Origin of the sequence: Gilliamella sp. wkB18 (genome assembly GCF_001690875.1) — a bacterium.
GTDB classification, from domain to species: Bacteria; Pseudomonadota; Gammaproteobacteria; order Enterobacterales; family Orbaceae; genus Gilliamella; species Gilliamella apicola_A.
Genome location: NZ_LZHM01000016.1, coordinates 1 through 57569, shown reverse-complemented (window position 1 = coordinate 57569; position 57569 = coordinate 1). Strand labels below are relative to the sequence as shown.

Annotated in this window: 47 protein-coding genes and 1 tRNA gene; 31 read left to right on the top strand and 17 right to left on the bottom strand. The window is 33.2% G+C overall.

Going from position 1 to position 57569, the window contains the following annotated elements; all coding sequences use genetic code 11:
- Window positions 1-575: 575 nt before the first annotated feature.
- On the bottom strand, window positions 576-1955 hold the full coding sequence (locus tag A9G48_RS00805; protein WP_034946427.1) for an MATE family efflux transporter: 1380 nt from the start codon (window positions 1953-1955) through the stop codon (window positions 576-578).
- Between the two features lie 184 nt (window positions 1956-2139).
- Here A9G48_RS00805 and yejK point away from each other — a divergent pair, with 184 nt between their 5' ends.
- From yejK to A9G48_RS00790, 3 genes are all read left to right on the top strand, one after another.
- Entirely contained in the window at window positions 2140-3144 is a 1005-nt protein-coding gene (gene yejK, locus A9G48_RS00800) for a nucleoid-associated protein YejK (RefSeq protein ID WP_034946424.1), read from the top strand.
- A gap of 42 nt (window positions 3145-3186) precedes the next feature.
- Window positions 3187-4029: a deoxyribonuclease IV gene (gene nfo, locus A9G48_RS00795; RefSeq protein ID WP_034946421.1), complete on the top strand. Its 843-nt coding sequence runs from the start codon at window positions 3187-3189 to the stop codon at window positions 4027-4029.
- A gap of 852 nt (window positions 4030-4881) precedes the next feature.
- Complete coding sequence (locus tag A9G48_RS00790; protein WP_034946418.1) at window positions 4882-5460, top strand: hypothetical protein; 579 nt, start codon at window positions 4882-4884, stop codon at window positions 5458-5460.
- A gap of 62 nt (window positions 5461-5522) precedes the next feature.
- Here A9G48_RS00790 and yccS read toward each other — a convergent pair whose 3' ends face one another.
- Window positions 5523-7667 (bottom strand): YccS family putative transporter, encoded by a 2145-nt coding sequence (gene yccS, locus A9G48_RS00785; protein ID WP_034946416.1) that lies wholly within the window; start codon window positions 7665-7667, stop codon window positions 5523-5525.
- Between the two features lie 438 nt (window positions 7668-8105).
- Between yccS and A9G48_RS00780 the strand changes: the two genes are divergently transcribed.
- The gene (locus A9G48_RS00780) at window positions 8106-8432 is read left to right on the top strand and encodes a Grx4 family monothiol glutaredoxin (RefSeq protein WP_034946999.1); all 327 of its coding nucleotides are present in this window, start codon (window positions 8106-8108) and stop codon (window positions 8430-8432) included.
- 93 nt (window positions 8433-8525) lie between these two features.
- On the opposite strand, the gene rnt is transcribed toward A9G48_RS00780, so the two are convergent.
- Entirely contained in the window at window positions 8526-9167 is a 642-nt protein-coding gene (gene rnt / locus A9G48_RS00775; protein ID WP_034946413.1) for a ribonuclease T, read from the bottom strand.
- An 802-nt stretch (window positions 9168-9969) separates the two neighbouring features.
- On the opposite strand from rnt, the gene A9G48_RS00770 reads away from it, so the two are divergent.
- The 7 genes from A9G48_RS00770 to cysZ all read left to right on the top strand — a co-directional run bounded on the left by A9G48_RS00770 (window position 9970) and on the right by cysZ (window position 16707).
- Entirely contained in the window at window positions 9970-10728 is a 759-nt protein-coding gene (locus A9G48_RS00770; RefSeq protein WP_034946410.1) for a Nif3-like dinuclear metal center hexameric protein, read from the top strand.
- A 95-nt stretch (window positions 10729-10823) separates the two neighbouring features.
- A complete protein-coding gene (dapA, locus tag A9G48_RS00765) occupies window positions 10824-11702 on the top strand; it encodes a 4-hydroxy-tetrahydrodipicolinate synthase (RefSeq protein ID WP_034946407.1) in 879 nt (292 codons plus the stop codon).
- 36 nt (window positions 11703-11738) lie between these two features.
- Window positions 11739-12389 (top strand): outer membrane protein assembly factor BamC, encoded by a 651-nt coding sequence (gene bamC, locus A9G48_RS00760; protein WP_034946403.1) that lies wholly within the window; start codon window positions 11739-11741, stop codon window positions 12387-12389.
- A gap of 302 nt (window positions 12390-12691) precedes the next feature.
- Entirely contained in the window at window positions 12692-13402 is a 711-nt protein-coding gene (purC, locus tag A9G48_RS00755; protein ID WP_065575656.1) for a phosphoribosylaminoimidazolesuccinocarboxamide synthase, read from the top strand.
- Entirely contained in the window at window positions 13402-13857 is a 456-nt protein-coding gene (locus A9G48_RS00750; protein WP_034946397.1) for a DUF441 domain-containing protein, read from the top strand. The genes purC and A9G48_RS00750 overlap by 1 nt, the downstream gene beginning before the upstream one ends.
- 3 nt (window positions 13858-13860) lie before the next feature.
- Window positions 13861-15786, top strand: coding sequence for a tRNA-binding protein (locus A9G48_RS00745; RefSeq protein ID WP_051825276.1), 1926 nt, complete (start codon window positions 13861-13863; stop codon window positions 15784-15786).
- 126 nt (window positions 15787-15912) lie between these two features.
- On the top strand, window positions 15913-16707 hold the full coding sequence (cysZ, locus tag A9G48_RS00740) for a sulfate transporter CysZ (RefSeq protein ID WP_034946993.1): 795 nt from the start codon (window positions 15913-15915) through the stop codon (window positions 16705-16707).
- A gap of 8 nt (window positions 16708-16715) precedes the next feature.
- Here cysZ and A9G48_RS00735 read toward each other — a convergent pair whose 3' ends face one another.
- From A9G48_RS00735 to A9G48_RS00725, 3 genes are all read right to left on the bottom strand, one after another.
- A complete protein-coding gene (locus tag A9G48_RS00735) occupies window positions 16716-16901 on the bottom strand; it encodes a YpfN family protein (RefSeq protein ID WP_034946392.1) in 186 nt (61 codons plus the stop codon).
- A gap of 139 nt (window positions 16902-17040) precedes the next feature.
- Entirely contained in the window at window positions 17041-18174 is a 1134-nt protein-coding gene (gene dapE, locus A9G48_RS00730) for a succinyl-diaminopimelate desuccinylase (RefSeq protein WP_034946389.1), read from the bottom strand.
- Between the two features lie 13 nt (window positions 18175-18187).
- Window positions 18188-18544 (bottom strand): ArsC family reductase, encoded by a 357-nt coding sequence (locus tag A9G48_RS00725; protein WP_034946386.1) that lies wholly within the window; start codon window positions 18542-18544, stop codon window positions 18188-18190.
- Window positions 18545-18943: 399 nt separating this feature from the next.
- Between A9G48_RS00725 and A9G48_RS00720 the strand changes: the two genes are divergently transcribed.
- The 5 genes from A9G48_RS00720 to tkt all read left to right on the top strand — a co-directional run bounded on the left by A9G48_RS00720 (window position 18944) and on the right by tkt (window position 25278).
- Window positions 18944-19186, top strand: coding sequence for a FeoA family protein (locus A9G48_RS00720; protein ID WP_034946383.1), 243 nt, complete (start codon window positions 18944-18946; stop codon window positions 19184-19186).
- Window positions 19183-21507, top strand: a complete 2325-nt coding sequence (gene feoB / locus A9G48_RS00715) for a Fe(2+) transporter permease subunit FeoB (RefSeq protein WP_051825274.1) — start codon at window positions 19183-19185, stop codon at window positions 21505-21507. Before A9G48_RS00720 ends, feoB begins: the two co-directional genes overlap by 4 nt.
- 71 nt (window positions 21508-21578) lie before the next feature.
- Window positions 21579-21815 carry a FeoC-like transcriptional regulator gene (locus tag A9G48_RS12050; RefSeq protein WP_034946380.1) on the top strand — a complete coding sequence of 79 codons (237 nt, stop codon included), beginning with the start codon at window positions 21579-21581 and terminating at the stop codon, window positions 21813-21815.
- Between the two features lie 365 nt (window positions 21816-22180).
- A complete protein-coding gene (gene tal, locus A9G48_RS00705; protein ID WP_034946377.1) occupies window positions 22181-23131 on the top strand; it encodes a transaldolase in 951 nt (316 codons plus the stop codon).
- A 140-nt stretch (window positions 23132-23271) separates the two neighbouring features.
- Window positions 23272-25278 (top strand): transketolase, encoded by a 2007-nt coding sequence (gene tkt, locus A9G48_RS00700; protein WP_034946374.1) that lies wholly within the window; start codon window positions 23272-23274, stop codon window positions 25276-25278.
- Window positions 25279-25334: 56 nt separating this feature from the next.
- Here the strand turns inward: tkt and A9G48_RS00695 are convergent, their stop codons facing one another.
- From A9G48_RS00695 to A9G48_RS00685, 3 genes are all read right to left on the bottom strand, one after another.
- Complete coding sequence (locus A9G48_RS00695) at window positions 25335-26723, bottom strand: MATE family efflux transporter (RefSeq protein ID WP_034946370.1); 1389 nt, start codon at window positions 26721-26723, stop codon at window positions 25335-25337.
- Window positions 26724-26727: 4 nt separating this feature from the next.
- The gene (rimO, locus tag A9G48_RS00690; RefSeq protein ID WP_034946367.1) at window positions 26728-28044 is read right to left on the bottom strand and encodes a 30S ribosomal protein S12 methylthiotransferase RimO; all 1317 of its coding nucleotides are present in this window, start codon (window positions 28042-28044) and stop codon (window positions 26728-26730) included.
- Window positions 28045-28376: 332 nt separating this feature from the next.
- Window positions 28377-29303, bottom strand: a complete 927-nt coding sequence (locus A9G48_RS00685) for a siderophore ABC transporter substrate-binding protein (RefSeq protein ID WP_034946364.1) — start codon at window positions 29301-29303, stop codon at window positions 28377-28379.
- A 167-nt stretch (window positions 29304-29470) separates the two neighbouring features.
- On the opposite strand from A9G48_RS00685, the gene A9G48_RS00680 reads away from it, so the two are divergent.
- Entirely contained in the window at window positions 29471-31441 is a 1971-nt protein-coding gene (locus A9G48_RS00680) for a TonB-dependent receptor domain-containing protein (protein WP_034946361.1), read from the top strand.
- 547 nt (window positions 31442-31988) lie between these two features.
- Window positions 31989-32669 carry a hypothetical protein gene (locus A9G48_RS00675; protein WP_034946358.1) on the top strand — a complete coding sequence of 227 codons (681 nt, stop codon included), beginning with the start codon at window positions 31989-31991 and terminating at the stop codon, window positions 32667-32669.
- Window positions 32670-33050: 381 nt separating this feature from the next.
- Here A9G48_RS00675 and A9G48_RS00670 read toward each other — a convergent pair.
- Window positions 33051-33127, bottom strand: a tRNA-Val gene (locus A9G48_RS00670).
- A gap of 231 nt (window positions 33128-33358) precedes the next feature.
- Between A9G48_RS00670 and recQ the strand changes: the two genes are divergently transcribed.
- A complete protein-coding gene (recQ, locus tag A9G48_RS00665) occupies window positions 33359-35188 on the top strand; it encodes a DNA helicase RecQ (protein WP_034946355.1) in 1830 nt (609 codons plus the stop codon).
- A gap of 307 nt (window positions 35189-35495) precedes the next feature.
- On the opposite strand, the gene A9G48_RS00660 is transcribed toward recQ, so the two are convergent.
- Window positions 35496-37535 carry an acyltransferase family protein gene (locus tag A9G48_RS00660; RefSeq protein ID WP_051825272.1) on the bottom strand — a complete coding sequence of 680 codons (2040 nt, stop codon included), beginning with the start codon at window positions 37533-37535 and terminating at the stop codon, window positions 35496-35498.
- Between the two features lie 444 nt (window positions 37536-37979).
- Here A9G48_RS00660 and dnaX point away from each other — a divergent pair, with 444 nt between their 5' ends.
- The 4 genes from dnaX to ruvB all read left to right on the top strand — a co-directional run bounded on the left by dnaX (window position 37980) and on the right by ruvB (window position 42495).
- Window positions 37980-40073, top strand: coding sequence for a DNA polymerase III subunit gamma/tau (dnaX, locus tag A9G48_RS00655; protein WP_065575657.1), 2094 nt, complete (start codon window positions 37980-37982; stop codon window positions 40071-40073).
- Window positions 40074-40109: 36 nt separating this feature from the next.
- Window positions 40110-40448 (top strand): YbaB/EbfC family nucleoid-associated protein, encoded by a 339-nt coding sequence (locus tag A9G48_RS00650; protein ID WP_034946353.1) that lies wholly within the window; start codon window positions 40110-40112, stop codon window positions 40446-40448.
- Between the two features lie 419 nt (window positions 40449-40867).
- Entirely contained in the window at window positions 40868-41476 is a 609-nt protein-coding gene (gene ruvA / locus A9G48_RS00645) for a Holliday junction branch migration protein RuvA (protein ID WP_034946350.1), read from the top strand.
- A gap of 14 nt (window positions 41477-41490) precedes the next feature.
- On the top strand, window positions 41491-42495 hold the full coding sequence (gene ruvB, locus A9G48_RS00640; protein ID WP_034946348.1) for a Holliday junction branch migration DNA helicase RuvB: 1005 nt from the start codon (window positions 41491-41493) through the stop codon (window positions 42493-42495).
- 72 nt (window positions 42496-42567) lie between these two features.
- On the opposite strand, the gene cysK is transcribed toward ruvB, so the two are convergent.
- The 3 genes from cysK to yfbV all read right to left on the bottom strand — a co-directional run bounded on the left by cysK (window position 42568) and on the right by yfbV (window position 44892).
- Window positions 42568-43533, bottom strand: coding sequence for a cysteine synthase A (cysK, locus tag A9G48_RS00635; RefSeq protein WP_065575655.1), 966 nt, complete (start codon window positions 43531-43533; stop codon window positions 42568-42570).
- Window positions 43534-43918: 385 nt separating this feature from the next.
- Window positions 43919-44425: a primosomal replication protein PriC gene (priC, locus tag A9G48_RS00630; RefSeq protein WP_034946341.1), complete on the bottom strand. Its 507-nt coding sequence runs from the start codon at window positions 44423-44425 to the stop codon at window positions 43919-43921.
- A gap of 11 nt (window positions 44426-44436) precedes the next feature.
- Window positions 44437-44892 (bottom strand): terminus macrodomain insulation protein YfbV, encoded by a 456-nt coding sequence (gene yfbV, locus A9G48_RS00625; protein ID WP_065569574.1) that lies wholly within the window; start codon window positions 44890-44892, stop codon window positions 44437-44439.
- Between the two features lie 194 nt (window positions 44893-45086).
- Here yfbV and A9G48_RS00620 point away from each other — a divergent pair, with 194 nt between their 5' ends.
- The 4 genes from A9G48_RS00620 (at window position 45087) to A9G48_RS00605 (ending at window position 52775) form a co-directional block, all read left to right on the top strand.
- Window positions 45087-46292, top strand: a complete 1206-nt coding sequence (locus A9G48_RS00620) for an acetate kinase (RefSeq protein WP_034946338.1) — start codon at window positions 45087-45089, stop codon at window positions 46290-46292.
- 66 nt (window positions 46293-46358) lie between these two features.
- The gene (gene pta, locus A9G48_RS00615; RefSeq protein WP_065575654.1) at window positions 46359-48509 is read left to right on the top strand and encodes a phosphate acetyltransferase; all 2151 of its coding nucleotides are present in this window, start codon (window positions 46359-46361) and stop codon (window positions 48507-48509) included.
- A 402-nt stretch (window positions 48510-48911) separates the two neighbouring features.
- Complete coding sequence (locus A9G48_RS00610) at window positions 48912-49388, top strand: toxin-activating lysine-acyltransferase (protein WP_034946333.1); 477 nt, start codon at window positions 48912-48914, stop codon at window positions 49386-49388.
- 114 nt (window positions 49389-49502) lie between these two features.
- Window positions 49503-52775, top strand: coding sequence for an autotransporter outer membrane beta-barrel domain-containing protein (locus A9G48_RS00605; RefSeq protein WP_065575653.1), 3273 nt, complete (start codon window positions 49503-49505; stop codon window positions 52773-52775).
- 33 nt (window positions 52776-52808) lie between these two features.
- Here A9G48_RS00605 and A9G48_RS00600 read toward each other — a convergent pair whose 3' ends face one another.
- From A9G48_RS00600 to A9G48_RS11420, 3 genes are all read right to left on the bottom strand, one after another.
- The gene (locus A9G48_RS00600) at window positions 52809-53087 is read right to left on the bottom strand and encodes a hypothetical protein (protein WP_065575652.1); all 279 of its coding nucleotides are present in this window, start codon (window positions 53085-53087) and stop codon (window positions 52809-52811) included.
- A gap of 146 nt (window positions 53088-53233) precedes the next feature.
- Window positions 53234-53389, bottom strand: coding sequence for a hypothetical protein (locus A9G48_RS11425; RefSeq protein WP_176701019.1), 156 nt, complete (start codon window positions 53387-53389; stop codon window positions 53234-53236).
- Window positions 53390-53434: 45 nt separating this feature from the next.
- The gene (locus A9G48_RS11420) at window positions 53435-53608 is read right to left on the bottom strand and encodes a hypothetical protein (protein WP_176701492.1); all 174 of its coding nucleotides are present in this window, start codon (window positions 53606-53608) and stop codon (window positions 53435-53437) included.
- Window positions 53609-53903: 295 nt separating this feature from the next.
- On the opposite strand from A9G48_RS11420, the gene guaA reads away from it, so the two are divergent.
- The 4 genes from guaA to A9G48_RS00580 all read left to right on the top strand — a co-directional run.
- Complete coding sequence (gene guaA, locus A9G48_RS00595; RefSeq protein WP_065575651.1) at window positions 53904-55487, top strand: glutamine-hydrolyzing GMP synthase; 1584 nt, start codon at window positions 53904-53906, stop codon at window positions 55485-55487.
- A gap of 454 nt (window positions 55488-55941) precedes the next feature.
- A complete protein-coding gene (locus A9G48_RS00590) occupies window positions 55942-56235 on the top strand; it encodes a hypothetical protein (RefSeq protein WP_065575650.1) in 294 nt (97 codons plus the stop codon).
- A gap of 13 nt (window positions 56236-56248) precedes the next feature.
- The gene (locus tag A9G48_RS00585) at window positions 56249-56698 is read left to right on the top strand and encodes a hypothetical protein (RefSeq protein WP_065575649.1); all 450 of its coding nucleotides are present in this window, start codon (window positions 56249-56251) and stop codon (window positions 56696-56698) included.
- A 29-nt stretch (window positions 56699-56727) separates the two neighbouring features.
- On the top strand, window positions 56728-57569 hold an 842-nt coding region (locus A9G48_RS00580), incomplete at its 3' end, for a toxin VasX (protein ID WP_218057759.1).

Below are 57569 nucleotides of genomic sequence, written 5' to 3'. Positions count from 1 at the left end.
GTGAATGGTAATTTAACCAAATCCCTCAGTAGCTATGCTCAATTAGACAGCCGATTTGGTAGCAACAACTACCGTCAACTTGGTGCGCAAATAGGTTTGAACTATTCATTCTAATAATTTAAAAAAACTCAATAAAAAAAAGCAGCACTTAATTGGTGCTGTTTTTTTATCTATATTAAATAACTTATCTAATTAAAATAATAATTAATATTATCTCTGACATTATCATGATTAATGAAGCTTTGTTACTGAGCAAATGAAGCATATAAATAATTAAGTGTTCATTCTGTTTGATATTAATTTAATCAAATAGTTAACCTAGATTATCTTAAAGTTAAGGAATGGAATAAGAAATCAATTCTTCAAGATTATACTAGCACTCAATTTAATTTAGCGGCGCTTTGTCAAAGTGGTTCAGATTATATAAAATCAAAATAGTGATATGAAAAAAGTATTAACGCTGAATTTTGATACAATCAAGCCTATAATTACAGGCTTGATTGAGATATGTCAATAAATATTAAATTTTAATAAGTAAATAAAGGCGCTTTCCATATTATTATTAATAATTATTTTTAATTGTGATTTTGTCTTTTTTTGATTGATTTAAAGTACCAGTATAAAACAAGATAAGCAGTACCTGTAGATAATAGATCTGCTGTTGGTGCAGCAACCCAAACACCATCGAAGCCAAAAAATAGCGGCAAAATATATAATGCGGGTAATAAAATTAATATTTGTCTTGATAAACTTAATAAAATAGATACTTTTGCCATACCAATGCATTGAAAAAAGCTTGTTGTTACCATTTGAAAGCCAACAAAAATAAACGAGAGTGTAGTAAATCGTAATGCAATAGCCGAAAGTTGCACTAAATCTTCCTCGGAACTAAAAGCTCGCACCAACATATCTGGAATAAAAAATCCTAACACAAAACCGAGCGAAGTCACCACTGTAGCCACTTTAACAGCATAAAAGAAAGTCTTTTTAACGCGATCATAATTTTTAGCACCATAATTATAACCAATAATAGGTTGCATACCTTGGTTGATACCAATGACAATCATAATCACTAAAGTAATAAGCCGGTTAGCATTAGAAAAAGCAGCAATTGAATCATCGCCCGACACATTAGCAAGTGGAGCATAACGATTAAGTTGCCAGTTAATAAACACTACAACGATTGATGCTGCCATTTGCATTGAAAAAGGCGATAAACCAATTGATATTACTGATTTCGCAATTGAAAAATCAAGCTTAAAATTACGGCGATACAGCTTGATATTACTGTTTTTATTTAAAAAATGTTGCATAACAAAAGCAAAGCTAATCATCATTGAAAACGTCGTTGCCAGTGCTGCCCCACGCATTCCCCAACCTAAACCAATAATGAAAATTGGTGCTAAAATAATATTGGCAATCACACTAACAAACATTGTCAGCATGGCTTTAAAGGGATAACCACTTGCACGCATCATATTGTTGTAGTTAAAAGTGAGGGTCAAAAAGATACTACCAGGTAGAAAAATCTCTAAAAACTCTCTAGCATAAACATGGTTAACGGGGCTTGAACCTACAAAGTGTAATACTGGATCAATAAAATAGAGTAATGTAGAAAGTGTGATTCCGCTTAACACAGCCGTTAACATAAACGATGTTCCAGCAACTTTTTCGGCTTTGTCGTTTTCACCACGACCTAAAAAAATTGAAATTCGACTGGCCGAACCAATTCCAACTAACATACCAATTGCCGCTGCTAAATTCATTACTGGTAGAATAAGACCTGCAGCACTTAACGCTTCACGCCCGATCCAATGACCAATAAAAATGCCATCAATAATATTATAAAGTGTATTAACAATCGTGCCGATGATAGCTGGTAATGCATATTGCCAAAATAAAGCGCTAACTTTTTTATGTTTAAAATCATGATAAATATCGTGAGATTTCACCATATTTTTTATTCCCACTGTAGAAGTTGTTAAATTCTTAAGAAGTTTCAGATAAGATAGATGCCTAAGTATCAATTTGAAATTCATTGGCTATTAGTCTAACAGACTTATTAATTGTTGATAGCACTTTTTCAACTCTTTGATAAAATAGTTCATAATTTTTGTGATCTACATAGGAATCCCCCAAATGAGCGTACAAATAGAAAAGATCATACTACATAAATTAATTAGAAAAAATGACACTGAAATCGAACTACAACTTCGTGATTCAATGCTCGGCAATGAACAAGCAGTGGTTAATCTCATTGAAGATATCAACCGCATCTATAATAATAAAAGCAAGGCCTATGGGTTATTTAATAGTGAAAGCTTATTTGAACAATCATTAAAAGAATTGCGACTAGGTAATCAAGATTTTTTACATTTCAGTCAAGAATCAACCAAACAACTACGAAACGAACTTGCCAAATACCCTTTTGCAGAAGGGGGAACTGTAGTATTTTGTCAGTACCGTTATTTAGCGGTTGAATACTTAATTATTGCGGTATTAAATAGTTGTTTAAGTATGCTAGTTAATGAAGACTTAGATATTAGCGAAACCCAATACCTAGACATTGACCATGCCGATATTATTGCCCGTATAGATATGACCGAATGGGAAACCCAAGCCGACTCAAAACGATATTTAACCTTTTTAAAAGGACGAGTAGGGCGAAAAGTATCTGACTTTTTTATGGACTATTTAGGTGCAAGCGAGGGATTAGATGCGAAAGCGCAAAACAAAACACTGGTTAAAGCGGTCGATGATTACTGCCAAGAAATGCAATTTGACAAACAAGACAAAACCAACGCACGTGAAAGCGTCTACAATTACTGTCAAGCACAATTACAAGCTGGTGAAGAAATTGAACTAAAAAATCTAGCCAACGAACTACCAACAAGTGACGATAACAACTTTATCGAATTTATTAAAAATAGCGAATATGACTTAGAAGAAACTTTCCCCGTTGATCGTAGTGCATTGCGCCAACTTAAAAAATTCTCGGGCAGCGGTGGCGGATTAACCTTAAGCTTCGATTCAAATTTGTTAGGTGAACGTATAAAATGGGATCCACAGACTGATTCACTGGTTATTAAAGGTGTACCGCCTAATTTGCGTGATCAGTTACAACGCAATAGCGGCTCGAATTAATTATCCGTTAATCATAAACTAACAACGTTATTAGGACAAAAAATGAAATACATTGGCGCACATGTAAGTGCAGCAGGAGGGGTAGATAACGCCCCGATAAATGCCTATCAAATTGGCGCAACCGCATTTGCGCTATTTACCAAAAATCAACGACAATGGCACGCCAAACCGCTCGAAACCGCCACTATCGACAGCTTTAAAAAACGCTGCGAAAAATATGGCTTTACCAACAAACAAATTTTGCCACACGATAGTTACTTAATTAACTTAGGTCACCCCGATAGCGAGCAGCTTGAAAAATCACGCACTGCGTTTTTAGACGAAATGCAACGTTGTGAACAATTAGGATTAACATTACTCAATTTTCACCCCGGAAGCGATCTAAAACAAATATCGGTTGATGAATGTCTAGCACGCATTGCCGAATCGATTAATATTACGCTCGACAAAACACAAAATGTGGTTGCTGTTATCGAAAATACGGCAGGGCAAGGCTCTAACTTGGGCTATAAATTTGAACATCTTGCGCAAATCATTGACCAAGTCGAAGACAAAAGCAGAGTTGGTGTTTGCATTGACACTTGCCACGCCTTTGCCGCTGGTTACGATTTACGTACCGAACAAGCTTGCCAAGAAACTTTTGCTGAGTTCGAAAAAATAGTCGGTTTTCAATATTTACGAGGTATGCACTTAAACGATGCTAAAAGCGAATTTGCTAGCCATGTCGATCGCCATCACAGTTTAGGCAAAGGCAATATTGGTGAAACTGCATTTAAATATATCATGCAAGACCCAAGAATTGACGAGATTCCTCTTATTTTAGAAACTATTGATCCCGATATCTGGGCACAAGAAATAAGTTGGCTAAGGGAACAGGGCAAATAATATGAAAAAACATAACCTAATGCTTATTATCTCTATGACTTTTTATTGCTTTGCAATATCAACTACGTGTAAATTAATAAAATAGATGAGTGATAATCAACAAATACTATGTTAAAAGATATTAAATATCTAAACAGATTTTATCTGTCAATTATGTAGATTCTGAAAAACTATTCTGCTTTACACCAGTCTTCGAAAGTTTTGAATCTAAAATAAACATGCAGAATAAAAATTTTAACTAAATAAAAATATATAATATAGGTAAAACTCGTGATCTTGTTTTGAAAATAGCTGCATTTCAGAACAAGCCTATTACGAGATTTGCGCTTATTAAGTTAATAAGCTATATCAGTCACAATGTCTAACTTCAATTGCAGCATTAAATTCATATGCTTTATAAATATTCAAAATTTATGAATATTACCTATTTGTATTGTCAAATTGAATTGCCACAAAATTTATCATATGAAGTTAACTTAGATAATATATTTGTATGCATTGAACAAATTTATAGCAATAATGATTAAAAATTTCAATAGATAGGAAGGTTATTTAAAGAGTTACCATTAGTATTGATTGTGTTTGAACGTTACTTATTTGGCATAGCTTACCTATTTTATATCACAGTATCGAACAAAAGCATTCTAAATATTAACAATTAGCAATGTGATAAAAAGAAAATTAATAAGGTTAATAAAAGGATAATTTTTATAAAATTGAATATAATAGGTATTAATAAATTTATTGATCTTCAATGATCAATTTTAGGTGTATTAACTGTATTTAAATGCTCGGATAAATTTTAATGTTTTGATTTTAAATGCATACAAAATAAGGTAATAGGTTGATAATATGAATAAGCAATTTAGAAAAATCTGTCAGTTTCTTGTTTTAACGCTATTGAATTTTTACAGTTATGCTGGAGATTCTCACTCATTGCATGCAAAAAACGATAGCCAATTATCATCGATTAGTAACGTTAATTTATATGAAATACAATATATTGATTATATTAAAAATAAAAGTAAATTTGCATTCATTCCTATAACAAATCAGATACTTGCACATGGTGGCAATTCTGTTATGGCGTTTCTTATTCCTCACGAAAACAACCATGTTGATCCTATTAATACTGAATACAAAAAAAAGATTTATCTTATTGAGAGTAAGTATCGTGAGATTTTGATCGCTAAAGCAGGCTTATCTGACTCAGATACTGTTTTCATTTATGATAATGTATTTAAACAAATATTATCTTTTGACATTCAAGATTTACAAGTTTTAGCAATTATTAACCCTAATAATAGCACTGAAGAAGGACCTTTTTATGAATCAGACTATCTTTTGGGGTTTGAAATAAATGCGGACAAATTAAAAAATTTTACGGAGCCTTTAGTTTATATAGGTAAAAAAAATCCTTTTACAAAATAGATTAGTACAACAATAAAGAACAAATTATTATAGATTTGAAACTTTGCTATGGCGAAAAATGATTAATTTTTTTTAATTTCAAGTGTAGTTATTAGATTAACTAATTCAGGTAAAATATCTAAAATTAAAGCAAGTTGCTGTATAATTAATAGATCATTACTTTTATGATTATCGCTATCGGGTATTTTTTCAATATAATTTATCACTGATTGCTGGATTTTTTTGTAATTATCATTAATCTTTTTATCGTTTAAAAGATTAATGATATAAACTGATACATCATCAAATAGCTCAAGAGCAAAATTAGTGATGGTTATGCCTCGATTTGCCCCTAGAGTTGAAAGGTAACTAATTAAAGTGTGATTAAGGGTTAATAAACGAAAGCCTTGCTCAATAACACTTTGGTCAACATGGGGTTCTTTGGTCATCAAACTAATTAATGACGATAAATCAGCGTTACTATCATGTGCTGCTCGTCTTGCTAAACGATACATTAGATCATTGGTTTTACCGGTTAAGTACTGTCGACCAATTAACGCCAAATAGTGGCTATCATCATGGCAAACACGATCAACTAATTTAGGAAGATTTCTAAATTTCCAATCTGGCCAAATAAAACTTACTGCGAACCAAGCTATAAAACAACCTATCAGCGTAGCGATAATGCGTAAGATAGCTACTTCAATACTGCTTTCTCCAATTAAGCTAAAGCTAAAAAAGACTAATAAGGTAATAAATGCAGTAGCATAAGCATATTGCGAATTTTTAAATAGAAAAAATAGCCATCCTGTAATGATGATTAAAACTAATTGTTCTTCAATGCTCGGGAATAAATAAGTCAATGGAATACCAATGATGATGCCTAATATTGTACCTAAAATGCGTAATTTTAATCGATATTTTGTGGTTGAATAGTTTGGTTGGCAAACAAAAAGACTTGTTAGAATAATCCAATACCCATGTGAAAGTTCTGAAAAATGAATGAGCATATACCCAACAAATAAAACAATACTCATTCTAATTGCATGCCGAAAAAGTGCTGATTGAACCGTCAAGTTTCGTTTAATTTTAATAAAAATATCAGAAAAACTAGTTAATTCTTCATCGATTAATCGATTATTTTCTTGTTCTTTTGAAAGATGTTGTTCTTTATCAATATTGGCAAGAAGCAGATCAATAGATTGCAGATTTTGATGTAAATTTTGCAATGATTTAATAAGTAATGTATCAGCTTTATTATTATTTTGAAATACTAAAATAGCTTCTTCTAGATATAAAAAATATCGATTAAACAGCGGATCGTGTTGATAAGTTTGATTTAGTTTAATTGCTAATGCTAATTTGGTACAGGCTTTAGCTTGTAGATTTAAAATTCGCGCAAAACGAAATAAAATATCACTGTGTTTAAACTGTAGGCTTAAAGCTTGGTAATCACCATGTGCAGAATTTGCTCGTTCATGAATATCTTGTGCTACAAAGTAATAACTCAACATTTTTCTAATGTAAGATTGTCCTCGATAGCTTTTTAAACGATCGAATAATGAGCGTTTAGTTTGATTAAAGGCATTAATTAATTGATTATTACTTTTGGTTAACTTTACTGTTTGCTTTTTAAAAGCATTTGTTTCATCTGGATCGAACATTGCTGCTTTTGCATCAAGATACTGCGCTAATGTCATAAAACAATTAGATAAAGTTTGTTGGGTTGTTCGGGTAGGCTGAATAATTGATTCAATCAACGAAACAACATTATACCATAGAGCTCCAAATAATAAAAAATAAGAAAACATATAATTATCGGTATATAGATTATGACCAAGCATGGTATAAGCTGCAATCAATAATGAACCAAATGCTATTACACCATAACGTTGCCCTAATGAACCGAGCATAATGAAAATAAATGTGGAAGACACCAACCCCATTATGAACATGAATGGATAGTCAAATAATAATTCTACCGAAAAAGTGGCTATAGCAAAACAAATCAGGGTGATAACTAAATTAATACACCGTGATAACAATCGCGTGTCAATTTCAGTTAATCCAGCAGCTACTACGCCTAACGTCAGTGGAATAACAAAGGACACTTGTCCAAAATACCACGGTACCAAAGTTGAGCCAGCTAAACTAATTAACATACGAATACTAAAAAGTAAATTACTACTGTAAAAAACTTTACGTAACGCTAGAATAAATGGATGCACAATGTATTGAAATGTTTGTAAGTTGGGATAATGGTTAGTAGCATACTATATTGTGATTGTTTGGAAAAGAATTTGTGATATTGATTACGTAAAATTAAATAATTTTAAAGAAAATAAATTATTTCAATAAAACTACACATTGGTGTGTTAAGAAATCAAAAATTTCTATTTTTGAAAATAATTATTACAAAAATAGGTATATTCTTTTGCTCAAAAAATTCTGTTTATCAAAGGTTTTTAGTATTACTTTTTTATTTTAATATAATTTAACTAATTAATTAATATTATATTAATGCTGCGTTATTTTTTCTGTTATCAAATATTGAGAGTTAATTACCTTTAAAACAAATATATGGATTGTAGTATTATAGAGTTAAATTCTAAGTTAAAATAATTAAAGCTACAAATTAAGAAGGATTAAACGTTATGGGAACAGAAATGACAACACTTGAAAAAATTAAAAAACAGATTGCTGAAAATCCAATTATTATTTATATGAAAGGTTCTCCTAAATTTCCAAGTTGTGGGTTTTCAGCTCAAGCTGTGCAAGCTTTATCTCAATGTGGTGTGCCTTTTGCTTACGTCGATATTTTACAAAATCCAGATATTCGCGCAGAATTACCTAAATATGCTAATTGGCCAACATTTCCACAACTGTGGGTTGACAAAGAGCTAGTTGGTGGTTGCGATATAATGCTTGAAATGTTTCAAACTGGTGAGTTGCAAGCTTTGATTAAAGAAACAGTTGAAAAATACAATTTGTAAATATTGTATTATTATCAATAACAATGACGTTATTCTGACTAACTACGTAAAAGAGTTGATTAAAACTCTTTTACTAATATGCTTTTTTGACAATCACTTATTATCTAAAAAGGTAAGTGGCCAGCCACCTAATCGTTTAAAACGATTCACAATTTCACAAAATAAAATTGCTGTTTTTTCGGTATCATATAGTGCTGAATGTGCTTGTTTATGATCAAACGGGATTTTTGCAATTTCACAAGCTTTTGCTAATACGGTTTGACCAAATACTAATCCACTTAACGCTGCAGTATCAAAAGTTGCAAAAGGGTGGAAGGGGTTACGTTTAATGTCAGTACGCTCTGCTGCAGCCATCAAAAAGCTGTGATCGAAATGAGCATTGTGTGCCACAATGACTGCGCGCGAGCAGTCATTAATTTTTATGCCTGTTCTTACCATTTTAAAAATCTTTTCTAAAACAATTTTTTCATCAACAGCTCCGCGCAATGGATTTGTAGGGTCTATGCCATTAAATGCTAGTGCACTAGGCTCTAAAATTGCATTCTCAAACGGTTTTACATTAAATTGTATTTTTTCGTCTGGATTAAGCCAGCCGTCTTTGTCCATCTTCAAGGTAACAGCTGCTATTTCAAGAACAGCATTGAGCTTAGGGTTGAATCCCGATGTCTCTATATCAATCACAACTGGATAAAAACCGCGAAACCGTTCGCATAATCTAGCATTTGGCACAATAATCTTCTTATCTATCTAAAATGAAACTCATTATGCCAGTTTTTAAATGATTCGCCTAGTTCTACCTTTGACAATTAAAACTTAAGCATTAATTTTTTACTTAATTTAATTTTATAGTAATTTTTGCTTGGGATTTTTAAGCTTTCTAATCTACTTTTGATTAATACGTTTAGAATGTTAGCTGTACATTTTAAATGTAATTCATGTTTTGTAATATTTCTTTAGCCAAATCGAGTCGATATCAGGGGGGAATATTTGTAATTGAATAGAAAATTAGTATTAATCTTATTAAGTTCTTAACATATGAATAGCGAAAAAAATAGCGATAATTATCCTTAATTTAACTCTTAGAATGATACAATCTCATCTTCCCTCATGATTATATCATTCTACTAACTAAGTTAAAAAAATTGCTTGATTATAGCTATAAATCTTATCTTGTTTTTTGTTAATTAATTAAATTTTTAAGGCAAATAGAATAAATAAAGCAAAGAGCTTAAATGTGTTTAATAATCTAGTTTGGTAACTACGTTACATGACAAATTGCACATATAAAATATGTAAATGAGATAAAAATTAAAAGTGATTATAATTTTGATTAAGTAAAAGGTCGCCGATTAATTTTTCTAATTATACTAAAAGTTAACAAAATTAAATAAATTTAAAAATATTCCTTATTGATAAATTATGATATTACTATGTAATAAGTTAAAATAAAAAAATAGCTATGTTATAAAAAATAATAAATGCATCATAAAATTGGAAAATACATAATCAAGACAGCACAATAAAAAGTGGGGAAAAAGTGCAAAATATTGAACTTCAACACATTATTGATAATAAATTGCAAGTTTCACGTTTTCGTGACTATGCACCTAATGGTTTGCAGGTTCAGGGTCGTTGTGAAATAAAAAGAATTGTTACAGGTGTTACTGCCTGTCAATTATTATTGGATAAAGCAGTTGAGCTACAAGCCGATGCAGTGTTAGTTCATCATGGTTATTTTTGGAAAAATGAGCCTCAGACCATAACAGGCATTAAATACCAACGTATTAAAACGTTATTATTGAATGATATAAATTTGTTTGGTTACCATCTTCCTTTAGATGCGCATGATGTTTTAGGCAATAATATTCAACTTGCGGAATTATTAAATATAGAGGTTGATAAGCGTGAAGATATGACCAATCTTCTTTTTAAAGGTACGCTAAAAAAACCATTGTCTGCACTTGAATTTAAGGAAAAACTTGAACAATTGTTGCACAATAAACAGCGTTCAGTATTATTTTGTGGTGATAATGCACCGCAAATAATAAAACGTGTTGCTTGGTGTAGTGGAGGAGGACAAGATTTTATTGAATCTGCTGCTGAACAGGAGGTTGATGCATTTTTTACTGGTGAAGTGTCAGAAAGAACAATTCATATTGCTCGTGAATATGGTATTAATTTTTATGCGGCTGGGCATCATGCTACTGAGCGCTATGGTATTAAAAAATTAGGGGAATGGTTGTCTATACATTATGACTTAGAAGTTATTTTTATCGATATTGATAACCCAGCATAACAAAAGTTGAATTTATACAAGAAATATCGCATACTTACGCGTAGATTTTTTATTCTTTAAGTCATTTGAAAATAAATAATATGAGAGGTCATTTTATGTTTACAGGAAGTCTGGTCGCACTTGTCACTCCAATGGATAACAAAGGAAACATAGACCATGTAAGCTTAAAAAAACTGGTTGAATATCATATTGCTAATGGAACCTCAGCTATTATTTCCGTCGGAACAACAGGCGAATCGGCAACGCTTGATTATCAAGAACATATCGATGTAATTAAACGAACAATTGATTATGCAGATGGGAGAATTAATGTCATTGCAGGAACAGGTGCTAATGCAACCAAAGAAGCTATTGAGTTAACTCGTCGCGTTGAAAACATTGGTGTTATTGGGTGTTTAACTGTCGCGCCATATTATAATAAACCTACTCAAGAAGGGATGTACCAACACTTCAAAGCTATTGCTGAAAATACTGCATTGCCTCAAATTCTTTACAATGTGCCAGGTCGTACTAGTAGCGACCTTAAGCCTGAAACAGTTGGGCGATTATCGAAAATTAAAAATATTGTAGCACTAAAAGATGCAACTGGTGATTTGTCTAGAGTATATAAAACGCGAAAGTTAGTGGGCAATGAGTTTATATTATTAAGTGGTGATGATTCAACTTTTGTCGATTTTATGATTTTAGGCGGTAACGGCGTTATTTCTGTTACTGCTAATGTTGCAGCTAAACAAGTTGCAAAAATTTGTCAACTAGTTGTCAATAACCAAATTCAGGAAGCCCGTGCGCTAAACGATTCATTATTAGCGTTACATAATAACTTATTTATTGAACCAAACCCAACACCGGTAAAATGGGCTTGTGCTAAATTAGGTTTAATAGATACAGCTACAATCCGTTTACCATTAATATCGCTGACAGATACTTCTATTCCAGCGGTTGAAAAAGCTTTAAATGATGCCAATTTATTGTAATTTATTTTATAACCTTTAATTTATAAGCAGATATCTATGTTGAATAAAACCAGATTTAAAAGCAACACCATAAAAAAAACAGTCATTTTGACAGCTATTGCCTCGCTATTCTTAGCTGGGTGCGGTAGCGATCAAAGTTATAGAAAAGAAGTTGAAGGAAATGATGATTATTTAAATTCACCAGAATTGAAACCTTTGATTGTTCCACAAGGTGTAACAATTCCTACTGAAACGAACGATTTTTATATTTACCGTACGAATACTGAAGGTGCTATTGGTAAACAAGTTGATATTCGCCCTCCTACTATTCCAATTTCAACCATTCCAAATTCTTCTGTTTCTTATCATCATGATGTGGTGACTTTAAATGTACCGGCAAATAGTAATGTATGGGAATTTATTCCAAATTCGCTAACGAAAAGAAATATTGGTATTGTTAATAATGACAGTAAATCCATTATCACTGCGAGCACTTTTGTTTTCCCAAATGATAAAGATCAGGCTATTCAAGCTTCGTTTATCATTCAGCGACAAAAATCTTATGGTGATTTCGAAAATATCACATTTGGTTTGAAAACACTGACACGAGGAGAAGAAGATCTATCAACCGATCCGATTGAAATTCAACGATACATAGTACGTTTATTTAATATGATAATGGATGATGCGGTATCTGAATCTTCCTGAACTATTTCAGTAAGCATAAATGAATAAGGTAAAAGTAATAAGACTGCTGCTGAGAATCAAAGGGAAACCAAGATATTAAACTCAATCTCCTTAAAGTAAAAGTATACTGTTAGTGTTAAAATTTAACTTATTATTTAGTAAAGGAAAATGTAATTATTTTGCTGCTATAAAACGTAAAAATGTTATTATTCAAGCTGACTAATAAAATTAGTGAGAGTAATAATAACACTATGTTTTAAATCTTAGGAGAGAATAGCGCTTTAATTAATTATTTATTTGTCATTTGATATAAGGTTATAAGCATGAAAAAATTGGCTGAACTTTATCGCGGTAAAGCAAAAACTGTTTATACAACGGATAATCCTGAACTGTTGATACTTGAATTTCGTAACGATACTTCAGCATTTGATGGTTTACGTATTGAGCAGTTAGATAGAAAAGGGATGATTAATAATAAATTTAATTATTTTATTATGACAACATTACGTGAAGCAGGTATCCCGACTCAAGTAGAAGCCTTATTATCAGACAATGAAGTAATCGTTAAAAAACTTGATATGGTGCCAGTTGAATGTGTTGTTCGCAATCGAGCTGCTGGATCATTGGTTAAACGCTTGGGCGTTAAAGAGGGGCAAATTCTTAATCCACCAACTTTTGAATTATTTCTAAAAGATGATGCATTACATGATCCAATGGTTAATGATTCGTACTGTAAAACTTTTAATTGGGTGAGTGATGAACAGTTAGCAAAAATGAAGGAGCTTAGCTTTAAGATTAATCATATTCTGACGGAACTGTTTGATAGATCAGGTTTTATATTGGTTGATTATAAGCTTGAATTTGGATTGTTCAAAGGTGAAGTTACATTAGGTGATGAGTTTTCACCAGATGGTTGCCGTCTATGGGAAAAAGAAACCCTTAAGAAAATGGATAAAGATCGTTTTCGCCAGGATTTAGGTGGTGTCATTGAAGCTTATGAAGAAGTAGCGAAACGAATTGGTGTTCAATTATAATGTTTGCTCAATTTGATATATCCTTTTTTCTTCTATTAGGTTTAGCAGCACTGTGTTATTTAACGCATAACAATACAGTTACGTTTGCTGTTATTTTATTATTGTTGTTCAAATTAACTCCACTTGCTGCTTATTTTCCTTTCTTAAATAAATATGGTTTAACTGTTGGGATTGTGATTTTAACAGCTGCAATGATGGTACCTCTTGCTGATGGTTCTTTGAAAGTCATAGATATTTTAAGATCATTTACTACATTGCAATCGCTCTTAGCGATTTTGGTTGGTATCTTTGTATCTTGGCTTGGAACGCGAGGTATAGCACTTATTGGGGCACACCCAACTATAATTAATGGACTAATTATAGGGACATTATTTGGTGTAGCTTTTTTCAAAGGCATTCCTGTAGGACCATTGATTGCAGCTGGGCTATTATCATTGTTGATTGGAAAAAGCTAGTTTATGCATGATCCTAATAGCACAAGAAAGCTATGGGTACTACGTGGTGTAGCGGCTAAGTTATTTGATCAAGTAAGTGTTACTATTAGCCAGCATTCAGGTGATTGGATTATCGTTACGGAACAGACAAATTTACCTGATTCTCTTATTAATGTTATTTTGCCCAATAAAACAAAAAAATTATTAGGACAGCAATATCTTCATGCTATCTTTGATGCAACTCAAGGTTTTAATCTTGATGCCTTTGCCATGTTAGCTGGAACTTTGATCAAAGGTAGTGTTCTTATATTATTTTTGCCAGAAAATTTTTCTACTTGGCAAGATCAAGATAGTTTACGTTGGAATGAAAAACCTTATCCCATACAAGTTCCTAATTTTGTTACTCATTTGGAGCAAACATTAAATGAATTTATTCCGTTTCCTAATTATCAATTCCCACAACCTCATGGTTCAACTTGCAATTTAGTGGAACAACAAACTATACTCAACAAGTTGTTAAAAAGTGATAAAACTATTAAAGTCCTTATTGCGAAAAGAGGGCGCGGTAAATCAGCGTTAGCTGGGCAATTTACTCATTTTAAAGATTGCTTAGTGACAGCGCCAAATAAGAATGCGTTAACTACATTTTTTCAATTTGCAAAAGGTGATATCCCCTTTTATGCGCCAGATGAATTAATAGCATCTACGATTGATAATTTCCCTAATTACCTTATTATTGATGAAGCAGCAATGATACCTTTGCCAATATTGGAAAAGTTACTGCAGTTAGCTATTTATAAAAATAGTTATATATTATTAACGACAACGGTAGAAGGCTATGAAGGTACAGGGCAAGGTTTCATATTAAAACTACTTAAAAATTACTCCTGTGAGTTTTTTTCTCTTAATATGCCTATTCGTTGGTGTGATAATGATGAGCTTGAATCTTTTACTGATCACTTATTGCTAAATGGTTTATTTCCAGTAGCGTTGCAGCCGTTACCTATTCAACAACCAATGAATTATTCTATTGTTAACCGTGATGATATCATTTCGTTAAAGCAGATTTTTTACTTATTAAAAGATGCACATTATCAAACGACTTTAGTTGATTTAAGGCGTATTTTTGATGCCCAAAATTTAGCGGTGTGGCAGGTAAAAATAGGCAATAACTTTATTGCTGCGGCAATCACAATTAATGAGGGTAATTTGTCAGATGAATTAATTGATGATATTTGGAAAGGTGTACGCCGACCAAAAGGTAATTTAGTTGCTCAATCGCTAGTAGCACATGCAGGTAACAAACAAGCCGCTAAATTAATGTCGGTTCGAATTAATCGAATAGCCGTAATCGAATCTTATCGCCGACAACATATTGCTCACCAATTGATTCAGAATATTTTAGAAGATGCGATAAAATATGGTAAAGATTATTTATCGGTTAGCTTTGCCTACCATCATGAAACTTCTCGGTTTTGGTCTATGTTAGGTTTTATGATTGTGCATGTTGGTAGCCATAAAGAAGCCAGTAGCGGTAGTTATTCAATCATGGCGATAAAACCGATTACAACAGAAGGCTATAATTTGGCCTACAGCATGAATAAAAGGTTACGACGTAACATTTATTGGTTAAAAAATATTATTGATTTGCCGTTCGATAATCTATTATTAGCCGATTCTGACCAACATTTATCTACTCAAGATCTAGAGGAATTGCAAGGATTCTGTCACTATCATCGATCTTATGAAGCAACTTATGCTGCTTTGTGCCGATTAAATCTTTACAACGACAAACAAAGTAATTTAGGCAAACTACCAGTATTAGCAATGTTACTGCTAAATAAAAAATGTGAAGCTTTAGTCATTCAACAATTTAATTTGACTGGGCGAAAAGCGTTAATACAGACAATTAAACAAGAAGTAAAGCAATGGTTAGATAATTATTTTTAAAATTTATTATATAATATCAATGTAAAATATTAATAATTATCATTGCTGGCTTGCCTATTAGGAACTTAAAATAATCATATTTAATAGTTAAAAGGAATAGTTGTGATTCAAAATAACTTAGATAAGATAAGACAATTTAAACATTCAAATACGGCACGTAATAAACCAAAAAGCGGTTTTGAATACTTTATTCAAGGTTGGGCTTTAGCATTTAGTCCAGGAATCAGACGTTTCATATTTCTACCGTTATTGGCTAATATTGTCATAATGTCAGCCCTATTTTATTGGTTTTTTTCCGAGATTACGGGAATGATTGATTGGGGATTATCTTTTGTTCCTAGCTGGCTTCATTGGCTTGGCTATATTATTAGCTTTATCGTTATTTTAACATTGGTGATCTTATTTTGTTATTTCTTTAGCACAGTTGCTAATATTATAGCGGCACCATTTAATGGGTTACTTGCTGAGCAAGTTGAAGCCAAATTAACGGGAACACCTGCTCCAGATACTTCTTGGATAAATTTAATAAAAGATTTACCTAGAATATTCAGTCGCGAAATACAAAAGTTAATTAATTACTTGTTATGGGCTATTCCTATTTTATTAACTTACTTTATTCCTGTTATTGGGCAAAGCATAACTCCTATTATTTGGTTTTTATTTACTGCTTGGCAAATTAATATTCAATATGCAGATTACCCATTTGATAATCATAAAATAACCTTTCATCGTATGCGTGAATTACTAAAACAAGATAAAATTGATAATATAATATATGGCATATTAGTAAGTTTGTTCACGGTAGCTCCGGTGTTAAATTTGATTATTATGCCAATTGCGGTTTGCGGATCAACAGCAATGTGGGTTGATCGTTATCGCCATCAGGCTCTTTTTTCAAGCAATAGCAATGATTTTCGTTGAAATCGAAATTAATTCTTTTTAGGGGTAGGGGGCCAATCATCATCGTCATCATCTTGATAAGGGATAGGCTTTGTCCCTTTCTTTTTATCCAAATAACCTCTAAAATTAAGTTTGTTTAGTGCTTTTATAGTATTGATAAAAACGCCAAAAAGAACAATAAGAATTATCCACCAATAAATTTTAAGCCACTCCATTCTATTTCTCCAATAAATCATTTTAACTAATGTACTCGATTTTTATTTTATTGGTCGCTAACCGACACATCAACACATTTATCAAAAGCACTAAAATTAAAAGTGTTCTCACTTCTAAATAATATATTTTCTTTCAATCTTATAATAACTTTTCAAGGATTCTTTGGTAAATTTTTTTTAATGTTATAATATCTTGGCAACTGGCATTTTCATTAACTTTATGAATCGTTTTATTTAGCACCCCAAATTCGATTATTTGGCATCCCATTTTGGCAATAAAACGCCCATCTGAAGTTCCACCAGTAGTTGATAATTGAGCATCAATACCAGTAAATTCTTTTATTGCATTTATAGTAGCATTAGTCAACTCGCCTTGTGGCGTTAAAAATGGATGTCCGGATAATCGCCAATTGAGTTTATATTTTAAATTATGCTTTTGTAAGATATTTTCAACACGTGATTTAATCATTTCATCGGTAAGTTCGCTACTATAACGAAAGTTAAATTGTACCGTCAAATCACCAGGTATGACATTTTCTGCACCTGTTCCACCATTGATATTTGCCACTTGCATGACAGTTTTAGGAAAATATTTATTACCATTATCCCAACTTGTTGAAATAAGTTCATTCAAAGCGGGAGCAAATCGATGTACCGGATTATCTGCAAGATGAGGATAAGCAACATGGCCTTGGATTCCATGAATCACCAGATTAGCAGTTAGTGAACCACGGCGCCCGTTTTTAATTTGATCGCCTAATATTGCATTGCAAGAAGGTTCTCCTACAATACAGAAATCAACACGTTCTTGGCGTTTCATGAGTAAATCGACAACTTTTCTTGTACCATCGGTTGCATCAGCTTCTTCATCAGAGGTAATTAAAAATGCTACACGCCCTGTATGGTTAGGGTTGTTTTTTACAAAATCTTCTGCGGCACAAATCATCGCAGCGATACCACTTTTCATGTCTGATGCGCCACGACCATAAAGTACTCCATTTTCATTAATGGTTGGTTCAAAAGGTGGGTATTGCCATTTGCTTTCATCACCAACAGGGACCACGTCGGTATGTCCTGCAAACATAATTGTTTTGTCTGTTGGATTGCCGTGATAAGCCCACAAATTTTTTGTATTACCAATATTTACTGTCTCAATATTAAAACCTAGTGGTTTTAATCGCTCAATAAGTATTTTTTGACAATTTTTATCATCAGGGCTTATTGATTTTTCGGCAATTAGCTCTTTAGTTAAATTAATCACAGGTTCAATCATGGCAATCTCGATTTTAATTAGATAGGTTAATAAATTGGGTGTAATTTTCTTCTGAAAATCCAACTAAAGCACGTTTACCATTAATGAGTAAAGGACGTTTTAAAATTGAAGGGTTTTCTAACATGAGTTGCTTGGCTACTTGTTCATTATTAATTCGAATACGAATCGATTCATCAAGTTTTCGCCAAGTGGTCCCACGGGTATTGAGTAAATTTTGCCAATCAATTAGTTGAAGAAAAGAGTGCAATAGTTCGGATGAAAGCCCGTCTGTTTTGTAATTATGAAACTGATAATTAATGTGGTGTTCATCAAGCCAAGTAAAAGCTTTTTTCATTGTATTACAATTTTTAATACCATAAATAATATACATAAATCACAACCTAAAGAAAATAATGAAAATGAATTATAACAGTTAACTGTTTATATCACCAATTAAGTCTGATTAATATTAAATCAATTCCTAATAGGTATTAACATTTAGTAATGTACAAACAGAACATGTTGATTATCTTCATTAAGCTAAAGTATTCCAAAGCTTAAGAATCTAATGATTATTGAAAATGGCATTTAAACAAGGATGCAATTTAAAACCAATGTTATACCCATTATTAACAATGAATGTTCTTTAAAAAAAATTATTTGTTGTGTTTTTCTAATTTTTTATTGTGGAATTGCGAATAATTCGCATTTTAAAACTAAAAATAATGGCTATTTTTTTTTAAAATATGAACTACAAATTACATATGAATAGCAATACATAGGAACCTTAATGTCATTTTATACTCTTAACCACCTTCCCTTAGGGCGCGAGGCGGTTATATCAAGGTTATTACCTAATTCATCGCCTTTTCGTCGAAAATTACTTGCAATGGGAATCATTCCTGGTTGCAAAGTTTCAGTTGTGCGAATCGCACCTTTAGGCGATCCAATTGAAATTAAAATGCGAGGATTTTTACTTTGTCTACGTCGTAATGAAGCTTCATCGATAGAAGTGTTGGAGGTAAAAACATGAAGGTAGCATTAATTGGTAATCCAAACTGTGGGAAAACAACCTTATTTAATTTACTTACTGGTGCTAAACAGCGTGTTGGTAATTGGCCTGGTGTGACTGTCGAGCAAAAAATGGGAATATTTGATTATCAAAATATCCAATATGACATTATTGACCTGCCCGGCACTTATTCAATTGAGACTGATCCTATGTCAGTTTCTCAAGATGAATTGATCACACGTGAATTTGTATTAGCCCAAAGTGATAGTGTTATTATCAATATCATTGATGCCACTAACTTACAACGCAGTTTATACCTAACTTTTCAATTGCTTGATCTACAATTGCCGATGATTTTAGTACTTAATATGATCGATGCTGTTGAGACAATGGGAGAAATTATCAATATTGATAAGCTATCACAATTACTTGGTTGTCCAATAGTGGCTGTTTCAGCAACTAAAAAAATAGGATTGAATTTACTTTACCAGCAGATTGAAAAGATAGGAAAAAATAAAAGTATTGCAATGCCATCTATAGATTCATTAGGTAACAATCAACAAACTATTATTACTCGATATATTGATGAATTACCAAAAGATAGTGTGTTAAGATGTTTTAATCGTTGGCAAATTATCGATGCATTATTAGATGATTCAAATTATGATTTAACTGATGAAGAACATGAAAAACTCAATGCATGTCGGTTATTACTTGCAACATGGTGTGATAATGAAATAGATGTAGCATTAGCAAGTGCCCGTTATGACACTATTGATTTGGTTTGTAAAAAAGTAATTGATAAACCACGAGAGCTAAGTACCAGCTTTACCGAAAAGCTAGACAAATTTGCTCTAGGTCGAATTACTGGAATTCCATTCTTTTTGTTCGTTATGTATGTCATGTTCATTATTGCTATTAATTTTGGTTCTGTATTTATTGATTTTTTTGATATATTTTGCGAAACCATTTTTGTTAATGGCTCTGCACAGTTATTGCAATCATTAAATGCCCCCAATTGGTTAATAATTATTTTAGCTAAAGGAATTGGAACCGGAATTCAAACTGTTTCGACGTTTATTCCTGTTATTGGAACTATGTTCTTTTTTCTTTCTTTTTTGGAAGATTCCGGCTATCTTGCACGAGCCGCAATGGTAGTTGATCGCGGTATGCGATGTATTGGTTTACCAGGTAAAGCGTTTGTACCTATGTTACTAGGCTTTGGTTGTGGTGTGCCAGCTATAATGGGGACAAGAACGCTAGAAAGTACACGTGATCGAATTATGGCAATTTGCATGATTCCTTTTATGTCATGTGGTGCTCGGTTACCTGTTTATGCCTTATTTGCTGTTATATTTTTTCCACATCATGCTTCAACGGTGGTATTTGCTTTATATATGCTAGGCATTATGGTGGCAATAATTACTGGTTTTGTATTAAAACTTACCTTATTAACAGGAAAAATAACACCTTTTATTATGGAAATGCCCGTTTATCGCATTCCAACATTGAAAAGCTTATTAAGTTTAACTTGGCAACGCTTAAAAAGTTTCATATTCAGAGCAGGTAAAGCTATTGTAGTTATGATAACAATTTTAAGTATACTAAACTCATGGGGAAAAGATGGTTCATTTGGTCATGAAAATTCAAATAATTCAGTTCTTTCTGCTGTTAGCCAAACAATGATACCTGTTTTTGAACCAATGGGAATCACTAAAGAAAATTGGCCAGCTACGGTAGGGATATTTACGGGAATATTTGCCAAAGAATCGGTTATTGCTACTTTAAATTCACTTTATTCAATGAGTGGAAATATTGATAAAAATAAAAATGTTAGTTTGTCGGAAGGTATTTTAAATGCTTTGGGGAAAATTCCTGAAAATTTAGTTAGCTTATCAGATGCAGTTTTAGATCCATTAGGACTAGCAACCGTTGATGAGAATATCGATTCCTTAAAATTAAATTTATCTATAGATTCAACGGCAATTTCGCAAATTAAAACCTCATTTGTGACTTCATCTGCTGCGATGGCATATTTAATTTTTATTTTACTTTATACACCTTGTGCCGCCGCATTAGGTGCTGTTTATCGTGAAGCAGGTTTAAAGTGGATGACATTTGTTGCTATATGGACATTTGTAATTGGTTGGATAGCAGCTACGGTCTATTACCAATGTACTTTATTAGAGAATTCTCATTCAGCCATCTTTTGGTTGACTGGTTGTGGTGGGGTTATGATTAGTATGATTATTTTTATGCGGTTACTTGGTCGTTATTTACCATGCAAATTCAATGTTATCCCGAAAACAACAGTAAATAAAAAATCAACTGGCTGTCACTAATCAGTCCATTTTTTACTACAAAATTATAAAGGAGAAAAGGTAGGAATTTTCCTACCCTTTAATTATTTAAGATGCTAATAACTTCAATTCGTGACTATGTGCAATTAAAAGGGCGCGTTGAATTACATAATATATCAAATCACTTTCGATTACCTGAAAGTGCCGTCGAACAGATGCTCGTTTTCTGGATCAAAAAAGGAAAGATTCAGCAAATAATTTTAAAGCCAGAACAGTTATGCAAAACAAATCAATGTAGTTCATGCTTAAGTTGTCATTTAAAGCCTAAATTTGTTTATGTTTGGATTTAAAAGATTTATATATTTTTGCTAATTGGAACAATAAGTTTATAAAATAAAAAAATATAGATGAACATTTTATCTGCTTTTTGTGTTGTTATTTGTTGTTTAAAATATTGCTTTCATTATGCAAATAAAGTTAATTTCGTGATTTTCATCACATTAAAAATGTGATTTATATTATAAAAATAGTATACCCTAAAATAAAGCCTTAATAACAGAATTCAAAATAACCAAGGTATAATAGTTTTAGCTATTTTGTTTCAATTAACATTCAATACATAGCTTTAGAATGGCTATCAACAAAGTCGTTTTATTATTGGATAAATGTTATTATAGTCTTTTTGCAAACTAATGCTGTTGAGGATAAAAGAAGTATGAGTCAATTAGAAAATTTTAAGAAATTAACCGTTGTTGTCGCCGATACGGGTGATATTGATTCAATTAAGCAGTTTTCTCCTGAGGATGCCACAACAAACCCTTCTCTTGTATTAAAAGCAGCTCAGCTTCCCCAATATCGTTATCTAATTGATTCGGCGGTTGACTCAGCTAAAAAACTAGGTGGTAACAAAGAACAGCAATTAGTTAATGCATGTGATCAAGTTGCTGTTAATATTGGTGCTGAGATTTTAAAAACTGTTCCAGGTAGGATTTCTACTGAAGTTGATGCTCGTTTGTCTTTTGATAAACAAGGATGTATTGAAAAAGCACGTAAAATTATTGCGCTTTATAAAGAAAAGGATATTGATACGTCGCGTATTTTAATTAAAATTGCTTCAACATGGGAAGGTATTAAAGCGGCTGAGGTTCTTGAAAAAGAAGGTATTAATTGTAATTTGACATTATTGTTTTCGTTTGCGCAGGCGCGTGCATGTGCTGAAGCAAATGTCTTTTTAATTTCGCCTTTTGTAGGGCGCATTTATGATTGGTATCAAACTAAAAAACCTATTGATCCTTACAATGCAGATGAAGATCCAGGCGTTATTTCTGTTCGCAATATCTTTAATTATTATAAACAACATGGTTACAAAACTATTGTGATGGGCGCAAGTTTCCGTAAAGTTGATCAGATTTTGGCGTTAGCCGGGTGTGATAGATTAACTATTGCACCTAATTTACTTGCCGAAATGCAACAATCAAATGAGCCAGTTGTGCAAAAACTCAATCCAAATCAAGCAGTGATTGATCGTCCTGCATCAATGACTGAAGCTGAATTTAGATGGAAACACAATAGCGATGCCATGGCAGTTGAAAAATTAGCCGAAGGGATTCGTGCATTTGCTGTTGATCAAGTTAAATTAGAAAATATGATAGGTGCTTTCTTATAAAGCGTTTTTACAAAATGGGGAGCTAACTCCCCATTTTTATTCTGTTTATTTCTTCGTTAAGGTCATTAGGGAATTAATAAACCTACTTAATTTGTAAATACTAACGATTATTTACTCAAATATTTTTTGGAGAATATAAAATGAATGCAACCACACTATCTCACCGCGAACTGGCGAATGCGATAAGGGCATTAAGCATGGATGGAGTGCAAAAAGCAAAATCTGGGCATCCTGGTGCACCTATGGGAATGGCGGATATGGCTGAAGTGCTTTGGCGTGGCTTTTTAAAACACAATCCAACGAATCCTAATTGGGCTGATCGTGACCGTTTTGTTTTATCAAATGGTCATGCGTCTATGTTGATCTATAGCCTATTGCATTTAACGGGTTATGATGTGACGATTGATGATCTTAAAAATTTCCGTCAGTTGCATTCAAAAACTGCAGGTCACCCAGAATATGGTTATGTGCCTGGTATTGAAACAACCACAGGCCCACTCGGGCAAGGTATTGCCAATGCTGTAGGTATGGCAATTGCAGAAAGAACATTAGCGGCACAATTTAATAAAGCAGGTCATACTATTGTTGATCACCATACTTATGTGTTTATGGGTGATGGCTGTATGATGGAAGGAATATCGCACGAGGTGTGCTCATTAGCAGGTACACTAAAGTTAGGTAAACTAATTGCATTTTATGACGATAATGGTATTTCAATTGATGGTGAGGTTGATGGTTGGTTTACTGATGATACGGCAAAACGTTTTGAAGCTTATGGTTGGCATGTTGTTCCTGGTATTGATGGGCATGATGCTAAAGCTTTAAAAGAAGCGATCGAACAAGCGCAAGCAGTAACCGATAAACCATCATTACTAATGTGTAAAACAGTGATTGGTTTTGGTTCACCAAATAAAGCCGGTAGCCATGAAAGTCACGGCGCACCACTAGGTGATGCCGAAATCGAAGCAACCCGTAAAGCACTAGGTTGGAATCATCCAGCTTTTGATATTCCAAAAGATTATTATGATGCTTGGGATGCTAGAGCAAAAGGCAAACAACGCGAAGATGAATGGAATGCTCGTTTTGACGCTTATGCTAAGGCTTACCCTGATTTAGCTAAAGAATTTAAACGTCGCGTTAATGGTGATCTGCCTGCAGACTGGTCACACATTGCTAACGATGTGGTCAATAAACTACAAGCTAATCCAGCAACAATTGCTACTCGTAAAGCATCACAAAATGCAATCGAAGCTTTTGCTCCTGCATTACCTGAGTTTTTAGGTGGTTCAGCAGATTTAGCACCAAGTAACTTAACCATGTGGTCAGGCTCTAAAGAAATTTTAGCTAATGCTGATGGTAACTATATCCATTATGGTGTGCGAGAATTTGGTATGTCAGCAATCATGAACGGTATTGCCTTACATGGCGGATTTATTCCTTATGGTGCAACATTCTTAATGTTTATGGAGTACGCACGCAATGCTATTCGTATGGCTGCGTTAATGAAAATCCGTTCATTATTTGTCTACACACACGATTCAATTGGTTTGGGTGAAGATGGGCCAACGCATCAACCCGTCGAGCAAATGGCGAGCTTACGGATGACACCAAATGTCAGCACTTGGCGTCCTTGCGACCAAGTTGAGTCAGCAATTGCATGGCAATATGCTATTGAACGTAAAGATGGTCCAACGGCATTAATCTTCTCAAGACAAAACCTTAAACAACAAGAGCGTACTACCCATCAGCTCGCTGATGTTTATCGTGGGGGGTATATCTTAAATGATTGTACTGGTACACCTGAGCTGATTATTATCGCTACAGGTTCAGAAGTTGAGCTTGCCGTTGAAGCTTATCAACAATTGACTCAAGCAGGTAAGAAAGTGCGTGTAGTGTCAATGCCATCAACCGATGCGTTTGATAAACAAGATCAGGATTATAAAGAGTCAGTATTGCCATCGTCAGTCACAGCTCGCCTTGCCATTGAGGCGGGTATTAGCGATTATTGGTATAAATATGTGGGTTTTAATGGCAAAGTAATTGGTATGACCAACTTTGGTGAATCAGGACCTGCGGATCAATTATTCAAAGAGTTTGGTTTCACGGTTGAAAATGTGCTTATACAAGCAAATAGCTTATTGAAATAATAAAAGAAAAACGCCATCATTTGAGCTTTTGATGGCGTTTTTGCTGTATAAAAAATTTACCTTGATGCGCGCTTTAAGATGATCTTAGAGGGCTGTTTTTGTATGAAGATCATTCTTGCAATTAGCAAGAGTGCTGCAACAGCAAGCCCTGAAATAATACCTATCCAAAAGCCAGCTGCACCAATTGGTTCTATGATTAGATCGGTTAATCCTAGAATATAGCCAACAGGCAATCCAACTCCCCAATAAGAAAGAAGTGTGATAAAAAAGATGCTTTTAGTATCTTTATAACCTCGAAGCACATTACTGGCTACCACTTGTAAATAGTCAGACGCTTGATAGATAGCGAGTAAAATAATAAGCTGCATACAAATAGCAATTACAGCATTTTCTTTTGTAAATATTGTAATGATTGGTGAACTAAAAATAACTAAAATCAGTGCAACTATAATAGCGATTGCTAAGGATATGGCTAAACTGATGTAAGCGGTTTGTTTTGCCAATGTTGGTTTTTTATTACCCAGTAAATAACCAACGCGAATACTGGTAGCTACTCCTAGCGATAATGGAATGGCAAAGGTTAAACTACTAATAGTAAATATAATTTGATGTGCAGCAACGGTTATTTGCCCTAATGGTGCAATTAATAGTGCAATTACTGCAAATAAGCTCATTTCAAAGAAATAAGCTAAAGCAAGCGGCATACCAAGCACGATGATTTTTTTTATAATACTAATATCAACCAGTTTTATTACTGATGTTTTGCATATATCACGCTGGCTTGCTGCAGTTAATGTATATAAGCGTATTAAAATAAACATTAACCAAAATATTATTGCAGCGGTAATCCCGCATCCTGCACCTCCAAAAGCGGGAAGACCTAGTTTCCCATAGATTAAAACATAATTAATGGGAATGTTAGCAAGTAGGGCAATAAATATAATCACCATTGCAGGTTTAGTGTTTGATAAACCTTCACATTGATTGCGATAAACCAAAAATAGCAAGAAGGCAGGTACGCCCCACATAATGGAGCGTAAAAATTTGATAGCTACTTCCATCATTTCAGGATCAATAGGGCGATCGATGGAGCTTCTTAAACTGATTATTTGGTCGGAATGATATAAAAGTAACATCATTAGCAAAGATAATACCAAGGCAATTACTACACCTTGTCGAGTATAATTAGCGACTTGATCACGTTTAGCCGCGCCATTTAGGTTTGCTATGATCGGAGTTAATACAGTTAACAAACCTTGTCCAAACAAGATTGTTGGTAACCAAATTGAGACAGCAATGGCAACACCTGAAAGTGCCGTTTTACTATAATTGCCTGCCATGATAGTATCAACAAAGGTGATCGCAGTTTGTGATACTTGTGCGATAAGCACTGGAACCGATAATTTAACAAGATTTTTTATTTCGTGTTTATAATGTTGTTTCATATTGTTACCGTTTAACCGTTCCCCATAAGTCGTATTCATCTGAATGTTCAATGTTAACTTGAACAATATCACCAACATTCACTTGATTTTCTTCGTTTAGATAAACAACACCATCAATTTCAGGGGCATCAGCCATACTACGACCAATTGCACCTTCTTCATCAATTTCGTCAACAATAACAGCTAATGTTTTACCTATTTTGGCTTGTAATTTTTGCGTTGAGATTTTTTGTTGTAATTGCATAAAGCGATCAAAACGTTCTTGTTTGATTGCTTCTGGAATTTGATCAGCAAGTTTATTTGCTACAGCACCTTCTACTGGGCTGTATGGAAAGCAACCAACCCGATCTAATTGTGCTTGCGACAAAAAGTTGAGCAGTAATTCAAAATCTTGATCTGTTTCGCCAGGATACCCAACTATAAAAGTTGAACGTAACGTGATATCAGGACAGATTTCACGCCATTTATGAATTCGTTCTAAGGTTTTGTCAATGGATCCTGGGCGTTTCATTGATTTTAAAATTGTTGGACTTGCGTGTTGTAATGGTACATCCAAATAAGGCAAAATTTTACCATCTGCCATTAATGGAATTAGATTATCGACACTTGGATAAGGATACATATAATGCAATCTGACCCAAATTCCCAAACTTGATAATTGTTCGCAAAGCGTTTGAATATCAGTTTTTAATGGCATTCCATTCCAGAAACTGGTCCTATTTTTGATATCAACGCCGTAAGCTGAAGTATCTTGTGCAATAACTAATAATTCTTTAACACCACTGTCGGCTAGTCGTTTTGCTTCATCAAGCACGTTACCAATAGGGCGACTAATCATTTCACCTCGTAATGATGGAATAATGCAAAATGTACAACTATGATTACAACCTTCAGAAATTTTTAGGTAAGCATAATGTTTTGGTGTTAGCTTTATACCTTGTTGGGGGACTAAACTGGTAAATGGATTATAAGCAGGTTTTGGTGCATATTTATTAACATGGTTTAGCACCGCTTCATAGCTGTGTGGACCTGAAATTTCAAGAACTTTTGGGTGTACAGTCCTAATTTGATCTTCTTTGGCACCTAGGCATCCGGTTACAATGACTTTGCCGTTTTCATTAAGAGCTTCGCCGATTGCTTCTAGAGATTCTTGCACTGCACTGTCAATAAATCCACAAGTGTTTACAATGACCAGATCGGCATTTTCATAGCTAGGTACGACTTGATAACCTTGTGTGCGTAGTTCGGTTAAAATTCGTTCAGAGTCAACTAAATTTTTAGGACAGCCAAGGCTCACAAATCCAATTGTAGGAGGTAACATATTCATAGTATTTATAATAGCGTGTTATATTAAAGAGGTATTGTTTGAGAATTCAATAAACTATATTTGTTAATTATCATTTACAAATCAAAATAAAGTCGGCATTTTATCACATTTCCTCATAGTTGATATACCGATTTTCTAATTTCAAATTTACATTAACAATGCTTTGGCTTATCTATTAAGTATTAGTAATAACTCGGAAAGTAGTTCGTTTGAATAAAAAGAATTATTTATTGAGTATTTCTCAGATATTTATCAGCATAAAATAAAGCCTTTATTGACAATAAAGGCTTTTAAAAAATAGAAAGTTAACAATCAATCAAGTTATATTATTTTAATGCATTAATGATTTCGTCAATTTGACGATTTATACTTTCTGCACCACCGCCAGATAAATACCATAGATCAGGGGTTAGATAAACAACATGTGTTTTACTTTTGTCCAGCGCTTGCTGAGAGAAAAAATGTTCATTCATCCCTTGATTGCCAATTGCTTTACTTCGATCAACAACGAAGATAATATCAGGTTTGACTGATTTAATGTAATTATCATCAATAAAAATTGGTTTTGGTTTGCCTATTAAGTTATTTGCGGGCATAACGGTGAGTGGTACCGCTCGTTTAACATCTAGTACATCGTGAATCAATGCTGCGCTTGAGCTTGAATTGATAAGAATCATCTTTCCATTATTATGAATAGCAACAATAGCCTTTTTAGCACAGGCTTGAGCCAAGGCTTGTGCACTTTGAATTTTTTTATCTAATGCTTGAATAATATTATCTACTTTGCTTTCGGTTTCTGTAATTTTTGCTAGCACTTGAATATGATTTTTGATTGATTCAACATAATTTTGGGCGTTTACACTTAAATTAATGACTGGTGCAATTTTAGATAGATCTTCAGTTTTACTAGCTTGACGTCCATCAATAATAATTAAATCTGGCTTAACTTGTCTGATTGCATCAATATTAGGGTCTTTCATATTGCCGGTATCGGTAATTGATGTTTTGTTAAATTGTTGCAAATAAGATGGGATAACTGATAGTGGAGTTGCTACAACTATCGAACCTTTACCTAACGCATCTAAAGTATCTAATGCCCCATAGTTCATGACAACAACTTTTTCGGGCGATTTAGGAACTTGTACCGTTTGGTTGTTGGCAGTTACACTCATTGTTGTTGTTGATTGGCATCCGGCTAAGCCTAATATAATTGATACAATACTACTTAATAGTAGCTTTTTCTTTCTAGTCATAATTATTCCCTTATTTTATTAAATGATAATTATTATCATTTAATAATTGTCATTTGTCTAGTAAAAATCATTTACATAAAAGATATTGATAATTATTCTCAATTATTGTAATGTTCATAAAAGCATTTTTCGGTGAAATAGCATTATAAATAATAGGGTTATATAAAATGAGTAATATCAAAAATTTAAAATTGGCTATATTTTCCATTCAAACAGGTTTTTTATTTTCATTATCGCCTTCGGTTTTAGCAGCGGCTAATACAGAAATGGATACCATGGTAGTAACAGCTTCAGGGTTTTCTCAACAGATCAAGGAAGCGCCTGCAACTATTTCGGTTATTACACCGCAAGAGTTGAGTAACAAATCTTATCGTGATGTCACAGATGCGTTAAAAGATATTCCTGGATTAAATATCACCGGTGGTGGTGATTCTACTGATATTAGTATTCGTGGCATGGATGCCAAATATACTCTAATATTAGTTGATGGAAAAAAGGTTAGTACCCGCGAAACAAGACCAAATAGTGATAATTCAGGATTTGAACAAGGATGGTTACCACCATTAACGGCGATTGAACGTATTGAGGTGGTTCGCGGTCCTATGTCATCGTTATATGGTTCTGATGCGATGGGAGGGGTTGTTAATATTATTACCAAAAAAGTGTCAAATAAATGGCAAAGTGGTATACGTTTAGAATCGGTTATTCCTTATCGTTCAAAAGAAAAAGATACATATACTGGTAGTTTTTCTACCATGGGACCGATTATTGATGATGTTTTAGGTATACAACTTTATGGGCAGTATTCAAATCGTCATGAAGATAAATTTCTTGCTGGTCATGCAGGACAAAAATTACGTAGTTTAAATGGTAAATTATCTTTAAATGCTTCAGATACACAAAAATTTGATCTCGATTTTGGACGAGCTTTACAAAATAGTAATGCAACTGCAGGCAAAACAAGAGATAAATCTAGAAGTGATTTTAATAGAGATAATAGACGAAATACGTTTGCTTTAACACATAATGGTTTGTTTGGTGATGTTTCTACAACTTCATTTGTTTCTTATGAAGGAAATAATAATCCTAAAAGAAACATGAAGATCCGAAATACAGATGTAGATACTCGTGTTACTATTCCTTTTAGTATTAATATGCTTACTTTAGGTGGAAAATACAATTATCAAGAGTTGCATGACAAAGGAAATCAACTAAAAACGACATTATCTAAAATTGATCGTTGGAATTATGCGTTATTTGGAGAAGATGAATTACGTATTTTAGAAAATTGGAATTTAACATTCGGATTACGTTATAACAAAGATGAAAATTATGGTAGCAACTGGAATCCAAGAGTTTACAGTGTGTGGAATATTGATGATAACTTTACGTTAAAAGGCGGTTATTCTACAGGTTATGCTACACCACAATTACGTTATGTTGTGACGGATTGGGGGCAAGTCACTGGCGGCGGATATTCTGATGGTGTAATCATTGGAAATCCAGCTTTAAAACCAGAAAAAACAAATAATTTCGAAATTGGTATAGGTTATACTAATGATTATGGTATTGATGTCTCTGCAACTGCATTTTACACAAAATATAAAGACAAAATTCAATCATATTATATTTGTAATCGTAAAAAAGGAAGTAAGTGCTTATTGAATGGTTATAGTAAAAAGTTTGACTTTATACAAGGCCGTGAAAATGTTGGCAAAGCCGATCTTAAAGGCCTTGAATTTTCATTTAAAACGCCTTTATTTACTGATTTCCTATTAACATCTAACTATTCTTGGACAAAAACAGAACAAAAAAGTGGTCAATTTAAAGGGCGATCTTTAAATCGAACACCTAAACAAAAATTTAATACTCAATTAGATTGGTATGTTGCCCAACAATGGGATTTATGGATAAAAATGGCCTATTATGGTATGGAATCGTCTAATAACCGTGATGGCACAAAAGTTGAATATCCGGGCTATACTTTCTGGGACATCGGTGCATCTTATCAAGTACACAAACAAGCCAAGATTTATGCTGGTGTTTATAATCTATTTGATAAAAATGTAACTAACGATGATTTTGGTAAAACCTTAGAAGGTAGAAGATACTTTGTGGGGACTGAAATTAATTTTTAAATATTTTTTTGTCATCAAGAAACAGTGGTTAGTTATTTTTCTTGATGACAAAGTGCTTTTATTCTCATCAATATGACTAGATTTACTTTATTCCAATATGATCTTTTGATTCTAAAATCTTAGGTTAAATAAAAAAGATAAGTAAAAACTTAATAAGCTTTAAGTGGGAGAGAAAAGAAATTTTTGTTCATCTATATTTACAGTTTCTTTTCTCTATTGATTGCTTAATAACTTGTTAATTTAATATTTATAAATAAATATCTATTATAACTGACTATTCAAAAATAATTATTAATTTATTAACCATATTATTACAGCCTACCTATTAGCTCAAAATTAACACTAAAAATTAATAAAAATTTCGTATTTATTTGATAGTTTATTTCCATTAATTTTACATTGATAGATCGATTATCTTGATCAATAATACCGCCGGTTTTTCATTGACTGAAATTTTCTTAAATTTTCGGGTGTTAGCTAAATTTATGTAATCTTATTAACAATATTATAATTAATTTTATTTGTTATTTTATTAATAAAGAAATATATGAAGCAATATAAAAAACGTTATCTATACAATTCTAACAAAACAAAAAAATTTTTATTTAGTTTATTAATTTTAAAATTAGGAACGTGTATAAAAAGAAAAATGACAGTTAAATTGGGTATTTTATCTGTCATTTTAATATTTAATGGTTTAATTACTGCTAATGCGTCTCTTTCAGCTGTAGCCGTTAATTCTATTCAAGGGTATAAAACAGAATTTTTTGTAAATGTGCCGATAATTGATAAGTTAGGGTTTAATTATAAAGGCACAGACTATAATGAAAAGTTGGGAAATATTACAAGTGATAAGGTAAAATTTTTTGATAAAACAGCTAAGCTTGGCGATTTTGTTATTAAAAGCTATTTTATTCCGAAAATTTTAGAGGATGATATTAATGGAACTATATTCGATCCTAATGAACCTATTTCAAGTACAATAGAGTATATTTGGAAAGATAATAGTAATAAAATCATAGATAAAGCTGATTATGATAATATAGCTTGTAGTCATGATAAATATACTATGCCATTAAAATTAGAAATCACTTTAAAAGATATTAAATATCAAACAATATATGTTGATTCTAAAAGCAATTTTGTAAGTACCGCTAAATCCCCCTTAGCGCAAATTGAACCCTTGATCAAAACATATCAAATTGCTATACCTGAAACTTGTTTGTAAAGCCCAATAGAATCATATTGGGTTTATCTATGTAATAGCTTTAGGTAATAAGCGATAAAGCTAGCAACAATGAGAAATGGAGGTTGAGATAATTAGGGTTGAATAATCGCGAAAAAGATAATCCAAATACGAATCTAGATAGTGGTTTTATGCAAGGTTATGTAGCTAATCAGGGATGAATATAACTCGTAGTAGCAAATCATATCTATGAGTAGTTTGATTTTTTAATATGAATTAGCAATGATGAAATCATAGAAGAACAATCCAAAATGTAATTTATTTGAAAGAATATATAAAGTTTAAATTGCTGTTAGAAAATGGCTTGTTTTGCTTCAAACAAATTAAATAAGGCTAGTAAAGTTCACAAAAAAAGATTTAACTTGGTACGCCCGGGTGGACTCGAACCACTGACCCCCACCATGTCAAGGTGATGCTCTAACCAACTGAGCTACGGGCGTAAATTTAAAACACGCAAATATTAGCTCTCAAATTAATTCCTAGCAAGTAAAAAAAATTTTTTTTGCTTGTTTTTTCGACTGTTGAACGTTTTTGATTATAAAAAAGACATTATTTGCCAGTTTATCTTGTTTATATAAACTAAAATTGTAAACAATTATTCATTGAAGGTGGTTTGTTGCCATGATTTTAGCTATACTCGGCAAATCAGTAAGAAGTAACTTTAGGTTAGTATGTCGATAAAAGATCAGATTGAAACGGTTCTACATAATGTTTTTGGTTATAAATCATTTAGAAATCAACAAAAAGAGATCATTGAATCAATTATCGAGGGATGTGATACATTAATTATCATTCCAACAGGTGGCGGTAAATCATTATGTTATCAAATTCCGGCAGTAATATTACCTAAAACAGCTTTGGTGATCTCACCACTGATATCCTTAATGAAGGATCAAGTTGATCAGCTAGCGGCTAATGGTATACCAGCAGCATACCTTAATGCTACGCAATCGACAGAGGAACAGCAAAAAGTTATTGGACAATATCTCAGTCATTCTATAAAGCTTTTGTATATTTCTCCTGAAAGATTGGCACTATCTTCTTTTCAAAGTTTAATTGAGCAAAATCCTCCCTCTTTATTTGCAATTGACGAAGCACATTGTATTTCGCAGTGGGGGCATGATTTTAGACCTGATTATCGTCAATTAGGACAACTTTCATCACGATTTCCAAGTGTCCCAATTGTTGCGTTAACGGCAACTGCCGATAAAATGACACAAAGCGATATAATAAATCAGCTTAAGTTGGTTAATCCATTAGTGGTTGTGCGGAGCTTTGATCGCCCAAATATCCGTTATACGGTTGTTGAAAAATATAATTTAACTGAGCAAATTGTGTCTTTTATTGAAACGCAAAAAGGTAACAGTGGCATTATTTATTGTTCAAGTCGTTCCCGAGTTGAAGATATGACCACTAGATTAAGTAGTCGTGGTTTTTCTGTTGCTGCTTATCATGCTGGATTAACTAATCAGGAACGTCAACAAGCACAAGAAGCATTTTTAAAAGACGATGTTCAAATTATAGTTGCAACAGTGGCATTTGGTATGGGTATCAACAAACCCAATGTTCGTTTTGTTATTCATGCAGATTGTCCAAGAAGTATTGAAGCTTATTATCAAGAAACAGGTCGGGCAGGGCGCGATGGTGTTCCTGCTGAAGTAATATTGTTATTTAATGCTAATGATTTGAGTTGGTATCGACAACAAATAAGCGAAAAAATGGATGGTCAACATAAAGAAGTTGAATTGCATAAAGTTGATGCAATGCAGTCTTTTGCACAAAGCCTAACTTGTCGTCGAATAGTATTACTTAACTATTTTGGTGAACAAAGGCATGAGCCTTGTAATAACTGTGATATTTGCCTTTATCCTCCGGAACATTATGATGGTTTGGTGGATGCACAAAAGGTATTATCCTGCATTTATCGTATTGAACAGCGTTTTGGTGCACAATATGTTGCTGAAATTTTACGGGGTTCTAACAGAGCCAAAATTAAAGAAAATGGTCATGATCGTTTATCTGTATATGGTATTGGAAAAGAACATTCGATAGATTATTGGTTAAGCATAATTAGACAATTAATTTATCATGGGTATCTAATTCAAAATTTTGCCGCTCATAATACACTTCAATTAACAGAAGATGCTCGACAAATATTAAAAGGTGAAATTGCCTTATCTTTGGCTAAACCTAGGCTTGAAGTAGTTAAGAAAAGCCGCTTAAATCGTTATGCTCGGGCGATTAATTTAACTACGATTCTATCTTATGAAGAGCGTATTTTATTTGGTAACCTTAAAAAATTACGAAAAAATATTGCTGATGATGAAAATGTACCTCCTTATATTATTTTCAGTGATGCCACATTACTTGAAATGGTTCAAACTACGCCAGAAAGCAAACAACAATTACTCAATATTACTGGCGTAGGTAAAATAAAATTAGAAAAATATGGTAATTTATTTTTAGATAAAATTAATGATTTTATATTAAAAAATAGCTAATATTAATCAAGTCTAATTTAGGACAAATTAATAATATGAGCGCTTCTTTGAAGTATTAGATAATAAATAACATAACAAATGGAAGTGCATATTATATGAATGTAAATAGGCTCATCGTTGGAAAAAATCAGTAAATTTATGGGATATAATTCTTATATTAAAAGGCAAATTTAATTATTATAATTTTGTATCTGTTCTACATTAAAAACTTAAAAAAAACCTTATAGTTAAATTCGTTGAAAGAATAAACTATAAGGTTTTATAAACTGTAAAATAGATGTTTAGCTTAATTTATAAGCTAAATCTTTTAAAAAGATCGTGCAATTTTAACTATAACAACAATATCTGGTTTTTCTTTGCTTTCTGCTAGCTCTTTAGGCAATATTGGTAATTGTTCATGCCAATGTCCCATAAAACGCACATTTTTAAAAGTTGCAGAAAAATACTCTCTTAATGCTCGAGAAAAAGAATCACCAATAACCCATACTTTTTTATCAATAGGTGCTAAAGAATTAATACAATCTTCATTATTTCCAAAAGATATATGTGTAAAGCCTATATAAGTACATTTAACATCTTGAGGTAAATTAAAAGAAACTTTAAAATTATCATCATTATGAAAGGTTAAATCTTTCTTTTTTAATCCAGCAATATCAGCAATGTCACCATATTTACTATCAATTAATGTAAATTTGACATCAATAAGAGGGATGCCAAGCTCTTTTAAAAAGCCAGTATAGGCAATATAAGCACCTTTTGAATTCCAATGTGAATCAGTGCGATGGTAAATAAAATTTTCATTTTCTTTAGCTGCAACTGATAAATCAGGCTCTGAATCATAAATGATTAAATTTTTATTTTTACGTAATTCAGTAAGAAAGAAGTCTATATACCTTACTTTAGATAAGTGAATCTGATCAGGTAAATATTCTGGGTAAATTCTAGCTTTATCTGCACCAATCAATAAGACAACTTTGGTGCCATATTTAGTGGCTTCCTTAGTAATATTGCCAAAAATTTTAGTTGATGCTTTGAGTTGCTTTTTTGTTGGTCTTATTGATAGCGTTAATTTTCTAATAATTTTTTCATTTTTATCGCCTAAAAATAGAAAATCATCTTTTCCCTGAACCCAACGAAGAGAGTTACCCCTATCAATGTTAAATCTTTCGACAAATATTTTGTCTGCAAATTTTGTGTATTTTTGAGTTTCATAAAAACAGAAAATAATTAACACAGGAATAAGGTAATAACAACAAAATGAAAATTTGAAACTCTTCTTATTTTTCCGGCAGGGTGTTTCTATGAAAAAATAACTCAATAAAGATAATATAAAAGTTGTAATAAGGACAGATAAGATTTCAATTGGCGTAGTTAAATCATCGATAATTAAGTACTGTTTCAACAAAGAGATAATTGGCCAATGCCATAAATAAAGCGAGTAAGATATCAGACCAATAAATACAAAAGGGCGATAAGATAACATTTTGAATAAAAGAGTGTCTTTATCAGAAAAGTATAAAATTAAGGCTGAGCCAACAACTGGAATAACCGTTATAAAACTTGGAAAAAGAAAATCATTTGATATAAAGATAATTGAACATACGGTAATAGTAAATCCCATTAATGAAAAGAAATTTTTATAACAAGAATTTCCCTTTAAATTGCCAAGCCAGCTTGAATTGGTATTATTTTCAGTAGAGATAATGCCAACAATAGAGCCAATTAGCAGTTCACCAGCCCGACCGGTAAAGAGCGAATAATAATTTTGGCGGCTAAGATAATAATAATATGGTGAAATTTGCGCTAAGCAAAATGATAAAAAAGCGATCACACCTAAAACAAATAATACTTTATTTTTATTACATTTTATTTTTAGTAAAAAGAGTAAGATAAAAGGCAAAATGATATAGAACTGCTCTTCAACCGCTAAACTCCATGTATGCAGTATTGCCATATTGTCAGCGGAAAGGTCAAAATACCCACCTGTATTTTTGGCAAAAAAAACATTTTCCGCAAAATAAGTTGTTGATTTAACACTTTTCAAAAATATTTCAAATTCGTCTGGCGATAGTATATACCAAGCAAAGAAAGAAGAAGTAAATATCACTACAAAAAATACGGGTAAAATGCGATTAATTCGGCGTTGATAAAAATTTTTGAAAGTAAATTGGCTAGTTTGCATTTCAGTGTAGATTGTTTTTGTAATCAAGAATCCTGAAATAACAAAAAAAATGTCAACACCAATAAATCCACCTGGCAACCAAGCGTTATTTAAATGAAAAATGATGACAGATAAAACAGCTAAAGCTCTTAGTCCATCAATATCAGCTCTGTATTTAATGCTCATAAAAATACAACCATGTGAAAGTAAAATGAAAAAATCAGAAATTAAACAATATAAACTACACTTGTTTAAGTGCTATTTTATTTAAAAATAATTTTCTATAATTTTTTCATGAGGTTAAGTTTTTTATTTAAGGGCTGATCTTATATAGGTTTGTCTTTAAAGTCAATGAAGAGAATTTAGTGTTACTAATATAAGATTGAAAAATTTGAAGCATAAACGATTAGAGTTGCATTCCTATAAATATTAAGAAGCTAATGCTCTTCACCTTTCAGATTAATTTGGTATTAACCGCTTGATGATAATTAAACATAAGAGTTATAAATTTTCTTAATTATTAAACAGATTAGGGAGAAGATTTATGAATTGGTTATCCTACATTAAAGACTATCTTGTTGGGTTATGATATGATCTGTATCAATTTATTAGCAATAAGCAATGGTGATTATGAGTTATCAAGTTTTAGCTCGCAAATGGCGACCAAAATCATTCTCTGAAGTGGTAGGACAACAACATGTTTTAAAAATTCTTTCAAATGCGCTTTCGCTTGGAAGAGTTCATCATGCTTATCTGTTCTCAGGAACCAGAGGTGTAGGAAAAACTTCAATTGCTCGTTTATTAGCAAAAGGATTAAATTGTGAAAGCGGTATAACGGCAACACCATGTGGTACTTGTGATAATTGTCGCGATATCGAATTAGGGCGATTTGTTGATTTACTCGAAATTGACGCAGCTTCACGTACAAAAGTTGAGGATACTCGAGAAATTCTTGATAATATTCAATACTTACCAACTAAAGGGCGCTTTAAAGTTTATTTAATAGACGAAGTTCATATGCTATCGCGTAGCAGCTTCAATGCATTACTTAAAACGCTAGAAGAACCCCCAGAGCATGTTAAGTTTTTGTTAGCAACGACAGATCCGCAAAAATTGCCAATTACTATTTTGTCTCGTTGTTTACACTTACATCTGAATGTATTGGACACTACACTTATTGAACGTCAACTTACTCATGTTCTAACGTTAGAACAAATTGAACATGACCCAAAATCTGTGCATTTATTGGCTAAAGCAGCTAATGGAAGTATGCGTGATGCTTTAAGTTTGACAGATCAAGCCATCGCCCTAGGAAATGGCAAAGTTGATGTAATATCAGTTACTGTTATGTTAGGTACACTAGATAAATCTATACCGTTTTCGATAGTTGAGGCGCTTTATCAAAGTGATGGTAATGCATTAATGCAGCAAATTGAAGCTGCAGCTAGGCAAGGTGCAGATTGGGATAATTTATTAGCAGAGACTATTACATTATTACATCAAATAGCATTATTACAAGTAGTACCAACTGCTTTAGGTGACTATACTGATAACGAAGAACGTATTCGTTATCTAGCACAATATATGGCGCCAAATGATGTTCAATTGTTTTATCAAATTTTGCTAATGGGAAGAAAAGAACTAGCTTTTGCACCAGATAAGAAAATTGGTGTTGAAATGAGCTTTCTTCGAGCTTTGGCTTTTATACCAAAGGCGGTTGATTTAGTTGAGATGCCAACCTCTTCCTCAGTAACAAAAGATGCACAACCACAAAAACAATTGCATACAGCAAAAACAAATGTCGCAACACCAATAAAACAACCAGTTAAAGTTAATATTGGTTCGTCTACAATAAAGGATGAATTGCTTTATCAAGTATCTCAACCAATGGAGTCCGGTACAACTGACAAACAACAGCATCAAGCAAAACAAAAAAATGTGCTGAATGTTGATTCAAATGAAGAAAAACAAGAGCTGCAAGCGCCAGATGATGTTTCATCTATAACTAAAAGTATTTTAGAAATGCGTATGCAATTGATAAAAGAGGAACAAAATCCAAAAAAGCCTGAATCGGTTGAGCAAACTCAACCACAACATCTTAATGTAAGCGAATCACTAAGCCAGAAAAATGGCCTCTCAAAAGTTATAGATAATGTCAATAAACTTGATAATATTCAACATAATAATGAAGAGGAAATTACAGCTGAGAATTATCAATGGCAATCTCGTGGTTTAGTTGAAGTTAAAGATGATTTACTTATTAATACTAAAACATTTCGTGAGTCGCTAAATGGTGATAAAACCCCTGAAATGTTAAAAAAATTAATTGATGAAATGGCAAAAAAAGATGCATGGTGCGCTGAAATTGAGCAGTTAGACTTACCACCATTAATTAAGCAGATCGTCATTAACTCATTTATTGAGCAAATAGATAGTAATAATATTGTTTTACATACGCGATCATCTGTAAAACACCTAATTAATTCAGTAAATAATGTTGCTAAAGTTGAAAAAGCATTAGCCAAGTATCGACAATGTACATTAAATGTGAAAATTATTATAGATGATAACCAAACGAATAAAACCCCTTTAGAAATGCGTGAAGACTTATACCAACAAAAAGTATTCCAAGCAAAAGCCACAATAAATAGCGATCCAAAAGTAGCACTGATTTGTCAATATTTTGAAGCCAAGATTGATGAAGCTAGTATTCGTCCTGTATAATTATGGGCTAAATATATTTAATAATGAGGAAGAATTATGTTTTCAGGTGGTAAAGGTGGTTTGGGCAATTTAATGAAACAAGCTCAACAAATGCAAGCAAAAATGCAACAAGCTCAAGAAGAAATTGCTAAATTAGAAGTTACTGGCGAATCAGGTGCAGGTTTAGTTAAAGTTACTATAAATGGGGCTCATAACTGTAAACGTGTTGAAATTGATCCTTCTTTAGTTTCCGAAGATGATAAAGAAATGTTAGAAGATCTTATTGCAGCAGCCTTTAATGATGCTACTCGCCGTTTAGACGAATCACAAAAAGAAAAAATGGCACAAGTAACTGGTGGAATGCAATTACCACCAGGTTTTAAAATGCCATTTTAATTATCAATTATTTAAAATATGTTAATGTTTTAAATAGGGCGTCGACTCTATTATTAATTGAAAAAGAGCGGAAATTCAAAAGAGCTTAATTTTCGCTTATTAATTCAAGGTTATTTCCCAATAAAAATAAAATCATTTACTACTTTTCCTTATTGTAAGTAATAACATTCCACTTTTTTGAATATATTACATAAATCATAGATCTCAATTTTAGCTCAACATTTTGACTGTCTATTTATACAGTTTTTCTTTATTATTTTTATTCTATCAGGTAAACTAACCAACATTAGTTTTAATGTGAATTGTCAATTAGCATCATCAAAAATTCAACTTTTATGCTGCTATGTCATAATGATATTTGAATTTAAATTATTATTGGCGATTTTTGAAAGCAACATAAATTGTACTGAGGATACATTGTGATAGGTCGTTTACGCGGAACAATTATAGAAAAGCAACCCCCTAAAGTACTGATTGAAGTCGGAGGAGTAGGTTATAATGTTTTTATGCCTATGACTTGTTTTTATGAGTTACCTAATAATGGTCAAGAAGTAATGGTATTAACTCATTTTATTGTTCGTGAAGATGCACAGCTATTATATGGTTTTAATCATGAACAAGAACGTGAATTGTTTCGTGAATTGATAAAAGTGAATGGTGTTGGTCCCAAATTAGCTTTAGCTATTTTATCAGGAATGTCTGCTCAACAATTTATTAATGCCGTAGAACAAAGTGAAATAAAAACACTCGTTAAATTACCTGGGGTTGGTACAAAAACCGCAGAACGATTAATTGTTGAGATGAAAGATCGGGTCAAACGTTTAGGTGAAGAGTTATCTGCCACTAATATGATCATTGAGACAGGCGAACACAAAAAATCATCCAACCAAATTGAAAGTGAAGCAATTTCGGCATTAATCGCATTAGGTTATAAGCCACAAGAAGCTAGCCGTATCATTAGTAAAGTCATCAGTCATGATATGGATTGTGAAACACTCATTCGTGAAGCATTAAAATCGGCGTTATAAAATAAGGATTAAGTATGATTGAAGCGGATCGTTTGATTGCACCACAAGTTCAAAAAGAAGAAGAATCGCTAGATCGTGCGATTCGTCCTAAATATTTGGATGAATATATTGGCCAACCTCAAGTGCGAGAGCAAATGAAAATCTTCATTCAAGCAGCAAAACAACGTAAAGATGCACTTGACCATGTATTAATTTTTGGACCTCCAGGATTGGGTAAAACCACTTTAGCTAATATAGTTGCCAACGAAATGAACGTTAATTTACGCACTACTTCAGGCCCTGTACTTGAAAAAGCCGGTGATTTAGCTGCTATGTTAACAAATCTCGAACCAAATGATGTGCTTTTTATTGATGAGATTCACCGACTTTCCCCAGTTGTAGAAGAAATTTTATATCCAGCTATGGAAGATTATCAATTAGATATTATGATTGGCGAGGGACCAGCTGCACGTTCGATTAAAATAGATCTTCCACCGTTTACGTTAATTGGAGCTACAACAAGAGCAGGTTCACTAACCTCGCCACTTAGGGATCGTTTCGGTATTGTGCAACGTCTTGAATTTTATCGAGTTGAAGATTTGGAATATATTGTGAGCCGTAGCGCTAAATTTTTAGGTATGGATTTATCAGATAAAGGCGCACATTTAATTGCTAAACGTTCACGAGGAACCCCTCGAATTGCCAATCGCTTATTACGTCGAGTAAGAGATTATGCGGATGTTAAATCAAAGGGAATCATTGATGAGAAAATAGCAATGCTAGCACTTGATATGCTTGATGTTGATAATGAAGGTTTTGACTACATGGATCGCAAATTATTACTTGCAATTATTGAAAAATTTATGGGTGGTCCTGTTGGTTTAGATAATATTGCTGCAGCTATTGGTGAAGAACGCGAAACAATAGAAGACGTGCTTGAACCATTTTTAATTCAACAAGGTTATATTCAAAGAACCCCTCGAGGTAGAATTGCAACGCCACATGCCTACCGTCATTTTGGGATTATTCAAGACAATTAATTATAAATAAGAACACATAAATATAAAAAGCGTAATGATTATGTTATTACGCTTTTTGCTCTCAAATTAGAGTTAATCTAATTCCTTTTCTGTAAAAACCCTACTAAATAAATCAGTACTTAAATAACGTTCACCAGAAGATGGTAAAATAACTACAATCATTTTATTAGCATTTTCGGGTAATTTTGCTAAGCGATGGGCTGCAAAAACGGCTGCACCAGACGAGATTCCTGCTAATATGCCTTCTTTTTCCATTAATTCACGAGCTGTTTCGATAGCCTCTTCGTCCGATATCCTTTCAACCCGATCAATTAAACTTAAATCAAGATTTGCAGGAATAAAACCAGCTCCAATACCTTGAATCTTATGCGGACCTGGTTTAATCGGCTTGCCTGTTAGCGCTTGGGTAATTACTGGTGAATTGGTTGGCTCAACAGCAACTGCAGTTATAGCCTTACCCTGCACATTTTTAATATAACGTGTAACGCCAGTAAATGTGCCGCCCGTTCCTACGCCTGCGATAAAAATATCGATTTGACCATCGGTGTCTTGCCATATTTCCGGACCGGTTGTTTTTTCGTGTATTTCAGGATTGGCTGGATTACTAAATTGTTGCAGCATGATGTTTTTTTTAGGATTGCTAGCAACAATTTCTTCGGCTTTTTCAATAGCACCTTTCATGCCCTTTGCTGCTTCGGTTAATACAAGGTTAGCGCCAAGTGCTTTAAGGAGTTTTCTACGTTCTATACTCATACTTTCTGGCATAGCTAAAGTTAATTTATAACCTCGAGCTGCGGCAACGGCCGCAAGCGCAATACCTGTATTGCCGCTTGTTGGCTCGATTAATTTGACATTTGATGTTAACAAACCACGTTTTTCGGCATCCCAAATCATGTTTGATGCAATACGACATTTCACACTAAAACTTGGATTACGCGATTCAATTTTAGCTAAGATATTACCACGACCAAAATGTTTTAAGCGAACAAGTGGAGTATGGCCGATAGTTTGTGAGTTATCATCAAATATTATACTCATAAAAGAATCCTTAATAAGTGGCTTTAAATAGGGTAGCGCAGAGTTATGGTAGCTAATAATACTAACATTATAAATATAACCCAAAAAGATGATACTAACTAATACTTATAATATTCATTTAAGAGATAAAGATTAACTTTTTAAATAATAAAAAATAAATGAAAAAAGTATCCGTGAATTTTACAGATTAATGTCTTATTACGAGATTAACTGGTTTAAGTAGATTAATATGCTATATTAATTCAAAAACATCATTGCCTTCGATAAACATAAAATATGTTTTAAATATTTAAAAAGGCACCATCAAAAGTGAAAGAACATACAACATTTGCATTTTTGATTAGTCACATTCAAAAATAGATTTAGACCGTAATATTTTAAAAAGCTAAATACTAATATCACTTTCTATTTCTAATTCAATTTTTCTTATTGCTTGCTCACAACGGTAAATTCGGTTATCAAGTGAAGCAATTTTAACAGGATCGATGAATTCAGGAGAAAGTTCCAATTCGAATTTCATTTCTTGTAATCGACGCAAATAATCTAAATGACGTGAATGTTTTTCATAAAGCGTTTCTTCTATAAGGGAATCTTGTTCTTTTTTGCGTAATTGATGAGTTGCTAATTCACGGGTTAAAGCAGTAATTTGATTAACTAATGTTTCGGATAAAAAAGTAATCTGCTCGAATTTTTGTGACATTACATGATGAACTAAAGATAGATAGGTTTGCTTAATTTTTTCAAGATAGAACGCATTATCAGTAACTATTTTACTCGTATGAAATAAATGCTCATCAAAATAATGTTCTTGATATTGCTTTTGTTCTGATAAAGTAATTTGTTGTTCAAGCATATCAATTTGTGTTTTAAGTCGATTTAATAAATTTGGCATTATTTTTAATCTTATGAATTAAGTGATGTATTGTCATCTTCACCAAAATAACTTCCCAAATGAATTTTGGATAGATTAATGAGTTTCATAAATGCTTCAAAAGTTAGTTTATCAGCAGTATTTTTATTCTTAACTAATATCTTTCTTTCAATAAGTTTTAGTTCAATACGATTATAGCAATCGACTAAATTAAGTGGTAAAGGTGAATGTGCACGTTTACCAAGCCAAAAAATACCTTGCAAGGGTAGGCTTATGGAAAATAATATTGTAATTACTGTAACAGCTAATTGTGCAGGTAAATAGTATTGCCATACTAATAAACCAATAATAATAGGTGGTAAATATTTTTTTGCGGTTTTTATGTAGTTAATGATTTTTAATTCCGGAAACGAATAAATGAGCTCTTTATCTTTAGGGCAAAGCTGCATATACCGTTGTCCAAGCTTAAAAGTATTAACTAAATTCATATGTAGGGGATTCCTCGACATTCACTTGTTATTGTCTTAAAATAACGCCATCCAAATTGGAGACTCTTTTTATTTTATCTTAAAATATAAGATATCAGAAGTCACCTTCGTGTAATCACATCGATTTAAATCATGTGTTGAGTTACCAATTTTGATTGGTATATATCTTTTTTATTCAAATTATAGGAATTACTATGTCATCAAGTAATAACGCTCTTGTTCTTAATTGCGGAAGCTCATCATTAAAATTTGCCATTATAAACCCTGAAAACGGTGATGAATTTCTTTCTGGATTAGCCGAATGTTTTAACCTTCCTGATGCACGTATTAAGTGGAAACTTGACGGTGTTAAAGGTGAAGCATCTTTAGGTGCAGGCGCTGCACATAGTGAAGCAATTAAATTTATTGTTGATAGTATCTTCCCACAAAAACCAGAATTATTAGATAGTATTAAGTCTATTGGACACCGAATTGTTCATGGTGGCGAAAAATACACTCAATCAGTTGTAATTGATGATTCAGTATTAAAAGGTATTGAAGATGCAGCAGCATTCGCACCTTTACATAACCCAGCGCATTTAATTGGTATTCGTGAAGCGTTTGCTGCATTTCCACATTTAAAAACTAAAAATGTTGCTGTTTTTGATACTGCATTCCATACAACAATGCCAAAAGAAGCTTATTTATATGCTATTCCAAACGAATTATACACAAAACATGGTATTCGTCGTTATGGTGCACATGGCACTAGCCATTATTACGTTAGCCGTGAAGCTGCAAGATTATTAAATAAACCAGTTGAAGAAACTAATGTTATTACTTGTCATTTAGGTAATGGTGCATCAATTACAGCTGTTAAAAATGGTGAATGTGTTGAAACTTCAATGGGATTAACGCCACTTGAAGGTTTAGTGATGGGAACACGTAGTGGTGATATCGATCCTGCTATTATGTTCTTCTTACATGACAATTTAAAAATGTCTGTTGGTGATATTAATAATCTTTTAAATAAAAAATCGGGTTTATTAGGTTTAACAGGGGTAAGCAGCGATTGCCGTTATGTCACTGATAATTATGAAACAGATGAAAATGCTAAAAATGCGTTAGATGTTTTTGTTCATCGTTTAGTGAAATATATCGGTGGTTATGCAATGTTATTAGATGGACGTTTAGATGCCATTATCTTTACCGGTGGTATTGGTGAAAACTCTGAAGAAGTTCGTCGTATGGCATTACAAAAATTAAGTATTCTTGGTTTTGAACTTGATCAAGAACGTAACCTTGCTGCACGTTTCGGTCAAGGTGGAACAATTACTAAAGATGGCTCAGCAATTGCAATGGTGATTCCTACCAATGAAGAACTCGTTATTGCTCAAGATGCTGCACGCTTAACTGCTTAAAAAACAATTAAAACCGCCGAATGGCGGTTTGTTTTTATTTAATAAAGAATTAAGAGGAAATTAATTATGTCTCGTACAATTATGCTCATTCCAACTGGTACCAATGTGGGGTTAACAGGTGTGAGTCTTGGTGTTATTCGAGCTATGGAGCGTCAAGGTATAAACTTAAATGTATTTAAGCCAGTTGCACAACCAAGAGCCGGAGGGGATGCACCAGACAACACAACAACCTTAGTGAGCAATAACACATCAATTCCAACGCTTAAACCACTAAAAATGAGCCATGTTGAAAACCTATTAGGGCTAAATCAACAAGACGTATTAATGGAAGAAATCGTGGCGCTGTATGCTGAAAACACCAAAGGTGCAGATGTTGTTTTAGTTGAAGGTATTGTGCCAACTTCGGATTACCCTTTTGCAAATGAACTCAATAATAACATTGCTAAAACACTGGGTGCTGAAATTATTTTTGTTGTTAACATGGGGAAAGATACACCAGAACAACTCAAAGATCGTATTGAAATTGCACGTTCTAACTTTGGTGGTATCAAAAATGAAAAAATTGTGGGTATAATTGTAAACAAAGTTAACGCCCCGGTTGAAGAACAAAACCTTGCTCGCCCGGATGTTGCCGAAATTTATCATACCCCTAAATTCGATGATAAAAAAATCACTATCGAGGATTTAAATAAACATAGTCCATTGCCAGTGCTGGGGTGTATTCCTTGGAATATGGATTTAAGTGCTTGCCGTTCTATTGACATTGCAAAACATTTTGGTGAAAAAATTATTAATGAAGGTGACATCAAAAACCGCCGCATCAAACATATATCTTTCTGTTCTCGTAGTGTGCCAAATATCATTAGTCATCTTCAACCAAATGCATTATTAGTGACGTCTGCTGATCGTGCTGATGTATTAGTGACTATCAGTTTAGCAGCCATGAATGGTATGGCAATTGGTGGTGTGCTTTTAACTGGTGGCTATGAAATCGATGAAAAAATCGCAAAATTATGTCAACCAGCTTTTGATACAGGCTTACCGGTATTTACCGTGCAAACAAATACTTTCCAAACTTCTATTAATTTACAGCAATTCAATTTAGAAATTCCTGTTGATGATAAAGAGCGTATGGAAAATACCCAAAATTATGTAGCTGATCATATTGATATTAATTGGGTGAAATCATTAAATGAAGTTGTAGCTTCTGCTCGTCGCTTGTCTCCTCCTGCATTCCGTTATCAATTAACTGAACTTGCACGTAATGCGAAAAAAGTAGTGGTATTACCAGAAGGTGACGAACCAAGAACAGTTAAAGCAGCAGCAATTTGTGCTGAACGTAACATTGCAAAATGTGTACTAATTGGTAATCCTGATGAAGTACGTAAAGTAGCTGCTTCACAAGGTGTAACTTTAGGCTCTGGTGTTGAAATTGTCGATCCTGAAAATATCCGTGAAAAATATGTTCCTCGTCTAGTTGAATTACGTAAAAACAAAGGTATGACCGAAGTGATTGCTCGTGAGCAATTAGCTGATAATGTGGTACTTGGTACAATGATGCTTGAAGCTAATGAAGTTGATGGCTTAGTATCAGGTGCTGTACATACAACTGCTAATACTATACGTCCACCATTGCAACTAATTAAAACTGCGCCGGGTAGCTCACTTGTTTCATCGGTATTTTTTATGTTAATGCCTGATCAAGTTTATATTTATGGTGACTGTGCGATCAACCCAGATCCAACGGCACAAGAACTGGCAGAAATTGCAATTCAATCAGCTGATACCGCCATTGCTTTTGGTATTGAGCCACGTGTTGCTATGATCTCTTATTCAACAGGTAGTTCAGGTCAAGGTGCTGATGTTGAAAAAGTTAAAGAAGCAACTCGTATTGCTCAAGAAAAACGCCCAGATTTAATGATCGATGGTCCATTACAATATGATGCAGCGGTAATGCCTGATGTAGCAAAATCGAAAGCACCAAATTCACAAGTTGCAGGTAAAGCGACTGTATTTATCTTCCCTGATCTTAATACGGGTAATACAACTTATAAAGCAGTACAACGCTCAGCGGATCTTGTTTCAATTGGTCCAATGCTACAAGGTATGCGTAAACCCGTTAATGACTTATCTCGAGGTGCATTAGTTGATGATATTGTCTACACGATTGCTTTAACAGCAATTCAATCTGCACAAGAGCAAAATGCTAATAATTAATTTTGTCTAATATCAATAAGGGGTGAGTAAAATCCCCCTTTTTCAATGTAGAATTACCTAACACATTATTCAAATCCGAAATAGCTAAAAAACTCTCGATTTTAAACTCAATAAATAAGGTAACACATTCTCTTTTCAAATCAATTAGTTAATAAATTAACGCTTCTTTAAATTTAATTATATATTATTCAAATAGTTATATTTAATTTTATTGAGCCTATCAAAAAAGGGCATTTTGAAAATATTCTTTTGAATATTTTATTGGCAATGTACTTTTATACTTCAATAAAATAATCAGCTAATCAAGCAATGTAAAATCTTATTAATAAAAAACATAATTTGATGGAATTTTGTTAATTAAGTAATATAATTGTTAATTATTTTCAATAAAGGTAAAAGTATATGAGCGATTTTAATCAAACTGGTGATAGAATCATTGCACCAAGTATATATCCTGAAACGCTATGGAGTGAAGCTGAGGTATTAGGCGCCATGATTTGGTTATGGAATCAAAATCCAGATTATAAAAAAGCCGCACTTGATTCAGCTCTAGACGTTTTACAACCCATAATTCGCTCTAAAAACTTTGCGTTAATTGTTCATAATAATAAGCCTTTAGGTTACATGAATTGGGCTTATTTTAATCGCCAAGAAGAGCAACAATACCTCAATAAAGAACTGCCTTATACCCAGTTTGTTCATTGCAATCAATTAAATAAATCCAAACGACTATGGATACTCTCCTTTTACTGTCCGTTTGGATTACGTGATGTCTTTTTAACGAAATCAATCTGTAAAAAAGTACTAAAAAATAATCTTTGTTATTTCGGCTATCACAAATCTAAAAATAAGACAGTCATTAAAAAAGTTCAATGTTGAGTTTTCCAAATTAATTATGATTTATAGCTAATTAGTTTTTATGTGATTGTTTTCATTGTTTAAAAATAAATATGTGATATCGCTAAGTTTTATCACTCATTAAAGGTAATAATTATGAATAAAGTCTACCAAACAAAATTTAATATTGTTACTGGTATTACAATAGCATGTTCTGAATTAGTTCGCAGAGCTTGTAAATCAACGACCACATTTACATGCCTCGTTACTTCAGCTTTAATGATTCCAACTTCTGCATTTGCTTTAGATTGTACAGCAAATGCTGATGGTTCATATTTAGTAGGTCAAAACAGTCCTAGCTGTAATAATATTAAAGCCGCTACCGTAACTCAATCTGGTAATGCTAGTTTTTATATCCTAACAAGAAGTAAACTACATGAAAAACTTAATGTCGGGGATACAGTTTTAACTGCAAATGTTAATGGAGATTATACTGGATTAGCGAATCAATATGCTAGCGGTGGTTCTGGAAGTTCAATTAACGCAGGTGACTTAAATTTTACTATTGTAAATAATGGTAACTCTATTGGGCTTGCAACATATCATAATGTTGATATAACGGCCAAAAATGTCGAATTAAATGTAACGAACGATTATACTCGAGGTAGTAATTTAAGTGGTAATATTGCATCTTATAGCCTATTGGCAGGTTCGGCTGTAAATTCCGGAGAAATAAACACTTATAACGGAAAATACAGTACAATTACTGTCGATAAATTAAAAATTAATCAAGCAGTAAAAGGCGGCAAAACCCAACCAATTTTAAATAATGGTATTCGAGCTATTCAAGGTGCTTACGATAACTCAGGTAATGGTTCAGCCGGTCAAGTTATAATCAATGATAATTTAGATATGACATTGACAGGGAATCGTTCTATTGGGATTTACATCTCAGGTAACCCTACTAATCATGATACAGCCGATAAAGTTGGTGCGGATGGTCAATTGACGCCCAAAGTAATATTAAAAGGTGAAAAAAATACAATTACCATAAATAAAAGCAGCGAAAAATCGACATTAAAATGGGATAGCTCTGCAATAAAATTAGGAAAAACGCGTAACACTGGTGAAGGTGCGGGTATTTTAGAGTCGTATGGAGAATTGACGATTGATACAACCAATGCTCTAGAGGGTAGTGGTATCAAAATGGTCCGCAATTCATTGATAAAAGCGGATTATGAAAATAGTTCAACTATTATCAAAACAGGAGGTTATGCACTTGAAATTGGTACACATGACGATGCCACTTTAGGTGGACAGCTTGAACAGGCCGCATCGCATGGTGTGAAAGCTAGTTTTAAAAATGCAATATTCACAACAACTGGTACCAGTGCAGATCCTGTAGTAAATGGTTCTATAGGTCGTAAAGATTTAATATTTGTCGATCAAGGGCAAGTTGACACGGTTTTATCCTTTACTGGTGACAAAACAAATCTTACTGCAAATGATGCAGGCTATATTATTAACGTAAGTGGTAATTACACTGCACCTAATTATCAATTCTTTTCTAACACTTATGATTCTAATGGAGCTGAACTTGGGCACGATGCATATCAAGGATCCTCAGTCACATTTAATGCTTCGGGTAAAGGCAGCATGACTGGATTAGTCTATAAAGGTTTAGTAAAAGTCGAAGAAGGTGAGGTTTTAGATACCAATGTAAATACTGTACTTAATATTAATTTAAATGATAATTTTACGTGGAATTTGAAACCAAATGATACAAACAACATAGCAAAATTTGATAAGGTTGAGCTGAACAATGGCGCAACAATTAATGGTGCTTTTGATGATGCAGGTGGCAATGAATTTATATTACAAGGGGATGTCATAAATAATGGCGGTATTATTAACTTGGATAACCATTCACATGGAAAATATAATGACATTTTAACTATTGATGGTAATTATAGCGCTTCTGGCAATGCAATAATTAAAATAAATACGCTGTGGAATAACCCAAGTGTAATGTATAGCACTAATTCGCAATCAGATATGTTAAAAATTACAGGTACGGCAATTGGAGTAACAAAAGTTATTCCGGTAAATTCGGCTGGAAAAGAAAATATTATTGACGGAAATATTCAGCAAATCACAAGTATCATTAATTCAGTGCCAGTAATTTATGTTGGGGAAAGTAGCAATGAGCAAGCTTTTCAAGGCGTTGCACACACTAGTGGTGCAACTGAGGTACAATTAGCAAAACGTACAACTGCAAATGGAGATGAATATTACTGGACAATGGAATCAGGCAATCCAACACCATTAATCCCTATAATACCACCTGAGCTACCGACATCACCAACATCACCAATATTTCCAATGCCGATAGTGCCATTAACACCACAAATTGATCTGGCTGAGCCTAAACCGATTTTATCAAGTCCAGTTGCTGGTTATGTTGCTATGCCAAGAGTCAATCAAGAACAAGGACTTTTAAGCATTGGAACATTACATGAACGCCGTGGACAAGATATAAAATTTGATTCTGTCAATTATAATAGCAATGAATACGCAGGAGAAACATGGGGAAGAATATTAGGCAAACACCTTAAACAAAATGGGAAAGATCGCTTAAATTATGATACAGATATATATGGAATCCAATTTGGGCATGACTTAATTAACGAAGTTTACGAAAATGGCGGTCATAATCATGTTGGTATGTATTTAGCCTATAGTAAGGCTTATACTGATTTTTCTGACAAATATCGAGCTGAAAACGGAAGACTTTCTCATAATAAACGGACAGGTAAAGGTAAATCAGAGTCAGTAAACTTAGGATTAACCAATACTTATTTTTCTACCGATAACAGCTATCTTGACTTAGTGGGGCAATTTTCCTACTTACGTAACAAATATGAAGCTAGAAATGGGAATAATCCTCATTCCCAAAATGGTTGGGGTATTGCTATCTCTGCCGAAGCAGGGCATGCTTTTACAATAAACCAAACGGATTTAAATCAAAATTATTGGTTAATTGAGCCTCAAGTTCAAATGGTGTATCAATATGTTGACTTAGATAGCTTTAAAGATAAATACAGAAAAGTGGATCAAAATGGTCAAGATCTACTTAGGGGGCGAATAGGGGTTCGGCTCGCTTATAATCAAAGCAAAGATCATCAAACAACAACACTTTATGCTATAGGTAATATTTGGCATGATTTTATCAAACCCAATGAGGCTGATATTGGTCGAGATAGTTTACGTGAAAAATATGCTAACACATGGGGTGAATTAGGGCTTGGAATCAAAGCTCCATTAGGTCAAAATATGTACTTATACGGCGATACTCGCTATGAACACGATTTTGGTAGTGCTAAACGTCAAGGTTATAGAGGAAATCTTGGTATAGAACATAAATGGTAATTCTGAATTAAAAATTTAAATCACGATTTAGTTTCAAATTGTTATCAATATTATACGTACGTAATGGCTTGTTAGGCATTGCGTACGTTTTTTATTCAGCATAGTTTCATTTGCTTTATTCAATTTTTTTGGGGTTAATTGAATGGATTTTGCTCGACTATCTTTAATTGAGCAAGAGCATTTTATATAACTTTTTTCTAAATTCTCTAATATTTGGGAAATTGTCATCACATCGATATTTGTTTTATTTGATACAATAACTTGTGTTATTTCGCCTGATCGCTGTGATAGATAAGCAAGCGTTGCACGCACTATAAATTGCGGATGAGTGATAGACTGTTTTTTTAAGCAATTTTTGATATTCGTATGCCAGAACGAATAGTTTTCATAAAAACAAAACCAATAGATTCAGAATCAGTTTGGAATTGAGTTAAAAACTTATCGTCCTTTGTCATAATTTACCCTTCAACTAAACTATTTAATTTGTAAGCTTTATCAATAATATCATCTGAAATCTGTTTTATAAAATCATAAAATGCTTTCGTATCCATTTTTAGATCTGGTTTTAGAGAAATTTCTAATTTTAATGCATATTGATTATGTGATATTTCCATAATTTAATGTGAGAAAAACAGTAAATCTATTTCAGGCATATCAAATTATTCTGTAAATTCTTGCTTATCAATAATCTTTGATAAAGTCACTTCCATTTCTGGTATATTTTGTAATTTGAAAATACCTTTAGCCCCTGTTTTTAAGTCACCAAATATACGAAAGTCTTCAAGATCAGTTTCCCATAATTTTCTTAAATTAAGATCAGTATAATATTGCAAATTGAATTGGTTTAGCCTTTGTTGGTAATATGAAACAAATTGAAATGGTATTCATAGGTCTCCTTTTAATAAGTTTACTTATTAATTAAGTAAAGAGAATTCAATTCTTTGATTTATTGACTTATTACAAGGTTAATTTGATGACCATGATATTGAATTTTGTAATAAGATGATTTCAAAATTATTAATAATATAAATATTTATCACTGTTTTTAATTAATGATCTCAATTTAATCGGTAAATGATACAATAGCATCCCAATTTTGTAATAGTTCATAGTTTAGGAATAAAATTGATGAAAAAAGACATCCACCAGCAACGTATTTTAATTCTTGATTTTGGTTCACAAGTTACTCAATTAATTGCTCGTAGAATTCGCGAAATCGGCGTGTATTGTGAACTTTGGCCGTGGGATGTATCAGAAGAAAAAATCAAACAATTTAATCCTAAAGGTATCATTTTATCAGGTAGTCCTGAAAGCACGACTGAACTAAGCAGCCCACGAGCACCCGAATATGTCTTCAACGCAGGTGTGCCTGTATTAGGGATCTGTTATGGCATGCAAACTATGGCAATTCAAGTTGGTAAGGGCGGTCAAGTGACTGGATCTAACCAACGTGAATTTGGTTATGCTAAAGTGGATCTTGTTGGATCGTCAAAATTAACTGATGGTATTTTTGATAGCGCAAGTGAACAAGGCATTAATCAACTTGATGTTTGGATGAGCCACGGTGATAAAGTAACAGCATTGCCTGATAGTTTCACACTGATTGGGCGTACTGAAACTTGCCCATTTGCTATTATGGCTAATGACGAAAAACAATTTTATGGCGTTCAATTTCATCCAGAAGTAACTCATACTGTAAAAGGTTTCGAGTTATTGCAACGTTTTGTGATTGATATTTGTCACTGTGAAAAGCTCTGGACACCATCTTCAATTATTACCGATGCTATTGCTCGAATTAAAGAACAGGTTGGCAATGACAAAGTATTACTTGGCTTATCAGGAGGGGTTGATTCTTCTGTTACAGCATTGTTATTACACCAAGCTATCGGAGATCAATTAACTTGTGTATTTGTTGATCATGGTTTGTTACGCTTGAACGAAGCTCAACAAGTTATGGATATGTTTGGTAATAAATTTGGCTTAAATATCATAGCTGTAAATGCTGAAGAGCGCTTTTTAGCTGCACTAAAAGGTGAAGCAGATCCTGAAGCAAAACGTAAAATTATTGGGCGTGAATTTGTTGCTGTATTTGATGAAGAGGCGGCAAAATTAAAAGATGTAAAATGGTTAGCTCAAGGTACTATCTATCCTGATGTCATTGAATCGGCAGCAGCTGACACAGGTAAGGCACATGTGATTAAATCACACCATAATGTAGGCGGATTACCCGAAAATATGAAAATGGGCTTGGTTGAGCCACTGCGTGAACTGTTTAAAGACGAAGTACGCAAAGTCGGTTTAGAACTTGGCTTACCTTACGACATGCTTTATCGCCATCCATTCCCTGGTCCCGGCTTAGGTGTTCGAATACTTGGTGAAGTAAAAAAAGAGTATTGCGACTTACTACGTAGAGCCGATGCTATCTTCATTGAAGAGCTTTACAAAGCCGAGCTATATCACAAAGTCAGCCAAGCCTTTACCGTATTCTTGCCTGTACGCTCAGTTGGTGTCATGGGGGATGGTCGAAAATATGATTGGGTTGTTTCACTGCGAGCTGTTGAAACGGTTGACTTTATGACTGCTCATTGGGCTCACTTACCATATGAATTTCTTGGTCGAGTTTCTAATCGCATTATTAATGAAGTTAACGGCATATCCCGTGTTGTGTATGATATAAGCGGAAAACCGCCAGCAACCATTGAGTGGGAATAAAAACACTAACAACGAAATAAATTATTAACATTTATTAAAGCCGGTGGTATCACAGTATCGCTGGTTTTAGATCTTCCTGCAATGATTAACGTTATAACTCCTTTAACAAATGATAATTTTATTGTTGTTTGTGTATCAAATAAATTTGCTTGATTATTAATTCCGTTGAAAATCATTCAATATTTGATTTTCTTTTCATAGTGATAAAAACAGAACTTGGCAAAACGCACCAAAAAGTCAATTAATTTACGATTACGAAATCCATCATACCCAATAATAATAAAGTCGAATTTCTACAACAAAATGGTTGATTAATTACTCAAAAAAAGTTATTTTAACGACTTTTTAAACATTAACTGTTAATGGATTTACATTCACTAACATTGATTGATTGTTTACGCATCAAAAATAAATAATATTTAGAATTTGGATATTGCATTAGTAAGGAATATAAATGTCTTTTTCGGGTTTAATTTCAACTGGGTTAGATGCTCTTTCTTCAGCAGTACCTCATAATCGTTACTCCCTTAAATTGAATGAACTGAATATAACCGAATCAATTTCAGTTGATGCTGTTGCCATTGATGAACAGTTAAACCAACCTTGGCGTTATATTATCACCTTTACCAGTTGCAACCCTAACCGTGAGTTAATCACACAATGGCAAGAAAGTGATTTAGTCTTTATTCAACGACTATTGGCTGATGTTGGCATCAGCCTAGCGATCTGGATGTTCATGGTTGTGTAGAAAAGGGTAAATAATGATTTTTGAATTAAATAATACCAACAAATTATCTAAATATCGTTACTTATTGGTTGATAACATCGTCGCCCTTAACCCAGTTGAACCATTATCAAAAGAAGGGTTAATAGACCTATTTGGTGAAGGCAACCCATTTAGCGAAAAAAAACTCACGCAAGTTTTACGTTCGGATTTAGATTATACAGAACAAAAACGGCTCCCCCTTGATAACAAGGTGATTATGCAAGCAACACAACTGGTTGAACAAGCTTATCAATTAGGCTTAACTGACGCTAACGATATTCAATTTTGGGGATTAAATGGCTTAAGGTACCAAACTGCTTTTACTCAGCATCCTAACGTGCTTGAACAAATAGCCAAAGCGCAAAAAGAGCCGAGCACATTCTCAAAACACGTTATTAACGCCCAGATTCACCTTGAAATCTCATCACTTTCGATTAACGAATAACAAATAAGACAAGCAATAAAGGATGTAAGATGAAGAAAGCAGCAAACCTTGCGTTAGAAAATGTAATCCAAGCATCGGGCGCTTGCCCTGTCTGTGAACGAACTGGGCTACCGGTTTTTTTACTGCGTCAGGCTGTGATAAAAACAACGTCGAGTTTAACAAAAAAAGTCAACGCCACTTATCAAGAGTTAGCCGATTACGCTAAAAATTTAGATTTTAAAAACCGCATGCCAGAAGAGGCATTAGAATATTATAGCTATGTACTGCGTATTTTGCGTAAAGGTTATGTGTATGTGATGCAACAAAAAGGCGACGACATCCATAGCCGAATACTCCATGCGTATGAATGCATTGATGGGGCACTACGTTTAAGAAACTACCATGACCTGCCCAATACCGAGCCAAGACCTTTATCAAAAGCGTGTAACAAAGCTTGCCATTCTATTCCGGCATCGTTCATCAATCTTGATGATAAAAACTTTACGCAAGCTTGGGTGGCTTATTGTTCACGACCTTGGTCGAAAACAACCATTGATGATTACCTACAAGAACAAGATAGCCAAGCGCTATCCCGTTTTACCCAAATTGATATACAAAAACTCAAAGACTCACCGTCTGAGGCAACTGGCAACCGAGCCGTACCGTTTAAAGATATTTTTGGTAGTAGTTATCAAACTTACCAAGCAGAAAACAGCAAAGTACTGGAATTTCGTTTTGATGAGCATCTTGATAATTTTGAATCGGTACATGGGTTTACCCGTTTAAAAGACCAAAAATTAAAATATGTGCTACATACCAATCAATTATACCAAGGGGATAAACCGATATCCTGCGGCGTCGTGCTGGAAGACACTTTAGGCATCGCCGAAGA

Bases quoted from the DNA above. Each gene is read 5' to 3' on its own strand.
- A9G48_RS12050 (WP_034946380.1), top strand. From the start codon at position 21,579: ATGCTAATAACTTCAATTCGTGACTATGTGCAATTAAAAGGGCGCGTT.
- A9G48_RS00725 (WP_034946386.1), bottom strand. From the start codon at position 18,544: ATGTATATTATTTATGGTATTAAAAATTGTAATACAATGAAAAAAGCT.
- cysK (WP_065575655.1), bottom strand. From the start codon at position 43,533: ATGAGTATAATATTTGATGATAACTCACAAACTATCGGCCATACTCCA.
- A9G48_RS00780 (WP_034946999.1), top strand. From the start codon at position 8,106: ATGACAACACTTGAAAAAATTAAAAAACAGATTGCTGAAAATCCAATT.
- bamC (WP_034946403.1), top strand. From the start codon at position 11,739: ATGTTGAATAAAACCAGATTTAAAAGCAACACCATAAAAAAAACAGTC.
- A9G48_RS11425 (WP_176701019.1), bottom strand. From the start codon at position 53,389: ATGGAAATATCACATAATCAATATGCATTAAAATTAGAAATTTCTCTA.
- recQ (WP_034946355.1), top strand. From the start codon at position 33,359: ATGTCGATAAAAGATCAGATTGAAACGGTTCTACATAATGTTTTTGGT.
- pta (WP_065575654.1), top strand. From the start codon at position 46,359: ATGTCTCGTACAATTATGCTCATTCCAACTGGTACCAATGTGGGGTTA.
- priC (WP_034946341.1), bottom strand. From the start codon at position 44,425: ATGCCAAATTTATTAAATCGACTTAAAACACAAATTGATATGCTTGAA.
- yejK (WP_034946424.1), top strand. From the start codon at position 2,140: ATGAGCGTACAAATAGAAAAGATCATACTACATAAATTAATTAGAAAA.
- A9G48_RS00805 (WP_034946427.1), bottom strand. From the start codon at position 1,955: ATGGTGAAATCTCACGATATTTATCATGATTTTAAACATAAAAAAGTT.
- nfo (WP_034946421.1), top strand. From the start codon at position 3,187: ATGAAATACATTGGCGCACATGTAAGTGCAGCAGGAGGGGTAGATAAC.
- dapE (WP_034946389.1), bottom strand. From the start codon at position 18,174: ATGATTGAACCTGTGATTAATTTAACTAAAGAGCTAATTGCCGAAAAA.
- A9G48_RS00695 (WP_034946370.1), bottom strand. From the start codon at position 26,723: ATGAAACAACATTATAAACACGAAATAAAAAATCTTGTTAAATTATCG.
- purC (WP_065575656.1), top strand. From the start codon at position 12,692: ATGAAAAAATTGGCTGAACTTTATCGCGGTAAAGCAAAAACTGTTTAT.
- A9G48_RS00675 (WP_034946358.1), top strand. From the start codon at position 31,989: ATGAAGCAATATAAAAAACGTTATCTATACAATTCTAACAAAACAAAA.
- A9G48_RS00620 (WP_034946338.1), top strand. From the start codon at position 45,087: ATGTCATCAAGTAATAACGCTCTTGTTCTTAATTGCGGAAGCTCATCA.
- guaA (WP_065575651.1), top strand. From the start codon at position 53,904: ATGAAAAAAGACATCCACCAGCAACGTATTTTAATTCTTGATTTTGGT.
- feoB (WP_051825274.1), top strand. From the start codon at position 19,183: ATGAAGGTAGCATTAATTGGTAATCCAAACTGTGGGAAAACAACCTTA.
- A9G48_RS00590 (WP_065575650.1), top strand. From the start codon at position 55,942: ATGTCTTTTTCGGGTTTAATTTCAACTGGGTTAGATGCTCTTTCTTCA.
- A9G48_RS00610 (WP_034946333.1), top strand. From the start codon at position 48,912: ATGAGCGATTTTAATCAAACTGGTGATAGAATCATTGCACCAAGTATA.
- A9G48_RS00735 (WP_034946392.1), bottom strand. From the start codon at position 16,901: ATGGAGTGGCTTAAAATTTATTGGTGGATAATTCTTATTGTTCTTTTT.
- tkt (WP_034946374.1), top strand. From the start codon at position 23,272: ATGAATGCAACCACACTATCTCACCGCGAACTGGCGAATGCGATAAGG.
- A9G48_RS00745 (WP_051825276.1), top strand. From the start codon at position 13,861: ATGCATGATCCTAATAGCACAAGAAAGCTATGGGTACTACGTGGTGTA.
- A9G48_RS00750 (WP_034946397.1), top strand. From the start codon at position 13,402: ATGTTTGCTCAATTTGATATATCCTTTTTTCTTCTATTAGGTTTAGCA.
- tal (WP_034946377.1), top strand. From the start codon at position 22,181: ATGAGTCAATTAGAAAATTTTAAGAAATTAACCGTTGTTGTCGCCGAT.
- dapA (WP_034946407.1), top strand. From the start codon at position 10,824: ATGTTTACAGGAAGTCTGGTCGCACTTGTCACTCCAATGGATAACAAA.
- A9G48_RS00790 (WP_034946418.1), top strand. From the start codon at position 4,882: ATGAATAAGCAATTTAGAAAAATCTGTCAGTTTCTTGTTTTAACGCTA.
- A9G48_RS00605 (WP_065575653.1), top strand. From the start codon at position 49,503: ATGAATAAAGTCTACCAAACAAAATTTAATATTGTTACTGGTATTACA.
- A9G48_RS00720 (WP_034946383.1), top strand. From the start codon at position 18,944: ATGTCATTTTATACTCTTAACCACCTTCCCTTAGGGCGCGAGGCGGTT.
- yfbV (WP_065569574.1), bottom strand. From the start codon at position 44,892: ATGAATTTAGTTAATACTTTTAAGCTTGGACAACGGTATATGCAGCTT.
- A9G48_RS00685 (WP_034946364.1), bottom strand. From the start codon at position 29,303: ATGACTAGAAAGAAAAAGCTACTATTAAGTAGTATTGTATCAATTATA.
- A9G48_RS00680 (WP_034946361.1), top strand. From the start codon at position 29,471: ATGAGTAATATCAAAAATTTAAAATTGGCTATATTTTCCATTCAAACA.
- dnaX (WP_065575657.1), top strand. From the start codon at position 37,980: ATGAGTTATCAAGTTTTAGCTCGCAAATGGCGACCAAAATCATTCTCT.
- ruvB (WP_034946348.1), top strand. From the start codon at position 41,491: ATGATTGAAGCGGATCGTTTGATTGCACCACAAGTTCAAAAAGAAGAA.
- A9G48_RS00585 (WP_065575649.1), top strand. From the start codon at position 56,249: ATGATTTTTGAATTAAATAATACCAACAAATTATCTAAATATCGTTAC.
- A9G48_RS00660 (WP_051825272.1), bottom strand. From the start codon at position 37,535: ATGAGCATTAAATACAGAGCTGATATTGATGGACTAAGAGCTTTAGCT.
- rimO (WP_034946367.1), bottom strand. From the start codon at position 28,044: ATGTTACCTCCTACAATTGGATTTGTGAGCCTTGGCTGTCCTAAAAAT.
- A9G48_RS00650 (WP_034946353.1), top strand. From the start codon at position 40,110: ATGTTTTCAGGTGGTAAAGGTGGTTTGGGCAATTTAATGAAACAAGCT.